Here is a 57,671-nt window from a genome sequence, read left to right on the forward strand (position 1 = left end):
TTTGGAGGCGACCACCCCAGTCAAACTACCCACCAAGCAATGTCCTCCTTTTTTAGGAGTTAGACCTCAGATAAGCAAAGGGTGGTATTTCAACAATGACTCCACAACGCCTGGCGACGCCATTTCACAGTCTCCCACCTATCCTACACATCACTTATCCAAGACCAATACTAAGCTATAGTAAAGGTGCACAGGGTCTTTTCGTCCCACTGCGGGTAATCGGCATCTTCACCGATACTACAATTTCACCGAGCTCATGGCTGAGACAGTGTCCAGATCGTTACACCATTCGTGCAGGTCGGAACTTACCCGACAAGGAATTTCGCTACCTTAGGACCGTTATAGTTACGGCCGCCGTTTACTGGGGCTTCAATTCAATGCTTCTCCGAAGATAACATCTCCTCTTAACCTTCCAGCACCGGGCAGGTGTCAGGCCCTATACGTCATCTTACGATTTTGCAGAGCCCTGTGTTTTTGATAAACAGTCGCCTGGACCTTTTCACTGCGGCCAGCTTGCGCTGGCGACCTTTCTCCCGAAGTTACAGGTCTATTTTGCCTAATTCCTTAGCCATGAATCTCTCGAGCGCCTTAGGATACTCTCCTCAACTACCTGTGTCGGTTTACGGTACGGGTACTTATAATCTATGTTTAGAAGGTTTTCTTGGCAGCCTTTAGGTACACTATCCCTTCATCCGAAGAATCCGAGTACTATCGCATTTCACCAGTCCCAGCGGATTTGCCTACCGGGCCTTTAGCTAAGTGCTTTAACGAACTATTCCGTCAGTTCGCGGTACTTTCACCACTGCGTCACTCCATCACAATTATAACTAGTACGGGAATATTAACCCGTTGGCCATCGACTACTCCTTTCGGATTTGCCTTAGGACCCGACTAACCCGCAGCTGATTAGCATAGCTGCGGAAACCTTAGTTTTTCGGCGGGGGTGTTTCTCGCACCCCTTATCGTTACTTATGCCTACATTTTCTTTTCTAACCTCTCCAGCACCTCTCACAAGATACCTTCGGCGATGTTAGAATGCTCCCCTACCACTTGTACTTAGTACAAATCCATAGCTTCGGTAGTATGCTTATGCCCGATTATTATCCATGCTCGATCGCTCGACTAGTGAGCTGTTACGCACTCTTTAAATGAATGGCTGCTTCCAAGCCAACATCCTAGCTGTCGATGCAATCAAACCGCGTTTGTTCAACTTAGCATACATTTGGGGACCTTAGCTGATGGTCTGGGTTCTTTCCCTCTCGGACTTGGACCTTAGCACCCAAGCCCTCACTGCTCAATATATTATATAGCATTCGGAGTTTGTCAGGAATTGGTAGGCGGTGAAGCCCCCGCATCCAATCAGTAGCTCTACCTCTATATAACTTAACTTGAGCGCTGCACCTAAATGCATTTCGGGGAGTACGAGCTATTTCCGAGTTTGATTGGCCTTTCACCCCTACCCACAGATCATCCCAAGACTTTTCAACGTCAACGGGTTCGGACCTCCACTTTGGGTTAACAAAGCTTCATCCTGTCCATGGGTAGATCACACGGTTTCGCGTCTACCACTACTGACTTAAGCGTATAAATACGCTTTCAACCCCTTAGATTGAATCGCGCCCTATTCAGACTCGCTTTCGCTACGGATCCGTGACTTAATCACTTAACCTTGCCAGCAACGGTAACTCGTAGGCTCATTATGCAAAAGGCACGCCGTCACAGATTATGCTGCTCCGACCGCTTGTAGGCGTATGGTTTCAGGTTCTATTTCACTCCGTTATTCACGGTTCTTTTCACCTTTCCCTCACGGTACTGGTTCACTATCGGTCTCTCAGGAGTATTTAGCCTTAGCGGATGGTCCCGCCAGATTCAGACAGGGTTTCACGTGCCCCGCCCTACTCAGGATAACACTATTCTTTATATTCTTTACTTATACGGGACTATCACCCTCTTGGGTTAACCTTTCCAGGTTATTCTAATTCAGTTTACAAGAAATATTGTGGTCCTACAACCCCGTTATTGCCGTAACAACAACGGTTTGGGCTAATGCGCTTTCGCTCGCCACTACTTACGCAATCACTTTTGTTTTCTTCTCCTCCGCCTACTTAGATGTTTCAGTTCAGCGGGTTCGCCTCCTATCGGATACTATGTCTTCAACATAGTGGGTTGCCCCATTGGGATATCTGCGGATCAATTCGTATGTGCCGATCCCCGCAGCTTTTCGCAGCTTATCACGTCCTTCTTCGCCTCTGAGAGCCTAGGCATTCCCCATACGCCCTTATTTTGCTTATTGTTTTCTTTATTATTTTAGCCATTAGTCAATAGCCATAAGCCACTAGTGCCTATTGCTTTTTTACTAATCACTAAAGATGTTCTTTCTACTTGTTTGTATGTTTATCTCAATATGTCAATGAACTTTGAGCCCCCTCCAGCTCCCCCGAAGGGGGAGAGCCGATTGCTCTATGTTCCTCCCCTTTGGGGAGGTTAGGAGGGGCTGTTGTGGAGAATATCGGAGTCGAACCGATGACCTCCTGCGTGCAAGGCAGGCGCTCTAGCCAGCTGAGCTAATCCCCCATTGTCTATTTTGAATGTTGAATTATTTTTTTGAATTATTTTTCAAATTCATCATTTAAAATTTATAATTCAAAATTCGCTTCTAGAATTTCCTTTTTTATAACTTTAAATAGTAGTCCCGGGCAGACTCGAACTGCCGACCCCTACATTATCAGTGTAGTACTCTAACCAGCTGAGCTACGAGACTCTGTATTTTAAGCCTTTTCTTTTTTTTGAATTAACAGCGAGAGTAAGATTTTAATTTAATTTTAATTTTAAATCACATCCTTTTTTTTTGTCTCTAGAAAGGAGGTGTTCCAGCCGCACCTTCCGGTACGGCTACCTTGTTACGACTTAGCCCTAGTTACCAGTTTTACCCTAGGCAGCTCCTTGCGGTCACCGACTTCAGGTACCCCCAGCTTCCATGGCTTGACGGGCGGTGTGTACAAGGCCCGGGAACGTATTCACCGCAGCATGGCTGATCTGCGATTACTAGCGAATCCAGCTTCACGGAGTCGAGTTGCAGACTCCGATCCGAACTGAGAACGGTTTTTTAGATTCGCGCCTACTTGCGTAGTGGCTGCTCTCTGTACCGTCCATTGTAGCACGTGTGTAGCCCAAGGCGTAAGGGCCGTGATGATTTGACGTCATCCCCACCTTCCTCACGGTTTGCACCGGCAGTCTTGTTAGAGTTCCCGACCTTACTCGATGGCAACTAACAACAGGGGTTGCGCTCGTTATAGGACTTAACCTGACACCTCACGGCACGAGCTGACGACAACCATGCAGCACCTTGAAAAACGTCCGAAGAAAGATCTGTTTCCAAATCTGTCGTTTCCCATTTAAGCCTTGGTAAGGTTCCTCGCGTATCATCGAATTAAACCACATGCTCCTCCGCTTGTGCGGGCCCCCGTCAATTCCTTTGAGTTTCACTCTTGCGAGCGTACTCCCCAGGTGGGATACTTATCACTTTCGCTTAGCCACTCAGGTTGCCCCAAACAGCTAGTATCCATCGTTTACGGCGTGGACTACCAGGGTATCTAATCCTGTTCGCTCCCCACGCTTTCGTCCATCAGCGTCAATATACTCGTAGTAACCTGCCTTCGCAATTGGTATTCCATGTAATCTCTAAGCATTTCACCGCTACACTACATATTCTAGTTACTTCCAAGTAATTCAAGTCTTACAGTATCAATGGCCGTTTGATCGTTGAGCGACCAGATTTCACCACTGACTTATAAAACCGCCTACGGACCCTTTAAACCCAATGATTCCGGATAACGCTTGGATCCTCCGTATTACCGCGGCTGCTGGCACGGAGTTAGCCGATCCTTATTCTTACAGTACCGTCAAGCTCCCTCGCAAGGGAGTGTTTCTTCCTGTACAAAAGCAGTTTACACACCATAGATGCGTCATCCTGCACGCGGCATGGCTGGGTCAGTCTTGCGACCATTGCCCAATATTCCTCACTGCTGCCTCCCGTAGGAGTCTGGTCCGTGTCTCAGTACCAGTGTGGGGGATCTCCCTCTCAGGACCCCTACCCATCGTAGCCATGGTAAGCCGTTACCTTACCATCTAGCTAATGGGACGCATGCTCATCTTGTACCGTTGGAACTTTAATCATAATGTGAGGCCACATCATAATACTATGGGGTATTAATCCAAATTTCTCTGGGCTATCCCCCTGTACAAGGTAGATTACATACGCGTTACGCACCCGTGCGCCGGTCTCAAAGGAGCAAGCTCCTTCTACCCCTCGACTTGCATGTGTTAAGCCTGCCGCTAGCGTTCATCCTGAGCCAGGATCAAACTCTTCATCGTATATCTTTTGTAACCCTAAGGTTAAATATTATGGACAAAGAATGCTAGTTTTCTTACTCTCTTAAATTTTATTGTTTTAATATCTCTATTAAAACGTGCTGTCAATCCAATATGTCTATGAACTTTTTATTCTTATTTTCGCTTTTGACTTAGCGTCTTAGCGGGTGCAAAGGTAAAAATTCTTTTTAAACTCGCAAGACTTTTTTTGAAAACTTTTTTTGAAGTAAGCTTCTAAAAATGTCTTAACAATAACTTAATGAACTTCGCTGTTGCGGGTGCAAATATACGCTCGTTTTTTTCTTTTTTCCTAGTGTTTTGTCTTATTTTTTTAGTTTTTTATTTTAATTGCTGTTTATCAAATAGTTATCCACTACTCCCTTTCTATTATTTTATAGTCCTTTAATTTGTTTGGTTGTTTTTCGAGTCTTGTTATTTTTTTTAATAGGTAGAAAATATTGTGAAATCCTTATTATTTATTAAAAATATACTCTGCTTAACTTTAAAGTACTCTCTGTTTTTTTTACATAAATTTTATTGCTTTCACAGGTGAAATTTTAGTAACTACATAGGAAGGAATGAGCATTACTAAAAGACAAATTAAAACCGTCCCTACATTTAAGAAGGTTATAGCAACCCAATTAATATCTACGGGTGCTGTGGTAACATAGTAATTTTCTGGATTAAGTTTTACTATTTTAAATTTTTGTTGAATAAACAAGAGTCCTATTCCTATAATATTACCCCATAATAATCCTTTAACAATTAAATGAATTGCATTATATAAAAATATTTTTCTAATGGTCCAATTATTTGCCCCAATTGATTTTAAGATACCGATCATTTGGGTTCGTTCTAAAATTAAAACTAGTAAAGCTACAATCATATTAATGGTAGCTACAACAATCATAATAATTAGAATAACTGCGATATTGAAGTCAAATAATTTGAGCCATTCAAAAATATAGTAATATTTTTGAGCAATAGTTTGGGTATCTAGGGCTTTAGTAGGATCTTCTTTATTTATTGTATTATTATAAACTTCGACTCCTTTTGTTTCTATTTGATCAAAATCTTTAAGAAAAACTTCAAAAGCTCCTACTTCTGTGTTTTTCCATTTATTCATTCGCTGGATATGACGAATATCCCCCAAAACATATACTGCATCAAATTCTTGAAAACCGGAATTATAAATTCCAACAATTTGAAACGAACGAAGATTAGGCATTTTACCTTCTTCTTTCATAAAGAAAGTATTACATCTATCTCCTATATCTAAGAATAAGCGATTGGCTAAATACTCAGAAATAATAATTTGATTATTAAGTTTATTTTTTACGTCTGGTAGTTTTCCTTTTATCAGATATTCTTTAACATTATTCCAATCATATTCTTTACCTACTCCTTTAAAAACAATTCCTTCAAAAGTTTTTTCTGTTCGAATAATACCTGCTTTGCTAGCTACAGCCTGTATATGTTTAATTCCTTCAACTGAATTAAAGTTAGGATAAAAATCTTGATTAGTAGATACTGGATTAAGGCTTACTTGCGATTGGTTATCATCAAAATTGGATATTATTATATGACCATTAAAGGCGGATACTTTTTGACGTATTTTATTTTGTAATCCAACGCCTGTTGCTACTGAAATAATCATCATTATCAAACCAATAGCAATAGCTGCTATTGCTATTTTTATTATTGGGGCAGAAATATTACTTTTACGTTCTTTTGTGCGTATTAATCGATCGGCGATAAAAAATTCTAAATTCAATTGATAATGATTTACAAATTGGTTTTCAAAAATACATTTTTATTATGGCTTTTCACTATAGTTGCTTGTGGAAATTGCAAAAAGAGAATAGCGGATGAAAAAACAGACAAGCCCCCTATTAAAGAAATAAATAAGTTACTGAATGCTGAAACTAAAAATAGAAGTATTTTAACTGGTGCTGATAATTTTTCTATTTACTTACCTTTATTGAAAGACAAAAAGGTTGGTATTGTAACTAATCAAACGGGAATTTTATCTAGCAAGGTTCATTTGGTTGATTTTTTAACAGAAAATAAGATTAATTTACAGAAGATATATGCTCCTGAACATGGGTTTAGGGGTACAGCTGACGCTGGAGAACTAATAAAGGATGGCAAAGATGCTAAAACTGGATTACCTATTATCTCTCTTTATGGTAGTAACAAAAAACCGAAGCCTGAACAATTAACGAATATTGACATCATGATTTTTGATTTACAAGATGTAGGTGCTCGTTTTTATACTTATATTTCTTCTTTGCATTATGTTATGGAAGCTTGTGCTGAAAATAATATTTTTCTTCTGGTTTTAGACAGGCCTAATCCTAATGGCAATATTGTTGATGGCCCTGTTTTAGAGACTGAATTTAAAAGTTTTGTGGGAATGCACCCTATACCTGTGCTACACGGGATGACAATAGGTGAATATGCTAGAATGATTAATGGTGAGAGGTGGCTTAAAAATGGTATTGAATGTAGGTTAAAAATCATCCCTTGTAAGAACTATAAGCGTGAAATGTTTTATGATTTACCAATAAATCCTTCACCAAATCTACCTAATTATCAAGCTATTAATTTATATGCTTCTTTATGTCTTTTTGAAGGCACAAACGTGAGTGTAGGACGTGGTACTAACAAACAATTTCAGATTTACGGATCACCATATTTGATCGGAAATAATTTTACTTTTACTCCTTTACCTAATTTAGGTGCTAAAGATCCCGTTTGGAATGGCAAACTTTGTTATGGGGAAGATTTAACAAAAATAGAAAAAATCAAACAACTTGAAATCAAGTGGTTAATAAAGGCTTATAAGGAGAATAATCAGACTATGAATCCTTTTTTTAATGATTTTTTCACAAAGTTGGCTGGTACTAAAAAACTTCAACAACAGATAGAAGCAGGTACTTCTGAGGCTGAAATTCGCAAATCTTGGGAAAAAGATTTATTGGTGTTTAAAAAAATAAGAGGGAAATATCTAAATATTGAATATTAGGTTAGTTTTTTTAAATATTTTTTTCAAATGAAAATTACGTATTAAAAATCTACAATAGATAAAACGATTTTAATTAAAAAGTATTTTTTCTTTTGTATGAAATACTATGTTTAACCCAAATTCCGCATTAGAAATCTATTTCACTTTATTTTCTACCATTCAAGCACGTACTCTCCCCTTAATCATCGAAATAGTTGACTATTTCGTCTTCTAAAATTTTTCGTGAGCACTTGAATTTATTGAAAATTTTTGTTTCAAAACGAAGTCTAATGCGCAATCTGGGTTTAAAGCAAATTTTTATATTTTTTTATATTTGTAGATCTATTTATTATAATATCCTTCGTGTATTTTGTTTTGTTATTTTTAAATCTATTCTATCCAAATAATCTTCTTAAAAAACTTCTGCTTTCTTCCTCTGTCATTACTTTCTCCTCAAAGTTAGAGTTGGTATATTTATCTATTATATGTCTAATATACTCTACATAGGTCTTTCCTTCTTTTTCTAGGAATCCTTTTAAGTAGTTTTCACCTCCATCTGCTCCATAAAATTCTTCTAACTTTCTGATTCTATGATATAAGGGTTCTATTTCTTTTTTGACCAAATCTTCAGGAACTGCCACTCTTCTTGCTTGATATCCTTTATTACCATCAACTATATCAAAATCTGTCAAAACCCAGTAATATTCACCTGATTTTGCCATATTCTTTACAATTCCATAAAAGTTTTCTCCTTTTTTCAGATTATCCCATAAGATTTTAAAAATAGCTTTAGGCATATCAGGATGTCTAATTACATTATGGGATTGTTTTAACAATTCTTTTTCGGCATATCCCGAAACATCTAAAAAAACATCGTTTACAGAAATTATAGTTCCATATTGATCTGTTTTACTGATAATTGTTCTTGATTTATTCCAGTTAACTTCTCTATCAACAGGAATAGGTTTTACATTGTTTAACATTAACACTTTTTTAAAAAACGGGCAAATGTTTCAAAAAATAAGATAAAAAAAATATGATAAATATCATATTTGTAAAAAAAGCAACCAATAAAAACAGATTTCATAATTAAAACACTTATTCAATCATTATTTAAATTTTTAACATTCTTTATATATCGTAAATATTGCTATTTAAAATTACTTTGATGAGTTGAATCAGCATCTGTAATAAATTTCCAAAACGTAATTTGGGTTTAATTTATATTTTTTATAATGGTAATTTCTTTTTCATTTCTTCTACTATGTTATAGGCTGCTGGACATATAGCGACATTTTTTATAGTTAGATTGGCAATTTGTTGAAATTTTTTTCGATCTGTATGTGGAAACTCTCGACATGCTTTTGGACGTACATCATATATCATACAATAATTTTGTGCATCTAAAAAAACACATGGCAGACTTTTTAGCACGTAATCATTATCTTCATCTATTTTAAGGTATTGTTGTATAAATTGCTGTGGCTTTAATCTAAAATATTTTGCAATTCGTTCTATATCGGCAGTAGTAAATAATGGCCCTGTAGTTTTACAACAATTGGCACATTCTAAACAATCCATTTTTTTAAACTCTGCATTATGCAATTCTTGCATAACATAGTCTAAGTTCTTAGGTGTTTTCTTTTTTAGTTTATCGAAATACTTTTTATTTTCATTATGCTTATCTTTGGCAAGCTTACTGAGTTGGTTTAATTCTGGTTTCAAATTTCGAGTTTCAAATTAAGCTACAAAGTTAGAGAACTTAAAACGTTAAACCTCAAATTTTATACAAAATGCTTGACTTATTTGGAAAAGCTTTATTAGATTATCAAACAAATAATACTCCTGAACCGATTATTACTGAGACTAACATTTCTGAAGAGGATGAAATGGATGTAGGATATCTTTTCCGATCATTTAAAGAAATGCCTAAATTAGAACAAAGGGCTCTGAATTTAAGTAAAGGAAATGTGCTAGATGTTGGTTGTGGAGCAGGTAGTCATAGTTTATATTTACAAGAAAAAGGCTTAAAAGTAACATCTTTGGATGTATCAAAAAATGCAATTGAAACTTGTAAATTAAGGGGGATTAAAAACCCCATTTCTAAAAATTTAATTGATTTTGATACGGATGAACGTTTTGATACGATTTTACTTTTAATGAATGGCACTGGGATTTTTGGATCGCTTAAGGATACTTCTAAATATCTTCAAAAACTAAAAAATTTATTAAGTAATAATGGTCAAATTATTATTGACTCTTCAGATATAATCTACATGTTTGATCAAGATGAAGATGGTGCTTATGAAATTCCTGCTAATGGTTATTATGGTGAATTAGTCTTTACTATACATTACAAAGGAGAGACTGAAGAATCATTCCCTTGGCTCTATATGGATTATAACACATTACAAAATGCCTGTCATGCCAATGGATTATTTTGCGAATTAATAGAAGAAGGAAAACATTTTGATTATTTAGCTAGAATTAGAAAATAACAAGATGGTATCCGTTTTTAGATTCAAGATCTTTTTTTAAGATTTTTGATAAAAAATACTTAAAAATAAAATGAAGGTTCAAGTTTTTCTGATTTATGAATTCAACCTCTTTTTTAAACCTTTTCTTTTAAAAAAGGGGTTTATTATTTTTTAATACATTTTATGAAAATATTTCGAGATGTGAGAAATCTAAAAAAAGCCCAAACCTTTACTTGTTCTTCTCATATTAAACCTAGATTACGCATTAGAAATCTATTCAATTTTATTTTTCTTCAAATTTAAGCACGTACTCAAATTTTATTCATCAAAATAGTTGACTATTTCATCTTCTAAAATTTTCCGTGATCTTGAATTTATTGATTTTTTTATTTTATAACAAAATCTAATGTAACATCTGAATTTAACGAATTATGTTGGAAGTTATTTTTTATTAAAGCAAGAATAGTTAAGGATTTACTTTTGGATTTACTTTTATATTTTATAAATGTTTATTTATCAATATACTTTTGCTCCTATTTTATTTAAAAAAATGTTTTAATCGAAGCAAATAAATGAGGTGAATTTACCACGAATAAAATGATTTTTATTCTAAAAAAGGTATTTTTATTTTTATAGAATAATTCCAGTTTTTTTTTCTTTGTAGAGTACAAAAAGGGACACTTAAAAAAGTCGCAATCTTACCATTGCGACCAAAGGGAGTCTTGAACTAAGTAAACAAACGAAGATCAAATCGCATAGCACGAAAATGCTATTTTTCCTTTTGGTCGAGGTGACAAACTAGATGTTAAATTATTACTTTAAAATATTTATTTTAAACCCTAATGGTCACGGATAAAGTAAATAGGACTCGAACAGCTTTTCCATCTTGATCTCCTGGAGTCCATTTAGGACATGTTTGAAGAACTCTTACTATTTCTTGCCCTGTACCGTAGCCTAGATCATTAATTACTTTAATATCTGAAATAGTCCCATTTGTTTCAATTATAAAAGTTACTTGAAGAACACCTCCTGCAAAATTCTCGTCACTTGGTGGCGAAAAATTCTTGCTAATAAACTTCATTAATTCATTATTACCTCCTGGAAAAACAGGCTGATTTTCAACATTATCAAATGGTATAGGGGTTGTTTTAATGCCATTCGGAGAAGATTGAGCCATTCCTATTTGACAAAACCATAAAACAATAAATAAAATTAATTTTTTCATAGTAACCGTTTTTGGGATTAATATTTTACTAGACTTCTCTCAAGCTTTTTGTTGTAGTTTAAAATATTTTAAACTACAACAAAAAGAAAGTAAAATTTTTCTTAGACAAAAGTATGATTGTTTTCTTAAAATCCCAAATACTAATTAAACTTATAACAAAATAATTATGGAATATTTAAATATTTATGTGTTTGTAATGATATTTTCCATTTTGGATTTTCCATCACATAATTTATTATAAGATCTAATACTTCTTCTTTTTTACTCCATTCTGGCTGTAGATATAGTTTGGCGTTAGAATTGGTTTTTAATGCTTGTTCTTCTGCAAATAAAAAATCATGTTTGTTATAAATTATAATTTTAAGTTCATGTGCTTTCTCATAGGCTTCTTGAACGGGTAATTTTGTTTTTTTAGGTGATAAACAAAACCAGTCCCATTCACCTGTAACGGAATAAGCTCCAGATGTTTCAATATGCACACGAAGTCCTGCTTCTTTTAATTTTGTAGTCAAAGGGGTCATATTCCATGTTAATGGTTCTCCCCCTGTAACAACAACGGTATTAGCCTTTTTTTTTGCATTTTCGACTATTACTGAAGTTTTTGTTGGGGGATGTAATTCTGCATTCCAGCTTTCTTTTACATCGCACCAATGACAGCCTACATCACAACCGCCAATTCTAACAAAATAAGCAGCAGTTCCTGTATAAGCACCTTCTCCTTGTATTGTATAAAATTCTTCCATTAAAGGAAGCATATCTCCTTTATTTACAGCTAACTGTATTTCTTTACTCAACATAATTATTTTCTAAAAAGGGGTTGCAAATATACAAAATTAATAGGTTATCTATAATAAAGACGAATCAAGCTTTAGAAGTTTATTATAGATAAAAATGACTTGGGAGTTAAAAGTATATTTTTTTTGTATTTAACCCAAAATCGGCATTAGAATTGAACAAAGTGAATTGACGAAGTAAACCTAATTTATTTTTCTTCCATTCAAGCACGTATTCTAATTTTAATTATTAAAATAGTTTCTTGTTTTTTCTAAAGTTTTGCGTGTTTTTATCTTTTTCCTATCAAATCTTATCATCTCATAATCTGATTAAATAAAAAAACCGACATTTATAAGTTGTCGGTTTTCATTTTATAGGAATAATAGTTATTTAGCAATACTATTTTTAATATTAATAGCATCTGTACCTCCTGGATTTAATGCTAAAGATTTTGCAACATATTCGTTTGCTTTTAATTTATCTGTCTTAGCGTAAAAATGTGCTATTGCATTATAGGCTTCTATTAACTTTTCTTTGTTCTTTTCTACCAGATCACCTCCTTTGTTTAATAGTACTTTGGCAAACTCATCATAGCTAGTAATCATCTGACTTTTAGCATTTGGATCTACTAATAACGCATTTACACGTGCTCTATATATATGTGCATCTTGTGTTGTAGGTGATTTAGCAATTACTGTTGCAAAAGCTTTATCTGCCTTTTGTAATTGAAGCATATCGTAAGCTTTTGGACCTTCTGCTACATTATGAAAATATAATGTGTATCCTAGAAAGAAATTATAGTATGAATATTTTTCAGATGTTGTATTATTAATAGCTACTTCATATATACCTGATGCGTGTTTATATAATTTTCTGTAGAAATAACTTTTTCCAATTTCATCTAATCTTTCTGACATCGATTTATCTAATTCTACTGCTTTATTTAAATTAAGCAATGCTTGCGCATATAAAGCTTCATCTATAACAGGTTTTACTCCTTCATCTGCTACAGGTATTGCTTTTTTTAGTTGAGCCATTCCTAAATATAGATAATCAATAGCTATTAATCTACTAGACGGGTTTGTAGTGAATTTAGTTAAAGCATCAACGGCTGAATCTATATTTCCATTTTCATAGGCTGAATAACCTAAGTAACGAAAAATTTTAGGATTAACTTTGTCCATTTTCACCATTTCATTTGCTTCTTTTTCTAAAGCTTTATAATCTTTAGCTACTACAAGAAAATCTGCATGACGCATACGAGACGCTAGCGAATAATCTGTTAGGCTCATATATTTTTCGTAGTATTCTAATGATTTATCTGTATATTCTTTAAATTTAGTCTTATCATTTTGCTGTAATGCCCATCCAAAGTAGATTTCTGCTAATTCTCTGTATGCTGGTCCATAGGATGCATTTATGGTCAATACTTCATCTATAGCTGCTTTTGCTTCGTTAAATGCTTTTGCTCCTTTTAACAAAACACCTAATTGCATTTTGGCTCTCAATAAACTGTTGTCTGCTTCATAGGCTCCGCGATATGCTGCATAGGCTTCATTTTGACTTCTTAATCCGTAATACGCATCGCCTAAAGCTAACAAAGTCTGTGCATCATTCATGTTAATAGCTTTTGCTTTATTTAACACTTCTACAGCTTTGGTATAATTAGGATTTATAGAGTTAGTATATGCTTTACCAATGAAAACAAATTGCTCTAAATCTTTTTTCTTCATGTTGGCTGTAGCTTGATCAAAATTAAATTGAGCTGCTTGAGCATTAGCATTATCTAGGTCTATTTGACCTAGACCTATATAATTGAATACGCCTCCTTCTTTTTTCGTCAAAGCGGATTGAAAAATGGTCTTAGCAGAGTCTTGATATGTTTGACGTAAATAAACATTTCCTAATAAGAAGGCTGCTTTACCATTTTCTGGATTTGATTTAATAACTGCTTTTAATATTGTTTTCGCCTTTTCATATTGTTCTGCATCAATTGCTTTTTTAGCACTTTCTATATCTTGAGCAAAAACACCTGCATTGATTACAAAAAGAGCGGTACTGAAAAACTTGATTTTATTCATTTTATTTTCAATTAATTATTTTTTTTCTCTTCTACTTCCTTACGGATTATTATATTTCTACTAGGCATTCTAACGGGGACTAATCCAGATTTCAACACTATTCGTTGTCCTAGTTCACCTGCTAAAAATGAAGCAAATCCCATGCCTAAACCAGCAGTTCCTTGATAATTTAATATTTTTATTTTTCTACTATAAGGGTAACTACCTGAAGCTAATAAATCTTGGCTTGGGGTAACAAATGTACTATTCTTAGTTTTTAATTCCAATACTTTAATATTTTCTACTGTTTTTTGAAAATCAGGCATTGGCTGTGTTATCCAATTTATACCAATAACTCCTATTGCATCGGAGTTTTTAGATACGAATGAGATTACTTCATTATTGGTTGACAAAGAAAAAAGATTCTTTTTTGGCAAACTTTTTACTTTTGCAAGATCCATTAGGTATCTAACTGTGCTTGAATTGGCATTATCAAAAACTAAATTTTTTATTTTTGATGTTTTTCCATTTAGAAAATTAATTAATTCTATCTCTTCCATTTTAAAATTGGAATTAGAAGGATGTCCTATAAATGCTATTCCATCTATAGCAAAATCGGTTACTTTTCCTTTGATATTGTTTCTAGAAAAATTTTTTATTTCTCCTGGAATTAATTCACGTGTTAGAATTGCTAAATTATTTTTGCCTTCTGACAAAAGTTTTACGATTTCTCTTTCTGGTTTTGCTACCAACTTTATTTTGGCTTGATATTGATTTTCAAATATCATTTGATGATCTTCAACTAAGGGATAAACTGTTTCATCTACTAATATAGTAGCGGTACCTGTTAATATCGTTTGCTTTTCATCTTTGGTTCCAAAATGGCAACTTACAAAAAAAGCAGCGATAAGCAAAAAGCTTGCAACTAAATATTTTAATTTCATAGGTGTAGATTTTATTTATTATAATTTTAATATTCTATCATTTTCTTAATTATTTCATATCAATCAAAGAAGTATTTGGAAATGTAATTATCATTTTTGGGCTTTAAGGAACTATTCGTTTGTTTATAGGAAACGAATTAATTCTTTATCGAGTATCTGGCTAGACAAAAACAATATTTTTCAAATAGTGATAGATAATGATTTTAAACGACAGAACATTTTTATTTCTAATTTTTCAAAAAAAAAACATGATATATGATTAAAATATCTTGTTTTTCTAATCATTTTTTAAAATAACGTATAAATCTAAAAAAGCCATAGATAACGATAGCAACTCCTAGAGTTATACGATAACTATTTGATAAGGGAAGTTGTTCTATTAAGCGATCCCAAAATAACACCATCAATCCCATACATAAATACATACAAAAGAAGAAAACACCTAAAACAAGAAGAAACCGCTCTTGGAGCGATTTCTTCTCTTGCTTATTTGAATATTTCATATTCATCTATTCAGCTCTAATATCTAGTAAGATTGGCAAACTATATCTTACACGGATTTTTTTACCATTTTGTTCACCTGGTCTCCATTTAGGGGCACTTTTCAGCATACGAATAGCTTCAGCTCCTGTTCCATATCCCAAATCTCTTACAACTTTAATATCGGTTAGGTTTCCGTCTTTTTCTACTACGAATTCAACAAAAACTCTTCCTTTTAAATCGGTATCTACCTCTGGAGTACGATAATTACGTTGTACGTATTTCATGAAGCCTTCATTACCTCCAGGAAATTCAGGTTGCACTTCGATACCAGCAGAACTGTAAACTTGGTTATCTTCTTCTACTACCTTAACAACTTCTTCATTATTACCTGTTGGAGCATCGATTTGAACTTGTGCGTCTTTGTCACCTTTTTGGTCTTTTTCAGCAATGTTCTTATCTTTTAATTCTTCAATGGTTTTAATTTCTTCTGTTACCTTTTTTGCCTCCACAACTTTAGGTTCAACGAATTTTACTTCGTCTACCTTTGGTTTTGGTGGTTCTGGTTTTTTTTCAGGTGGTGGTGGTGGTGGTGTATTTTCTTTTGGTTTTGTCATATCCACCAATACTACTTTTTCATCTAAAGTGGCATCATCCCCACCTTTTGGGATCATACTTATAAGCAAAGGAGAAGCTACTGCTAATGCGAAGAAAGACCCTCCAATGATTAATGCTCTCAATGATGTTTTAGGATTTTCTTTACGTAACTCATAAGCACCATACTTTTTGTTACGCCCTTCAAAAACTAACTCTAACCATTGTGATTTATACAAATCTAATTTCATACTTCAATTATTAGAATTTAGTTAATTACTTTTTTAATATATCCTTCTCTTGCTTCGTAATATCTACTACGGCATAAGTTGGCACTTTACAAATTGCCATTTCATCTAGGATGTCTACCATATTTCTATAGTTCGCTTTTTTATCCATTTTGATGATCACAATCAAACCTTTTGCTGGATCGTTATATTTAGCTGGTACTGATTGCACTTTTTTAGCAATTTCTTGACGAATACCTGCTTTTCCATAGGTAGTTTCTTTAGGTCCTTCAAAAGGAGCGTCTACCCTACCGTAATACCATTTAATTTTATTATTTTCTCCTAATAAAACGGTCATAGTACGGTCATCAGCTACTTCAATATTATCCTTTTTTTCTTCAGGCTTATCATTTTTATCCGGCATCCCCAAGTTCATAGACTGGGGTTTAGACAATGACGTAGTCAACATGAAGAAAGTAATCAGTAAGAAAGCTAGATCCACCATGGCTGTTAAATCCACTTTTGCATTGGATTTTTTACTTCTTACCTTACCACCGTCTTTTTTGCCACCTCCACCGGAGTCGTTTAATTCTGCCATTTCTTTTTCTTATATTATATTAGAAATCACTACTACGTAAACCAGTTACAAGATTGAAACTATTTACATCTTGTTTCTGTAATACATCCATTACTCTTTTGATAGCTGGGTACTCTAATTTAGCATCTCCTTTGATTGCGAATTTTAGATCCTCATTTCTCAATTCAGCACTAGCTGAACGAGCATTAAATATCCATCTAGCCAACTCATCTTTCTTCTCATCAATAGAATCCATTGGCACACCTGGTTGTAATCCTTCTTTGTTTCTGTCAGAACTAGACATAGCAATAATTTGTTTTACATTCCCCATTGGTACTCCGAAACCATCAATTAAAGAAAAACGTTGTTTTTCTGCATCAGTAAAGCTAATTCCGTATTCTTGTCCCATTAATTCTAATGTTCTTAAGCGGATTTCACGGTCTTTCATACCGATAAAGACTTTACCTTTACCTACTGTCAAGGTTACTAAACCAGTTTCAGGCAATTTAGTTTGCACCGTTGAATTAGGTGTATCTACCTGTAAGGGTTCTGGTTGTTTAGCTGTAGCAGTAAGTATAAAGAACGTAAGCAATAGGAAGGCTACGTCACACATTGCTGTCATGTCGATTGCTCCTGCTGATTTACGTGATTTTCCTTTTGCCATAATTATATTTTATATTTAATTATGTCCTTAAATTATTTTAAAGAACCTTTAAATCTTCTGTAAGTGTTAACGATAGTGTTAGCTGCTTCATCAATTGAATAGGTTAATGTATCAATTTTAGAAGTAAAATAGTTATATGTTACGATTGCTAAAGCAGAAGTAGAGATACCAGTAGCCGTATTAATAAGAGCTTCGGAGATACCCACCGCTAAAGCAGCTTGGTCAGGAGTACCAGAAGTAGCTAAAGCACTGAACGCTTTGATCATACCAGATACAGTTCCTAATAATCCTCCTAAAGTACCTAAAGCAACCATTGTAGAAATAATTGTCATGTTTTTTTCTAACATTGGCATTTCTAAAGCTGTAACTTCTTCTATTTCTTTATGAATAGTTTCAGTCGCCTCTTCTGAAGTAAAGCCTTCCGCTTTTACTTGATTGTATTTTACTAAACCTGCTTTGATTGCATTAGCAACAGATCCTTGTTGTTTATCACAAGCTTCGATAGCACCATCAATATTTCCTTGATTAACACTAGCTTGTACATTTTTCATGAAAATATCTAAATTTCCTTTACCAGCAGCTTTAGAAATTACCATTAAGCGTTCAAAAGAGAAAACAACTACCATCAATAACATACCTAATAATACAGGCACGATAAATCCTCCTTTATAAACAGTTCCTAAAAAGTTATGAGGGTGTCCTGTTTCTGAGTTACCTCCTTCAAAGTTTCCTGAAGCTCCCATTATGAATTTCCATACAAAAACACCTACTGCAATACATGCAAGAATAATAATTCCTGAGAATGAAGCACCACCTTTAGATTTCTCTTCTTTTTTTACATTAACGTTGTTTGCCATTTTTTTAAAATTTAAATTTTCTAATTGATTAATTAAATCTCGTATTATTTTTTGAGTAATAATGCTGGCAAATTTAATTTTTTAGCTGATATAAAAAAACTTTTTTTACTTTTCTTGAAAGATTAAAACTTACATTCTATCAACCAAAACGATTAAAAAATAAGAATTATTCATCAAATAAGCCATTATAAACTGTTTTTTAAAAAATAATTAGACATATTATCTGTTTTTCTAAGATTTTTCAAAAATTAAACTTTACATCAAAAAAACAAAAAAAACGCATATTTATCACCAAATAAAGCTAAAAAGGAGTTTGAATATCATGATCGTCTTCGTATTTTGTATACAAAAAAAGAATAACTTGCATTCTATTAAGAACTAAATTATGAGTATTTTAGAAAATTTTAAAGTCGATATTACAAATGGTTATTTTTGTAAAGGAAATTATATTACTCTTGGAGGTGCTATTTTTGAAAAAGAAGCATATTCTATTCCTGTAAATATACCTTTAAAAACACTTAATAGACATGGTTTAATAGCAGGGGCAACAGGTACTGGAAAAACAAAAACGATACAGCTATTATCGGAACAATTATCTTCCAATGGAATTCCTGTTTTAATGATGGACATAAAAGGGGATTTTTCTGGCATTGCAAAAGAAGGGAAAATAATGGATTTTATTAAGGAAAGGCATGATAAAATTAATATTCCTTATGAAGCAAAGGGATTTCCTGTAGAATTATTAACCTTATCGAATCAAGAAGGTGTTCGACTACGGGCTACCGTTTCTGAATTTGGACCTGTCTTGTTTTCACGAATTTTAGATTTAAACGAAACACAGGCAAGTGTAATTGCTGTCATTTTTAAATACTGTGATGATAAAAAAATGGCTTTATTAGACTTAAAAGACATAAAAAAGGTCTTAAATTTCATCACTGAAGAGGGCAAAGAGGAAATCACAAAAGAGTATGGAAAAATATCTACAACAACTACAGGCACTATTCTCCGTAAAATTATAGAATTAGAACAACAAGGGGCTGCTATTTTCTTTGGGGAAAAATCTTTTGAAATTGATGATTTAATGCGTGTTAACGAAAAGGGATTGGGCTATATTAACATCGTTCGCTTGGATGATATTCAGGATAAGCCTAAACTTTTTTCTACCTTTATGATGAATCTTTTGGCTGAAATTTACAACAGTATGCCTGAAAAAGGAGATATTGAACAGCCCGAATTGGTCGTTTTTATCGATGAGGCGCATCTTATTTTTAATGAAGCCAGTAAAACTTTATTGGATCAAATAGAAACGATTATTAAATTAATTCGCTCAAAAGGTATTGGTGTTTATTTCATTACACAAAACCCTACGGATATTCCAAAAGGAGTTTTAGCTCAATTAGGATTAAAAATTCAACATGCTTTACGTGCCTTTACTGCTAGTGATCGTCAAGCAATCAAACAAACTGCTGAAAACTACCCTATATCGGAATATTATCAAACGGATAAAATTATTACATCATTAGGAATAGGTGAAGCTTTTATAACAGCCTTAAATGAAAAAGGCATTCCAACACCTTTAGTTGCCTGTATGTTACGTGCTCCTGAAAGCAGAATGGACATATTAACTACCAAGGAAATTGAAGAAATTAATTCTAAATCAAGTTTAGTTAAAAAGTATTCCGAAGAAATTGATAGAGAGAGTGCTTATGAAATTTTAACGCAAAAATTAGAATCGATTACAGAAGACGTTACTCAAAAAGAAAAAGGAGTTACTACTAAAGATTCCAACATGGGAGAAGTCCTCGCCAAATCGGTATTAAAAGTAGTAACAAGCGCTACTTTTATAAGAGGTGCTTTTAATGTATTAATGAAAGTATTAAAAAAATAATTAGTTTTGGCTAAAAGCTATTATATTAGTTTTATTAGTAGAATTTATGGGATCGTAGTAAATTTTATATTTTCCAATTAAAACTTGAGAATAAACTCTTATGAAGGGATATATTACAATAGGTTTACTTGTACTTTCGAATATATTTATGACGTTAGCGTGGTACGGACATTTAAAGTTCAAGGAATTAAAATGGTTTGAAAATACAGGTTTGATTAGCATTATATTAATCAGTTGGGGAATGGCTTTGTTTGAATATTTTTTTCAAGTTCCAGCTAACCGAATTGGATTTCAAGGCAACGGAGGTCCTTTTAGTTTGCTTCAACTAAAGGTTATTCAAGAAGTGATTACGTTAATTATTTTTGTTCTATTTTCACTCTTATTTTTTAAAAATGAAAGCCTCAGATGGAATCATTTAATAGGTATGTGTTTTTTAATACTTGCCGTTTATTTTATTTTTAAGAAGTAAAAAACACATTCGAATTATGAAGAAGAAGCATTATTTTATACAAAAAAATCCGTTTGTAGTACCTACCACAGATGGCAAAATAATTCAGGAGCATCATGGCTTAATAAGCACAAACAATACGGAAATTTCAATTGCACACATGATAGCTCCTGCTGGCTGGAGCGAACCTTTTCAAACACCTGAATTTGAAGAATACACCTATATCATTTCAGGTAAAAAACAATTTATTATTGGGGATGAAACTATTGTTTTAGAAACTGGACAGTCTATTAAAATTGAAAAAAACATACGGGTTCAATATTCTAATCCTTTTGAGGAACCTTGTGAATATATTGCTATTTGCAAACCTGCTTTTTCCATAGAAAAAGTGCATCGAGAAGAATCGTAAATTTTTAAAAAATATAAAATATTCTCTTAGGATCTTAATTTCATTGATTCCGAAGTAAAAAATAAGGAATCTTCCATTTCGATAAAAGCTAAGGATCGCATAGAGTGTATAAGTGTACATTTATCAAAAATAATTCATTATAATTTGGTTTAGATGACGGGACTCCTCCTCATGTTGGAGTGACAAACTAAACAATGATTTTTTAAAAGTTAAATACAGTACTTTTTATGTTTTTTTTGTAGAAAATCTTTATTCTTATATAACGTGTAAAATGGTACTTTAAAAATACCCATTTCGGAAAATAGAATACCTAAATGCAAGGTTTTTGAATGTTATAGTTTAAAAACCTTGCACTTAATAATAAAATTTGGTTGTTGAGTTTTATGATTTTTTGAGTTTTTCAGCAGATCATATGTTAGACCTATTCCTTAGTCTCTTTTTCATTAAGTAGGAAAATCATCTTTTTCTCAACTTCCTCACTATCCCATTTATTTTCAATATCTGCTATAGACATTATTTCTTCCATTATTTTATTTTGAAAATCACCCAATGCTAGTGCTTCAGAGTACGGGTGTGTACTAAAAGTTACCCTACTATATAAGGGCAACCATTTATCTGGATGTTTATCTGAAAACCATTTTTCTATTTTTTTTTGTAATAAGAACTTTTCATCGGCGGTTTTTGTACTCATTTCTACAAAATTTCGACGAGATAATTCAGCTATGGCATCTGCATTTGGTTTTCTTTCTTTTTGATATTCTTCGAATATTGTTTTCCAATCATCTCCATATTGGGCTATCATTTCTGCTAAAATGGTTATATCTTCAAACCCGGCATTCATTCCTTGACCATAAAAAGGTACAATAGCGTGAGCCGAATCACCTATTAAGGCTACTTTGTCTTCATAAGTCCAAGGAAAACATTTCATCATAACAAGGTAACTTGTGGGGTTTTTAAAAAAGTCTTCTACTAAATCTGGAATTACTTCTTTTGTATCGGGAAAATACTTTGCAAAAAAATCAACTAATTTTTTTTCTTCTTTTAAAGACTGAAAGGAATTTTCTCCTTCAAAAGGCATAAATAAGGTACAAGTAAAACTTCCATCTAAATTGGCTAATGCCATTAACATAAATTGACCACGAGGCCATATATGTAAGGAATTTTTATCAATTTTATGTGTTCCATCTGGATTTGCAGGAATATGGAGTTCTTTGTATCCTAATTTCATAAATTCTTGGGTATAGTCAAACATGCTTTGACGTTGCATACGGTGACGAATACGAGAAAATGCACCATCTGCACCAAAGACTTTATCATATTTTAATTCTTGCCAATCTCCTTGTTCTGTTTCTCCTACATATAGGGTTGCATCAACTAGAGATACATCCCAAATTTTATGTTGAAATTTAAATTCAACACCTACTTGTTCGGCTAAATCAATCATTTTCCTATTTAATACGCCTCTAGAGAGGGAAAAAATAGCTTCTCCATCTTTTCCATAATACTGATAGTTAAGCTTTCCATCTTGTAAATGGATAGCGCGCTTATCAACTGGAATTCCTATTTTTTGTATTTCTTGCTCAATACCAATATTTTCTAAAGCTTTCCAGCCACGATTTGACATTACTAAATTAATTGAACGTCCTGAAAACTCAACTGTTCTAATGTCTGGACTACGATCTAATACGTGAACGGTATGTCCCTTTTTTTTAAGATAGATTGCCAATAATGTTCCTACTAAGCCAGAACCTACTATAGCAATTTTTTGAGGTGTTTGCATTTATATTTTTATAAGCCGTTATGCCAATTTATGTTTTATTTTCAATTTTTATTTTGTTTTATCATTCTAGACAAAGATAGGATGATAAAGGGGTTTGTGAGTTATTGTGTTTTAAATAATAATTTGGTTGATGTAGCTTGAATTTCTTCCTTATTCATTTTCATTTTTCGAAATTGTCCTTTTATATACATTTGAGCTTGATCGTTATAATGTTTACTCATTGGATTTCCAGATTGTCCTGTTGGTAAAATACTCACAGAATTTTCTATGTCACTAAAATCTATCACTCTTCTTGTGGATGGTCCTGCAGAAATTTCATAATGATGGGCATCTGTATAGTAAAACATAACATTATTGATTACTTCATTACTTCCAGGTGCTTCAAATATTCCAACATTAAGGAATGGGCGAAATATAGCTACTGATCCTATCGGGTGTTTATATTCTACTTGATGAACTTTTCCCCATTGCCATTGCCATATATCATCTCCTAATTGATTACTTAAATTTGCTATTGTTTCTTTAAAAGATTGTGTTAAAATAGTGGTTCTACTTTCCTTTATATTTTTTGTTTTTATGTTGTCCCACCAAACGGAATGAACTAATTGACTTTGGTTATCTATGCTTTGTTTCATTATATGGGTCTTCAAGAATTGCTTAAAACCTAACTCTCCCATTTCATCTAAAAAGGTTGCCTTTAAATAAAAATATATCCATTTGTTATAAATAGTAGGGGCTATTTCTGAAGTTGTGTTAGTTCCTTTCCATTTTTGCATAATAGATAGTGCTTTTTTTTCATTCTCTTTCAAATGGGTTTTATCTAACCATTTACAAAAATTATGGGCTACTTTTTCGCTCACTATCGAAGTATCGTCATAAATCATTTTTTTAAAATCATCTTTAGACCATTTATTTTTCGATTCTAATAAAGAAACAATTCGTTTTGCTCTATCTTCTGGTAAATAATACCCTGGATATTGATATCCTTCAATTTCATGGGGCATATTATTAGCTGAATACACGTAATTCCAAGAGGGATTAATTGCTCTTGGATTTTTATCAAACCCTAAATATTCATGTTTATCATCTACTCCGTTAGCTCCATTTAAAATATAGTTTGGATTTAGATCTTTGTTCATTTTGTATAATTTCCCTGATGTTTGCCAAGCAAAATTATTTTGTGCATCTGCATACATCACATTTAGTCCTGGCGCTATGATATAGGAAATTCCTTTACGAAATTGATTTAAATTTTTAGAATGACTTAACGTATAAATAGCGTCTAAAATTTTATTTTCTTCATGGGTATATATCCAATAGAAGGATACAGGTTCTTTAGGATTAAAATCTTTTAATATTCCGTTCATGATAGGACCATGTTTACTTTCTTTTATATTTAAAGAAATTGTAGTACTATCTTTTATTTTTATAGTTTTCCTACGTGTAGTAAATTCTTCATAGTGCTGTCCCGTTTTATATTGATTACTGTTATTGGGATTCTTTTTTTCTTGATAAAAATCTGCATCATCATTTTCAAACATAGTTAATCCATAAGCATACTGATGATTATGCCCTAATAAAGGGAATGGTACTCCTGCTAAATAATAGCCATAAATTTCTTGTTCTGGAGAATTGATATGCGCTTCGTACCAGGTTCCTGGTTGTGAGTAAGAAATATGAGGATCGTTTGCAAATAATATTTTTCCGGAAGTCGTTTTTTGTCCTCCTACAATCCAAGCATTACTCCCTATAAATGGAGGAAAAGGTGAGCTATCCAATATATCAGCTACTGCTTTTGATGCTGCTAGATAAGTTTCTGTTTTTGCATTGTTATTTGTGTTTATTTTGGTCATATTATAGGACAGATCAATCCCTAATTCTTTCATATAGTTATCGCCTAATTTATTTCTCAAATCAGTCATCAAAGGATCGGTGCGCTGAGCACATGCAAAACTGAACGCCATATATCCCATTGTATTATACACATCTTTCAGCGTAAAAGGTTTTTTCTCAATACCGAGTAAAATAAACTCAATTGGTGTTTTTCCGTTTTCTAGATATTGGTTTATACCGTCTAAATAAGCCATTGCTAATTTATATGATTTTCCATTTTTATCTAGCTTGGCAATAGCTTTTTCTGAATTTTCATCTATTCCTAATGCTAAAAACATTTTATCGTTATCTAATGCTTTGGATCCAAAAATTTCGGATAATTTCCCTGGTGCAATACGACGTAATAATTCCATTTGCCATAAACGTTCTTGTGCGTGTACATATCCTAAAACGGTTAAAGCATCTTTTTCATTGCAGGCATAAATATGTGGTATTCCAAATTCATCAAAGAAAACGTTTGTCTCCTTACTAATATTTTTAATAGTTAATTCACCTTCATATTGTGGTTTTGTAGAATATAAATAGATATAAAGTGACATTCCCAAAATCAAGATTAGTCCTAACAGGGCTATCAGTATTTTTTTGACTAATTTCATCTGTGTAATTTTTATTTTTAAGGCTCTTTTGTATATTTATTTTAAACTCTAATTAAAGGGGGATAATTTCATTACAACTACAAATGAATTTGAATTTAAAAATGTAATTCTTTTTGTCATTTTTACGCTTCTATATTGATCACAAATCTAACGGGCAATTTGGGTTTAATTTATTGTTATTTTTTATACAACCCGATTTTTAGGTTTATCTTATTTTTCATGATTTTATCAAAGATAAAAAAAGACGAGCAAAGTTGCTCGTCTTGGCTTCAAAATTCACTTTTATTTATTTTCTAGGAAAAATAATACGTTTTCCTGTTTTCATTCCATTGTTTTTAGCTAGTACGCCACACATGTGAAATAACATCCTTGCTCCTACGTTTCCATCCCAATCATCTTCTCCTGGGGCTACCTCTACCAAATCAAAACCAATAATTTCTTTACCGCTTTCTGCTAATTTATTAAATAAATAAGTGGCTTGCTCAAAGGAGAAACCTCCAGGAACGGGGGTACCTGTATTAGGACAATACCACGGATACATACCATCTATATCAAATGAAATACATACTTTTTGAGGTAATGATGCAATGATGGCATCACATTGCTGCGCCCATGTCATACCTTCAAAAGTTTCTGCTTTTAAATCTGCATCTGTGTGAACTAACACTCTTCCATTAGCATTTTGTACGACTTCTACTTCTTGTTCACAAAAATCACGGATTCCTACTTGTACGATTTTAGTAACTTGAGGAATTTGAAGGGTATTATACATAATGGACGCATGTGAATACTTGAATCCTTCATAAGCTATCCGTAAATCCATGTGCGCATCTAAGTGCAAGATACCGTAATCTTGATATTTAGAAGCCAATGCTTCATAATAGCCTAATGGTGTAGAGTGATCTCCTCCTAAGAGAACTACTTTTTTCCCTTTGTTCATCCAAGATAGTACTTTATCTTTTACTTCGGTATGTAATTCACGACAAGCTTTATTAATTTTATCTAAATCTGATTGTAGAACTGGAAAAGTAGCTACGTCTTCGCCACTTTCTAAAGCCTCAATGATAGGTTGGGCTAATGCTTTATATTTATCTGAATTTAATTTCCAATGTTTAGGAGCATCATCCATATAAATTCCTAATTTCCATAATTCAGGAAAATCTTGATGATTTAAATCTACTTGAAAAGAGGCATCCATAATAGCTTCAGGTCCTTCTGAAGCACCTGCTCCATAACTTACAGTTACTTCCCAAGGAACAGGTATTACAATAATTTCGGCATCGTCAGCAGAAAAAGGTAATCCAAAAATTGTTGCGTCTGCTAATCCTGGTTGTGATGGATCAAAATTGTCTATAATTTGTTGCTTTGTCATATTTTTTAATAAAAACTTAAAAATTGAATTTTACAGAAGGCTAAAATAATTGATACCTTAGCATTGTTTTGCTATTTTTCTTTCTTTTTGATTAAATTATTTTTTTACGAATTTTTTAGCTCCGTTTACTCCTTGAAACTTTACAAAATAAACACCTTTATTCAATGATGATATGTCGACTGGGTTTTCATTGGATAACATTTCTTTACTTATTATTTTCTGTCCTAAAATGTTAAATATTTCCATTTTTTTATTAATTAATTCTTCCCCACTAAGTGTAATGGTGTTATTTGCTGGATTAGGAGAAATACTAAAATCAAGTTTAATAAATTGATCATTAGACAAACTACTTTCAACGGTTAATTTAAATGTTTTATTTATTGCTACCATTCCATTTGAAGGGGAAACTGCTGTAATAGTAATGATGTGATCTCCTGGATCTAAATTGGTATTTGGCAGAGGATTTTGGGTTAAAACAGCATCACAAGTTGTAACTATTGCGTTACACTGTAATCTATAATCGGGTAAAACAAACACATTTCCTCCTCCTGTTTGCTCTATTTTATTAGCTGGAACATTTAATATAAGTGGAACATTTTCTAAACCATATCCTGTTTCGTTAAATATTCTTGTCATCGTATTAATATCTGAACAGGGGTAATTCATATTGATTGCGGCTTGACGAAACGCTCTAGCGGCTTGTACCTGACCTGATGTAGAATTTGTTAAAGCTAATCCTTCTAAAAAAGCAGTGTCTGTTTTTTTTCTTCCAATTATATCATAAATTTTCATCAACGCCGTAGCCCAAATTTGACCGTCTGTATGAATAGCACCTTTTAATCCTTGAGGATATTTTTCAGGATAATTTGTTGTTCTTCCTTCCCATAAATCACCATTACCTTGCCAGTTAAACAAAATATGATATTCTTGATCTGTTGGTAACCATTGATTTAAACTTCTACTATACGATTGAGCCCAATAATCCGCACATCCTTCTCCAAGACCTTCAACAAATGAACTATTATCTCCTGTCATCCAGTCATGTATTCCGTGTCCTAACTCATGTAAAATAATATCTGCATCTTCTCCTCCATCAATTCCTCCTATACCGAGTGCTATTCTATCTGAAGATGCGATATATTCAGAATTATCACTTCCTTCTAGACCATGAGGATCAAAAATAACCAATCCTTTGTTTTTTTGAGGAAGGCAGTTAATTCCTAAAGTCTTGCGTATGTATCTTAAACTATTATCTATATGATAAAAAGCGTTAGCTGCTTCAAAACCTGGTTTATCACGTGTAAAATCAAATTTTTCAGATACTTGTTCAAAAAGACCTTGTTTTGGCGATTGAAAATCTCCAATATCACAATACGAGCTTTTTAATCTATAAAGTCGTGTTCCTAAATCAAACGTTATTTCTGGTAAAACAACATTTACTCTTGCATTATCTAAACTTTCATTGGTATTATCCCCATTATCTATATAATCGCCTACTCCATAAGTATTTTTACCGATTGAGAGTGGGTCTGGATTAAATACCATCGCTGTTCCGCTTCTAAAAGCGTATGGTATTTTGGCTTCATAGCTTTTTTTGTTATATGACGTATTTTTTTTATGATGATAGACTGCTACATCTTTTAAACTTATAATGTCTCCTGTTTGAGCATCAACAAATATTTCCCAATCTCCTGGTTTATCATCATATTGTAGATTAATTTTATAAGCTAATCTAGTGGGTTTTGTAAGATTATAAAGAAAAAGTTTAGATTCTTCAAAATGTAAATTTCCTTTAGCACCTAAACTTTCTTTTGCTTTTTTTAAGGCTGTTTCTGTATTTAAAGCTGGGATTACATTAATATTTTCAATAGTGGGATCAAAACTATTAGTTGAGAAAGCAATTTTTTCGTCATCATTAAAATTTACAATATATTCGGCTCCAAATACTGGAACTCCTTTTAATTCTTGTTGAAATCGTAATGTTTCTCCTGATTTTCCTTTTCTTACATTATTTAATCTTAGTTCATTTTGTATTCTACGTTCATTTCTGTTGACTTTACCACGGATAAAATCTAATGCTATTTTTTCTTTGTTAGTCGTTTGTCCATTTAAAAATACACTACTAAACATACATAATACAACATAATACAATTCTTTCTTCATATATAATCAATTTTATTTGAAATGCTCCCTCTCTAAGGAGGGTTCATAAACAAATTATTATTTTAAAAATCGAATTAAAATTTCACCAAATCTATACATATCTTCGTATGAACAATAGAAAGGTGCTGGAGCTAATCGGATTACATTAGGTTCGCGCCAATCGGCAATTACGCCATTAGCCATTAAATAATCAAAAAGATTTCGACCTTGTCCATGTAAATATATCGACAACTGACAAGCTCTTTCTTCTTGATTGGTGGGTGTAATGATTTCGAATCTAGTTCCTGTGATTTCTTGATCAATTTCTCGGAGAATAAACTCTAAGTAGGCTGTTAATTGATCTCGTTTTTTAATTAATTTTTCCATTCCAACTTCCGCAAACATTTCTACTGAAGCTAAATAAGGGGCTAAGGATAAGACGGGTAAATTGCTGACTTGCCAACCATCTGCTCCTTGAATAGGATCAAAATGGGGTTCCATCTTGAAACGACGTTCTTTATTGTGTCCCCACCAACCTGCAAAACGAGGTAAATCGGCAAGGTGATGTTTTTCGTGTACAAAACATCCAGAAGCATTTCCTGGACCTGAATTCATATATTTATAGGAACACCAAGCAGCAAAATCAACATTCCATTCATTTAATTTTAATTTAATATTTCCAGCTGCATGCGCTAAGTCAAAACCTACTTTGGCTCCTACCTTATGTCCTTCTTCGGTTATGGTTTTCATATCAAAAACTTGTCCCGTATAATAATTGACTCCTCCCCACAAAATTAAGGCTAGTTCTTCTCCTACTTCATTTATCTTTTCTAAAATATCTTCTAATCTAATTGTCTGTTCTCCTTTGCGTGGTTGAACTTCTACTATAGCTTCTTTAGGATCAAAACCATGAAATTTCACTTGACTTTGAAACATATACTGGTCTGAAGGGAATGCTTTTTCTTCGCAAATAATTTTATAACGTTTTTGAGTAGGTTGGTAAAAGGACACCATTAACAAGTGTAAATTGACTGTTAATGTATTCATAACCGTTACTTCATTGGGTTTTGCTCCCACTATTTTACTTAAAGGTTCTGCAAAACGTTCTTGATAATCCCACCAAGGTTTTTCTGCATAAAAATGACCTTCTACTGCCAAATTAGCCCAATCATTCATTATATCGTCTACATATTTTTTGGCTCTTTTAGGCTGTAAGCCTAGTGAGTTTCCTGTAAAATAAACAACATTCTTTCCGTTATGCTGGGGAAATAAAAACTCGGAACGATAATTTTTTAAAGGATCCTGTTCGTCTAGTTGTTTTGCAAAAGCGAGTGTATTTTGAAAAGTCATTTCGGTGAGTTTCAGCTGGTAAATATACGAAAAGTAAGATAAACAAAAAAAGCCACTTATTTAAACAAGTGGCTTTTTAACATTTTTTGTGATATTATTATTTTCCTGAATATGTCTTCGATTTTAATTTTTTAGCAAGAGTGGATGTCATACTTGAAAAGAAAGAAAACCCTGTTTTTTGCTCAATATCAGATACTTTTACAATATATTTTTTCCAATCTCTATCTATATTTTGATTATTTGGAACATCAATTGCAATGATTGTAGTATTTTCATCAATACGTGTTAAATCATCATTTCCTTCATCTAAAATTACTGCTATTTTCCAAGTACTAGAAGGAACACAAATTTTACCATTCGCTAAGAACTTAGTTACACCTCCATTTTTACCTGTACCGCCTTGTCCATAAGGACCTGCAATAATATAAACTTCTTTATCATCATTTCTAACAAATTGTCTTAAACGTTCCTCTAAACCTTCCCAAGTTTGTTGGTTATTTTTAGGTGATTGAGGTACCATATTGGTCATCAAGAATGTTTCTGAATTTGCTTGAAAAGTGTTTGTTCTATCTGCTGAAGGACACATGTGACCACGATCAAAACCACTATCCTTATAATGAGTTGGAGAAACTAAAAAGAAAGAACCATTTAATCCTGTATCTGCTCTAAAATCATTAGCTCTACTAGTAGAACCTAAGTTTCTATAATCTAAATGCCAACTTGTCCAGTTAGGCGTTCCTTTTTTATTATTATAAGAAAGTGTATAATTTTCTTTCCCTAATAGATAGTTATTATAATCTTCTTGATTAGCTTTAGATGGATTTCCTAGCATCATATCACCATTATCAACAGATGATGCTTTTACAATTTTTCTTTGATTTTCTGCTTTAACTTCAACACTTGAACTATCTGTTTCATTGTCACGAGAACAGAATACTAATGTTTGGCATGCTAAAATAAGACAGGTTAGTCTTTTAATTTTTTTCATTTTTTATTAGGTTTTTTTAAAATTCCGGCAAAGGTACTTCTTATATTCTATTTTAATGTTAAGCTAACGTTATGAAACAAAACAAAATACATTTTTAACGGACGCTTTTTAAAATATTTTTAGTTTCATTCAAAAACAACATTTATCAATAAAATCAAAGTTAAATAACTCTTTATATCTGATTTTTTTACTTGTCAGAGCAAAAATATTAAAATGAAGGGGCTATTTTAAACACATTTTTTAAAGCCTATTTCAAGAAGTATAAATCCAAAAAAGATATTGTTACTCTATTTTTCTTTGAGTATTTAAAATTTATTTGGAAATCATTTTTTATTAAAGTGTAGAGTACTTAAGTCCCAATTCTGACATCAGACTTGAACGGAGTGAATTGTGAAAATCAATCTAGTTCTCTTTATTTTCTTCCAATTCAAGTATGTCCGCTAATTTTAACCCAGATTACCTCAATAGTTCTTTATTTCTTCTTCTAAAACTTTCAGATAAGTACTTAAATTTATTGAAAATTTTCATTTCATAACGCAATCTAATGTGGGATCTGGGGTAAAATGATGCAAAGGGTTGCTTAAAAACATATCTTACTTTTTTATTTTATATCGTTTTACTTTTATTGAAAGATGAACCAACACGAAGATGATATCTTATCTGAATTAAAACAATAAGTAATTAAGTAGTTTTATATTTTAAACAACCCTTTGTGTATTTATGAAAGTAATTTTTATAAAATTAACATTGCATCACCGTATGAATAAAAACGGTATTTTTGTTCTACTGCCTCTTTATAAGCTTTCATCATAAGATCATGTCCACAAAAAGCGGAAATCATCATTAATAAAGTTGATTTAGGTGTATGAAAATTGGTAACCATACAATCTGCAACCGAGAAATCATAAGGAGGAAAAATAAATTTATTAGTCCATCCCTGGTAAGAGTTTAGTGTTTTATTGGATGAAACAGAACTTTCCATAGCGCGCATGGTAGTAGTTCCTATAGCACATACTCGTTTTTTATTTAATTTAGCTTTATTAACAGTTTCACAAGCTTCATCTGAGATTAAAACTTCTTCTGAATCCATTTTATGTTTTGATAAATCTTCTACTTCTACTGGGTTAAAAGTTCCTAAACCTACGTGTAGGGTTACCTCAGCAAAATTAATTCCTTTTATCTCTAAACGTTTCATTAAATGTTTAGAAAAATGTAAACCAGCGGTTGGTGCTGCAACCGCCCCTTCTTCTTTAGCATAAATAGTTTGATAACGTTCTGCATCTTCTTCTGTTACTTCTCTATTAATATACTTTGGAATAGGTGTTTCTCCTAAATCTACCAATTTTTGTCGGAATTCTTCATAAGAACCATCATATAAGAAGCGTAATGTTCTCCCTCGAGAAGTTGTATTATCAATTACTTCTGCTACTAAAGAATCGTCATCACCAAAATACAATTTGTTTCCAATACGAATTTTACGAGCTGGATCTACTAATACATCCCACAAACGTTGTTCTGCATTTAATTCTCTTAATAGGAATACCTCAATACGAGCACCCGTTTTTTCTTTATTTCCATAAAGACGAGCAGGGAATACTTTAGTATTATTTACTACCATTACGTCCCCTTCATCAAAATATTCAATTATATCCTTGAATAATTTGTGTTCTATTTCTCCTGTTTTACGGTGTACTACCATTAAACGAGATTCATCACGATTTTCCGCAGGGTATTCAGCTAATAGTTCAGCTGGTAAATTAAAATTGAAATTGGATAACTTCATACTTTATTTTAAATTTTAGAAATTAAATTCCAGAAGTCTTCTGAAAATCAAGGGGCAAATATACAATTGCAAAAGAGGGGTTGTCAAGTAAATTAGGATTTATTTTTTTATCCTTTTTTACTTTACTCCCTCTTGAATGGATTTATATAAAAATGATTACCTTTTTATAATATGTTTCGTTATGATTTTGTCATTTGTATCTTCTATTTTTAATAAATATATTCCTTCTTTAAAATCGGTCATATCTATTTGTCTGTTTTTAAATTGTACTATTTTTTGTCCTTGTAGGTTGTATATTTCGATTGATTTTATTTCATTTTCAACATCAATATTTAGAAATTGATTAACAGGATTTGGATAGAGTGTAATTTTTAGCGTTTTTGGATTAAATTCGGACGAAGATAAGGAAGTGTAGTTTAATGCGTTTTGATGCTGGTCTTTAATTAAATTGATTTCATATTCTTTTAAAACTCTATTATAAATAAAAAATTTATCAATAGAAAGATTTGCATTCTTAACGTTCATAAAGTTTCCAGCTGCATCTGTTCCACTTCCTATAGTAAATTTATCATTAAATTTATACAGGTTTGCTGCTTGAGTTATATTTGTTGACATTTTAAAAATTCCATCTTCGTAAACAGCTATATTAGTACTGGATCCTAATTTTGAAAAAGTAATTGCGTAGTGTTTCCATAACCCTAAAAAAGTAGTGTTTCGCAATTGAATTTCTGGCAAACTATTAGTGGCATCATATGCCGCTGAAATCCTTAAGCTCCCTTGTCTTTCTCTAAAATATTGGGATCCAAAAATTTCATAGCTTGTACTGTATAAAGTTGTTGCTGGTCTTGGTCTGTATTCCCAAAAACAGATTGTGTAATTTTGTTGGCTTAATGCGGTATTTAAACTTGTGTTATATATCAACCCTGTTTCGCTAAAAGAAACTGCTTTTCCTCCATCTATACTTGCGGCATATCCAATTGTTCCATTAGGTTGAAAATTATGTAATCCGTTGTGACTATTTAAATTATTTTCAAAATCATAAAATGCTACTAATCCATTATTTAAATCCGAATGGTATACGTATTCTTTGCTAATTTGATTTATTGTTAGGCAGGTGTCAAATATTTTTAAATCATCTATTCTAAATCCAACGGAGTTGTAAGTACTAACATCTTGTAAAAATTGACCGATTTTAAAAAGGGTTCCATTTGTATTCAAATTTATAGAGTAGCTAAATAATTGTTTTGAATTCCTATAAACTTTGATGTTTGTTCCATCATACGTCACGGTTAGTAAATAAAATTGATTGATATCCATTTCATCTGGCGTAATGGTTCTCTGATTTCCACTCCCACCACAAAAACTGGTTATATTTCCTGAATTAACCTCATCATGTTTTAACCCAAAAGATTCTAGAGAAGCTATGGAACCGTAATGAAAAAGCGGATTTTCTACTCCATTTATAGGAAATGAACGAACACGTATCATAACCGTTCTAGGATTGTTTCCTTGTGGTAGATTAGGAAGATTAGCCTGAACATTAAAAGTGCCGTTCACTTGTAAACCTATTGATCCATTATAACCACTTAGATAGGTAGGATTTGCTGTACTTACAACTCCTGGATTAGGTACAAAACGAACAGTGTTGTTTATGTCTGATAATGTATTATCAAAATTAAAATGATAAATGGGGGTTTGCGCATTAACTAAAAGAGTAGTCCCTAAAACTAAAATTTGTAAAATTTTTTTCATGATAATTAAACTTTTAGTCAAAAATAGATCGATACAAAAAAAAATAAGGATTGAGTTTACCAAACCTTATTTTCAGTTAACATAATAATGTACTCAAAGTCTTGTTTTTTTAGAATAATAAGAAATATGTTTTGCTATATTATTTAACCCAGATTTCAAGAAAGTATTATTCTTTGACAAATGAGAGCTAACTTGCACTTGCGAGCAAAGCCTATGTAAAAAATGATGAATTTATCCCCTCCAAATTTTGGCTGAAATGTAAAAAGGCTTCCAAATGGAAGCCCTTTGAGACAATCAATGATCAAACATCATGTTATCTCGTATAGAATAATTTTAGCTAAGATATTACATTTCCTCGCATTTTAATAAAAAGAAAATTTATGAAAAGTTTCGAAAAAATGCGAATTGTAAATCCCAATGTGGCAGCAATTAATGTCGGATCACGTTCTCATTTTGTAGCCATAGGACAAAATAAAATCAAATTAGAGATTTTAATTTTTATCAATTACTTAAAATAAGTTAGATAGAATTCCGTATTAAAAATCTATTCAACTTTATTTTTCACAACGAAGTCTAATGTGGAATCTGTGTTAAAACTATTATTTTTTCAGAAACTTAGTTGTTCTAATTTCACCTTGTTCATCTTCTATTTTTATCGTATAAACGCCATTATTTAAACAACTGATATTTTCTTTTTTCTGGGTACCCAAAAAGACTTGCTGTCCTTGTTCATTGTATATTACCATCTGTTTTATATCACTTTCTATCTCTATATTTAAATCATCACTGGCTGGGTTAGGGAAAAGCAGTAGTTTGTCTTCTCTTTTTTTTTGAGTAGGGGCTTCTTTCATTGTTCTATAACTTTTATACTCATAAGCTCCTCTATCAATTATCTGATTAACGATGCGTTGATTACCTGCTTTATCTCTAGTAGGCAGGGTTATACCTGGAACTGAGTTGGTTCCTGTATCATAAACGGAAAAAGATGTTTTAGTTAGTGTAAAATCACCATTTAACGGATCTTTAAATGGCTGATAATTGCCAACATAATTATTATTATAGTACGCATTGAGTCTATAATTTTGTAAAATAGAATAATGTACATCAGGATATATAAAAACGGTTCCAACTGGATAGTTATAATCATCTACAAAAATGTCATGTCCTAATGTTTCCCATCGGGCATTATTTTGATGAAATATGGTATTATAAATACTGGCTAAAGATTCTCTAGCACAAATTCCACCGCCACCATTTTGAGCATAATTACCAGAAAATACGCAATTTGTAATTTTGGGTTGGGATGATAACGCAAAAATAGCACCTCCTTTTCCTGTTGTAGAATTATTCCAAAAAACGGTGTTAATTAATGTTAAATTAGTTCTAATATCGGGACTTCTTCCTAGGTACATTCCGCCTCCTTCTGCTTCTGCCCAATTATTTCGGATTGTAACATTAGAGATCGTATTTTTTGATTCAATAGTATATATTCCTCCTCCTCTTCTTCCGTCTATATCATGTCTATCTACCGTAATACAGTTTCCATAACATGATGCAACACCGTTTGCTATCGTAAGTCCATCAAGAGTTGCATAACCCGAAAGAATAACAACATGGTAAGCGTTGTCTCTAGACATTTGTTCAATACCTAAATCTCCGCTTAGTATACTTTCATTAGAAGCTAGGGATAAGTTTCTTTCGTTTAGACTTACTTCAGTTCCTGCAAAGCCTCCATAAATACTAATTACACCTGATATTACGAAAGCATTATGCTGATTATTGGGGGTAATTGTATTTAAATCGTCTGCTTTTCTGTTAGGTTTGTATGTTCCTCCTGCAACCCAAATTTGAGAATAACGTCTAGTATTTATTAGGGCTTGAAGATCTCCTGATGCGTCTGACCACGAGGTTCCGTTCCCTGTAGCTCCCGCTTTTATATAGCCAATTGCACCATAAGTTTGTGCGGTAGTTATGCCATAAAACAATAATGTTATTATGATTAGTATTGATTTGTTTATTTTCATCTATTTAAATATTTTATTATCTTTTATTCATTTTTTGATTTATTATAAACGCTCATAATTTCTTGTTGTAGGTTAGTACAATCTATATATTCTGGCGGGGTAACACCATTAAAAACAATTATTTCCCATAGTAGTCCCTTGGTAGAAATGGGGAATTGAATCCCCTTTTTCGTAATAAAATTTAATGGTTTTCCAGATTCTATTTCCTGTACTATTGAATGAATGTTTTCGCAATATTCTTTAGCTTGATTAATATAAAAAATATTGTCATCTATAAAAGATAGGACTCATGTTAAGTTGTAAACTATCTAATTGTTTTTGTGTAGGGATTATTATTACTACATCATAAGGGTTTATTTTATTTTTTTTAGAGTTTACTCGTTTTTCTTTTTTTATTCTTTTTGTTCTCTGCCTGAATTTATTTTCTTTTACATGATTACAGGAATAAAAAATTCCGATAAAAATCATAGTATAAAAAAAGACTAAAAAAATTTCTAATTTATTTTTACTGATTATTTTCATTTTAATAAAAAGTTTTAACTGGCTCAGAAAACATTTTTATTTTTTTATTAATAGGTAAGTATCTATTCCTGCTCTTGACTTTGAATTATTTAGGTATTGCACTTTTAATTCATTGGCAGTTAGAGAGATTATTTTTAATTTATAAGAAAAATCTACTAATTTTAATTCGTTGTTTTCATAAACATAAGTTGTTTTATTAATTTCTGGCTGACAGTTTGAAGGTGTGATCGCTTCTGTATAAGATTTATTTAATTCTATTAATAGATAATCTTTTGATGTCCCACATTTATTAACATAGTCTCTAAATTGTTCTTGTCCTAATTCGTTATAATCTATTTTTTTAGAAAATTCCCATTTTCCTACTATTGTCGGCATAGGTATTTCATTCTTTTTTTCTTCTTCTTTAGAACAGGCGTTTGAAATAATGGTTACGACAAGTAGAAAAGCTATTTTTAATACATTTTTCATTTTTATATTTATTTAAATTTATACATATTGGCTTTATCACAAGAAATTGGATCCATCCCTGAATTAGCGTAATCAGTTGGAGGAGTTAAATAATTTTCTTTTAAGTCACCCGCTCTTAAATAGGCGTTTTGTTGTTCTATTTGCATATTCATAAATCCACAAGTCCCATCTATTTTTTTAAATACTGCTACGATAGGCATGATTCTAGAGGTTAATGTTTTTAGATATTCTCCATTTCCATTGTGCAAATTTTTATACTGAGGTTCCCATTCTCCTATTGAATATCCATAAATAGGTGTTTCTTTCCAATTGTAATCGGTTGTTCGTTTTTTTATAGCTTCTAATATCTCTTTTTGAGTGGGTACTTGCGCAGGTGTTGCCTTTTTAGGTAAAGAATTTCCAGCGGTATATGCCTCTTCTTTTTTCTTTTCTATATCTTGAAAAATCTGAGCGATTTTTGTTGGTGGATAATTTTTAATTTTATCTTCCATACCTATTTTATAAAAGAATAAATATTGTTGTCCTTCAAATAGATTGTGCCCATAAGGATTTCCTCCAGAAGCTGCATAAGGCTCATCTGAAGCATAAAACAATCCTGGTTCTAGTTGCAACAATCCTCTAATTTCTCCTTTCTTCACACCCTCTACAGGGTTTTTACTTTGGTATTGAACATACGCAATATCTGGCATATAACATTCTCTGTAGTGTACTATTCCTTTAGACCGCATTTGTTGTAAAAGCATTGCTTTAGCTTTTCCGCTAATACCAGAACTAATCCAACTTGTATATTGTGTATCTATAATAGGATTCCCATTTTTCTTTTTAAAATGGTATCGGGTATACATATTAGCTTTACAATTTGAGTCATCAAATTCTAAATAAATTTTTTTAATGGCTAATATTTTATCATCTACTAAGCTTTTTATTCCTAATGGTATAGAAGCATAATAAATTCCGCTTGGTCCTTCTTTTTTAAAATTCTGACTTTCTAAAAAAGGATCCCCTGCATCTTCCTCTAGTGCTTTTAAATCTTTTTTATCAGGTATAATTGCTTTTTTTGCATCACTTTCTGGTGATCCTAAAGCTTTTTCAGCCACTTTGTTTAACAATTTACCAAACTGAGCATGACTCATGGGCATGTTCGTTATTAATAACAATAAGAATATCGCTTTGATTAATTTTGTATTCATAGGATTTTTGATTTTTATGATACAAAAGTATGACGAGTAGTTGCTTGTACTTTTGGGCAGTTTATAAAACCTGTTTTTCAGTTAACCAATAAATTTCGTTAACTCTAAGTCTCTTTTGGTTAACTGATAAAGTATTGTTGTAGTAAAAAATTTATTTTTGTTGTTATGCTTTATATAAGATTATTAACAATTATTATCTTTCTTTACTCTGTATCTTGCAAGGGACAAAATCCGTTTTATTATAAAATTGATCAATCAAAAGGATTGCCTTCTAATAGTGTGTATGACATTTTTCAAGATCATAAAGGCTTTATGTGGTTTGCTACAAATAAGGGACTTTGCAAGTACGATGGTAAATATTTTTTGACTTATACCAATGATAATCAAACATCTATTTCTGGATCTTCTATACAAGAGGACGCTTATGGTCGTATATGGTACAGTAACTTTGATGGTTATTTGTACTACGTTGAAAATAATCAACTAAAAAGTCTTCATAATACGAGTACAATTGGTTTTGTAAAATTTGGAATTACGGCAAAGCATCTTATTGTTTTACAAAAAAATTATATTGTTTTTTATGATTTAAAGAACTTAAATATTTATAAAAAAGTGGCCTTTAATACCCAAAAGTTATTTGCCACTCATTTTTCAAATTCTACATTTTATCTTTTAGGAGATTCTTTTACGGTAGTAGAGCCTAATCTATCTATTCAAATTTTTCCTATTCCTAAAGAGGTTTATAAAAATTATCCTGCTCCTATTTTACAAGAAAGCATGAACGGTTTATTACTTGTTTCTAAATATGCTGATTATTTTTTTGAAATTAAGAAGAATAAATTTTATAAACGAAAAATAACTGGAAATTTCACATTTATTCAAAATTTAGCTTTTGATAAGACTTTTAATTGGATTTGTACAACACAAGGTGCTATTAAGTCCCTTAACGGGAGCATTAATACACGAAATACTTATTTAAAAGATTTCAATATCTCGTATGTTTTTAAAGATAAAGAAGAAAATTATTGGTTTTCTACTCTTGACAAAGGTCTTTTATTAGTTCCTAATCTACATAATAACTTTGTCTCTTTTGACAAAAAACCACTAACCATCTCAACAAATGATGAATCTATTTTTATTGGATCTGCTGATGACAAACTATATAAAGGTGATCTTTGTTTAAAGAATTTCGAAAGAATATTTGATGGGAGAAGTAATCATGAAATATATTTTTTATCATCTGACTTACAGCATCTTTTTTTTACTTCTAATACTTTTAAAAAGATTAATTTAAAAAATCAACTAAAGGAAGAAAATATAATTGCTTTAAAAGATGCTCAAAAGCTAAATGAAAAATATTATGTATTTGCTGCAAGTGGCGTTTGTGGTTTGTTAAAAAATGCAACTAGTAAAAATGAATGGGATTTCTGGACTAAAAATGATACTCAAACTATTATTCCTATTATAAATGGGGTTCAAGGTAAATCAGCTACTTATAATCCTTTTAATAACACTATTTATTATGCCACCAACAATGGGTTGTTTGCTGTTGTTAAAGACAAAATATTTGAAATAAAGTTAAAAAAGGAAAAATTATTTTTTTCCAAAATAAAGAACATAGGAGATAAAATTTATGCTATAACCAGTACTGAAAAATTATACATCATAACTTCTGACAATCATATAACGCAAGTTTCTATACAACAATACATAAATAATGAATCTATTAATAAGATTAAATTTTTAAATTCAACATTATATATCATTACTTCTTTCGGTCTTTACTCATTTAATTTAAGGACTCATCATATTGAAAAAATAATTTCTATAAGTCCAGAGCATGAAATTTCAGATCTAATTGAATTAAATAACAATATAATAGGGGTAACTTCAAAAGGGTTTCTTTCTATTCCTAAGAAAAATAAAAGAAAAAATTTTCCTGCTAAATTAATTCTCAATTCAGCACTAGTAAATGGTAAACTAACCGATCTTGATAATTTGGGGCATTTACATTATACTGAAAACACCATTAACTTAAATTATTCTATATTATCTTATATTCCTAATCAGAAAAATAAATTATACTATTCAATAGATGATTCTTCTTGGATTTTGACAGATGAGGATGCTCGTAATTTATTATTAAACTCTTTATCTTCTGGTAAACATTCTTTAAAATTTCAAACGGTAGCCAATGGTAAAAAATCGGTTATAACAAAACTCACTTTAAATATTAGTAAACCTTTTTGGTTATCGTATTCTTTTATTTCTTTAGTGATTTTATTTTTTATAGGATTAATCTATTCCTTTTTAAAATGGCAATTAGCTAAAATAAAAAAAAGAAATCAGTTGCTTTTAGATAAGATCCATTTAGAAAAAAATGTAAACCAATCTAATTTGAGAGCATTAAAATCTCAAATGAATCCTCATTTTTTCTTTAACGCATTGAATACCTTACAGTCTTATATTATAGCTAATGAAAAAAATGAAGCAATTGAGTATTTGTCAAAATTTTCAAATCTAACACGTATTATTTTAGAGATGACAGATAAAGATTGGATAAATATTTCGGATGAAATTAAAACATTGAGATTGTATTTAGAAATTGAAAAAGCTCGTTTTGAAGACGATTTCTTATTTTCAATTAAAACGCAATCAGATCTTGATATAGATACAATAAAGATTCCTTCTATGCTACTCCAACCTTATGTTGAAAATGCACTCAAACATGGCTTATTACATAAAATTGGGACAAAGGAACTACATCTAAATTTTACTATACAAAATAAAGTTTTAAACATTTCAATTGAAGATAACGGAATTGGTAGAAAAAAGAGTCAAGAACTGAACGAGATTAAAAACAAAAAACATCAATCATTTGCTACTAATGCCTTACAAAATCGAATAGATTTATTAAATGAATATAATCAAAAAAATATTTCAATCGAGATTATTGACAAGTTAACGGAAAATCAATTGCCAAATGGCACTCTAGTAATCATTCAAATTCCTTTATAAATATGATAAATGCCATTATTATAGATGATGAAAAAAGAGCTCGATTAAATCTAGCTCTTTTAATAAAAGAATATTGTTCTCAAATAAACATAATAGCAGAATGTGAAAACTTACCTGAAGGTGTAAAATCTATTCGAAAAAACAAACCTGATTTAATTTTTTTAGACATTGAAATGCCTGGACATAGTGGTCTGGAATTATTGGATTTTTTTGATGAGAATGAAATAAATTTTAAAATTATTTTTACTACAGCCTATCAAGAATATGCTATACAAGCATTTAAATTTTCGGCCATAGATTATCTTCTTAAACCTATAAATCCTAAAGAATTAATAGATGCTACGACTCGTTTTACGAAAGAAAAAGACAAAATGGAAAGATATCAAATTTTAAAAGAAAATATAAAAGAAGATACTTTTAAAAAAATAGCGGTTCCATCAGGTAACAGTTTAGTTTTCATTGAAGTTCATAATATTTTACTTATAAAAGGAGAAGGTGCTTATTCCGAGATTCATTTTACCAATAATGAAAAATTACTTGTAAGTAGAAATCTTAAAAACTTTGAAGATATTATTTGTGAGCAAAAAAATTTTATTCGTATTCATAAATCTTTTATTCTTAACACAAATTATATAAAATCATATAATAAATCAGATGGTGGAAGTATTGAAACACAAAATGGTCTACATTTACCCATTGCAACAGATAAAATACAAACCATTTTAAAAGCTATAGAAATTATTAAACGCTAGTGTAACAAAAACCAACTGTTGCTAAATCATTCCAAAAATCGGGATATGACTTACTCACTACCTCGGCCTCTTCTATTATGATTGGTACTTGAAGAGCAAGTGGGGCAAAGGCCATTGCCATCCTATGATCTTGATAGGTTTTGATAATAACATTTTCATTAATAATTGTAGGAGGTTTTAAATGTAATGATTCATCCGTAATTATAATATCAGCTCCTAATTTAGTTAGTTCTATTTTTAAAGCTTCTAAACGATCTGTTTCTTTTATTTTTAAGGTATGCAAACCATACAAATCACATCTTACTCTAAGACCTAAACAAGTTACTGTAATTGTCTGAGCAATATCAGGACAATTGTTTAAGTCAAGGGATATAAACGCTGCGTGAGGTGTTTTTTTTGTTAATATTATGGAATTATCATTAAAAAGGGTTTCTACACCAAAATATTGATAGATTTTTACTAGTGCTGCATCGCCTTGTAAACTATTTTTTTTGTAACTAGAAAGGGTTAATTGGGTTCCTAACTCCGAAAGTGCTATAATAGAGTACCAATAAGATGCTGAACTCCAGTCAGACTCTACTATGAAGTTTGAAGTTTGAAGTTTGAAGTTTGAATTAACTTTAATAATATTTTCTTCAAAAGAGGTCTGAATTCCCATTTCATTTAACAATGACAAAGTCATTTTAATATACGGAATAGAGGTAATCTGTCCTTCTAAATGTAATACTAAGCCTTCTTCCAATTTTGGTGCAATTAAAAGCAAAGCTGAAATATACTGGCTGCTTACATTGGCTGGTAACGCAACTTGATTTTTTTTTATTTTTCTTCCTTTTATTTTTATAGGAGGGAAACCTTCTTTTTCTAAATATGAAATTTCAACTCCTAATTGTTGTAAGGCTTCTACCAAAATTTTAATAGGTCGCTCTTTCATACGAGAAGATCCTGTTAGTATCATTTCTTTTCCTTCTTGAATTGCAAAAAAGGCTGTCAAGAAACGCATAGCAGTTCCTGCATGATGCACATCAACTGACTTTTCAGTTAACTCATTTAAAGCCTTTTGCATCACATCTGAATCATCTGAATTGGAAGTATTTTCTACAATAATACTAGGATATAGTGCTTGTAATAATAACAATCTATTGGTTTCTGATTTACTCCCTGTTATTTTAATCGTTTTTTGTTGGTTATTAACAACTGATTTTCGAAGTTTTATTTCCACTATTTAAATCTATTCAGATGATAAAAAATTTATTTACACAAATTCCTCTATACTTTGTTTTATTAAAATTGCCCTTCTTTAAAATATTGATTTTCAAATATTTTTATAAATGCAGCCTATAAAAACAATTGGAAAACTTAATACTATTTTAACTTTTCATTGTTATGATGACGATCATGATCTCGTTTTGTTTTTAAATCCATTTTTTTATCAAAGGCGGCTTGTAAATCAACACCTGTTTGATTAGCTAAACATAAAACGACAAAAACTACATCGGCTAATTCTTCTCCTAAGTCTTTATTTTTGTCACTTTCTTTTTCTGACTGTTCTCCATATCTGCGAGCTATAATTCTGGCTACTTCTCCTACTTCTTCTGTAAGTTGAGCCATGTTGGTTAATTCATTAAAATAACGTACACCGTGGTTTTTTATCCAATTATCTACTTCTTGTTGCGCGTTTTTTATATTCATAATTACCTTTTTTTAAGTATTAAACAAAATTATCAAGATTCTAAAATAAAGTTCGAATACGTCATTTATTTCAAATTATAAATTCTATGAAAACTTTATCTTTTTATTTAAAGTTGTATAAATGATTCTTGTTATAAGTTTCTTTCCTATTCTTTATTTTTTGTATCAATTATTATGGTTACGGGACCATCATTTACTAAAGCAACTTTCATATCTGCTCCAAATTGTCCTGTTTGAACTGGTTTTTCAAGATCAATTTCTATTTGCTTAACGAATAATTCGTATAGAGGAATGGCTATATCAGGCTTTGAGGCTTTTATATAGCTAGGGCGATTTCCTTTTTTGGTTTGAGCATGTAATGTAAATTGACTTACTATTATAATATCTCCCTCTATATCCTTGATAGAACGATTCATAATACCCTCTTCATCATCAAAAATACGAAGGTTTACAATCTTTGAACTTAACCAAACAGCATCTTCTTGATTATCTAAATCTTCCATTCCAACTAAGATCAAAAGTCCTTGTTTTATTTTTGCAACAACTTCTTTTTCTATAGTTACGGAAGCTTCTGAAACACGTTGAATTACAACTTTCATATCTATTAATATTTTGCGTTTGAATAAATTTTAGTTGATTTTATATGTTTGTATTTTACAATCTTTTTTAAACTATTTTTCTTTATTTGTTTAAAAAGGAAGATAAAGAAACTATTTAGTACATTATAAATTTTTCAACTTAGTTTTATACCTCATCATTATTTTTATATATATCATTTCTGTAGGTTTCATCATCACCTTCTAAAATTTGCAGATATGAATTATATCTTGACCAAGCTATTTCATCAGCATCTAAAGCTTCTTTTACAGCGCAATGAGGTTCTTCTTTATGCAAACAATTATTAAATTTACACTGCTCTTTTAAAGCGAAAAATTCAGGGAAATAATCTCCTATTTCTTGCTTTTCCATATCTACTACTCCAAAACCACGAATACCAGGTGTATCTATAATTCTAGCTCCAAATCCCAGATCAAACATTTCGGCAAAGGTTGTAGTATGCTGACCTTGCTGATGTTGCTCAGAGATTTCTTTAGTTTTTAAATTCAATGTAGGTTCTAAGGCATTGACTAACGTTGATTTTCCTACGCCTGAATGCCCTGAAAACATAGAAGTTCTGTCTTTCATTAATGATTTTAAATCATCAATTCCTTTGCCATTTTTAGCCGAAACTCTTAAACATTGATATCCAATATTGGCATATACATACTGAAGATATAATTGATCATCAAGTGTTTTATCATCATAGGTATCTATTTTATTGAATACTAAAACAGCTTCTATACCGTAAGCTTCTGCTGTTACTAAAAAGCGATCAATAAAGCTGGTTGTTGTTACGGGATTATTAATGGTAACTAACAAAAATACGACATCTATATTAGATGCGATAATGTGTGTTTGTTTAGAAAGGTTTACGGACTTACGAACAATATAATTTTTTCTATCGTGAATCTTAGTTATAACTCCAACCGTTTGATCAGCAGAAGTTTCTAATTCATAATCTACACTATCTCCTACTGCTATAGGATTGGTACTTTTAATTCCTTTTATACGAAATTTCCCTTTTATACGGCATTCTAAAAATTGATTTTTTTCGGTTTTTACTGTATACCAACTCCCAGTAGATTTATAAACAATTCCTGTCATTTAAATTAACGATTGAGGATTAATGATTTTTAATTAAAAACAATTACAAATGTAGTTAAATCAAAAATCAAAAATCACGAATCCTCATTCTAATATATTAAGATTTATATACTTTCTCTTGATGAGCAATACTTTCTTGGTGAATCGATTTGAATATTTTTAATACAAATTCTTCACTTAGTCCTTTTTCTTCTCCATCTGCAATTATTTTTTCAAGAATTTCATTCCAACGATTATTTTGTAAGATAGCTACGTTTTTTTCTTTTTTAAGCAATCCTATTTGATCTACTATTTTCATACGTTTGCTCAAAATTTCTAATAATTTTTCATCTAAACCATCAATTTGTGCTCTAAATTTAGAAATACGTTGGTGATAATCATCTGAAGGTTCGTCTATCTTACGGACTCTTAAATCTACAAACATTTGTTTTAAGTTTGGAGGGGTTACTTGTTGTGGTGCATCACTCCATGCTTGATCAGGATTACAGTGTGATTCGATCATTAATCCATCAAAATTCATATCAAGTGCTTGTTGAGAAACTTCTTCTATCATCTCTCTTTTTCCTGTAATATGAGATGGATCACAAATTATAATTAGTTCTGGAAATTTATTTTGTAAATCAATAGCTATTTGCCATTCAGGATTATTACGATATTTTGTTTTTTCATAAGTAGAAAATCCTCTATGAATAACGCCTATTTTTTTTATTCCTGCTTGGTATAATCTTTCCAGTCCTCCTATCCAAAGTGATAAATCAGGATTTACGGGATTTTTAAGCAATACAATTTTATCTGTATTTTGTAAGGCATCTGCTATTTCCTGAACAGCAAAAGGGTTAACTGTTGTTCGAGCACCTATCCAAAGTAAATCTACATCGTATTCTAATGCTAACTTTACATGTTGAGCGGTTGCTACCTCTGTTGCAATCATCAAACCTGTTTCTTCTTTCGCTTTTTTTAGCCATTTTAACCCTATTTCTCCTACTCCTTCAAAACCTCCTGGTCTTGTACGAGGTTTCCAAATACCTGCCCTAAAAATACTTACATCACTGTTTTTTAATTCATGTGCTACCGCTAGAACTTGTTCTTCTGTTTCGGCACTACAAGGCCCCGCAATTACAAGAGGATGATTTAATTTTAGATCATCAAACCATTTTCTATTTTCTTTCTTTATTTCCATTATACGTTCATTAAAATTAAATCATGATTATATATATTTTCATTCAAAGGCATATCTCCTGATTGATATTCACCTAAAAGTTTAAAATGAGTTGTCATTAATTCCAAAATATTTTTAGCTTTTTCAAAATAATAGTATTTTTCAAAAACTACATCCACAAAGAAAGAATATTGAAAAGGTTTCTCTATAATTGGAATTGATTGGATTTTTGTCAAATTTAATTTACAATTATTCATCACATTCAAAACAGTTGCTAAACCTCCTGGTGTATTATCTAATTCAAATTTAACAGAAGCTTTATTTACCTTATCTTTTTTTATATCGTTTTTAATTTTTCCTAAAATCATAAAACGAGTAATACTACTTTCCACGGATTGTATTTCTTTAGCTAAAATTTCCAATCCATATACTTCAGAGGCTATTGGTCCCGCTAAAGCAGCTATTCCTTTTCGCTTTTCTTCACTTATTCTTTTTGCTGTAATAGCGGTATCCGAACTTTCAATTACTTTAATATGCTTATTCTTTTCTAAAAATTTAGCACATTGTAGCAAAGCAATAGGATGTGAATGTACCTCTTTTATATCTTCTATTTTTTGACCAGAAAGAGCCATTAGATTAAGACTTATTTTTAAAAAGTACTCCCCTAACACGTTTAGTTGATTTTCATCTATCAAAGCATAATTAGGAATTAAACTCCCTGCTATAGAATTTTCTATAGCCATCACGCCATAATCTACTGCTCCTTTTTTTAATTGTTTGGCTACTTCCTTAAAAGTCTTACATTCAACTATTTCAATATTTTCGCCAAAATAATTTTGAGCAACTTGCTGATGAAACGATCCTCTTATACCTTGAATAGCTACTGTAACTTTCATACGCCTTTGATAAAAAATTAATAAAAAAAATCCCGAAGCTTTTTACTTCGGGATTGTATAGTATTGTAAATCTAAACTTATTCAGTTAACACCATAACAATCCCTCTCCTTTCCAAAAGAAGTAATAAAAAAAGTTGCTATACAATGTTACTAAACAGTTCATACGTTTTTTTTGCGTTTGGCTAAATTAGTATTTTTTTTCAAAAAAGAAAACTATTTAAATCTTTTTGAGTGTTTTTCTTATTTTTGTCTTAAATAGTTAATAATTTATGTCTATAGAGGTTCAAAATATTTCTAAAAGTTATGGTTCTCAAAAAGCTTTAGACAATATTTCGTTTAAGGTAAACAAAGGTGAAATTGTTGGTTTCTTAGGTCCAAATGGAGCAGGAAAATCGACCTTAATGAAAATCTTAACAACTTATATCAATTCAGATGGAGGGCTTGCAAAAGTAAATGGATTTGATGTAAACACTCAAACAATTGATGTTCAAAAATCAGTAGGATATCTACCAGAACACAATCCTTTATATTTAGATCTTTATGTTCGTGAATATTTAAACTTTAATGCCGATGTATATAAGGTTAACCGGTCTCGCATAGAAGACGTAATTTCCCTTACGGGTTTAACACGTGAAAGTCATAAAAAAATCGGACAGCTTTCTAAAGGATATAGACAACGTGTAGGTTTGGCAACCGCATTATTACATAATCCAGCAGTTCTTATTTTAGATGAACCTACAACAGGATTAGATCCTAATCAGATTATTGAAATTCGCGATTTAATTAAAAATATTGGAAAAGATAAAACCGTTTTTCTTTCTACTCATATTATGCAAGAAGTAGAAGCTATTTGCGATCGTGTGATTATTATTAATCAAGGCAAAATTGTGGCCGATAATCAAATTGAACACTTAATTACTGAAGCTAATGAGCAAATAATAGAGGTTGAATTTGACCAAAAATTTGAAGAGTCATTGATTCATCAAATACCTAACATTATTTCTTATACTAAAAACGAAAATTACTGGGAATTAACCTTTAATTCGGAAAAAGATATGCGTTCTGACCTATTTGATTTTGCACAACTTAATGGATTAAAAATGTTACAACTTTCTCAGAAAAATAAAAACTTAGAAAGTATTTTTAGAGAAAAAACTAAATAACTTTAAAAAGAGGCTTTACAAAAAATCAAAATTCAAGGTGTAGCATCATGTTACTTTAACCATAGAAAAAGTCACATTATCAGCATTATGTGATGTGATTTGCTTCGCCTATTCGAGCAAAGCCATCAGGTCTCCCTTTATCAAAATGATAAGATTATGACCTTTTAGAAAGCCTCTTTTCTTAAATTTCTTTATTTGCTAATTGTCCACAAGCAGCATCTATATCTTTCCCTCTACTTCTGCGCACTTTTACCACCACATCAACCGCTTCTAAAGCTTTTATATATTGATTTATTACTTGCTCAGATGCCTGCTGAAAAGCACCTTGATCTATTGGGTTATATTCTATTAAATTAACTTTACAAGGAACGTACTTACTAAATTTCACTAAAGCATCTATTGATTTTTTATCATCATTAATTCCTTTCCATACAACATATTCATAAGTTACTTTGCTCTTTGTTTTTTTATACCAATATTCTAAAGCCTCTCGCAAATCTGTTAATGGAAAATTTTTAGTAAAGGGCATAATTTGATTTCTAATTTCTTCAATGGCTGAATGTAAAGAAACTGCCAATTTAAATTTCACATCGTCATCTGCCATTTTTTTTATCATTTTAGAAATTCCTGATGTAGAAACTGTAATTCGTTTAGGCGACATTCCTAATCCTTCTGATGATGTTATTTTGTCAATAGCTTTCATTACGTTAGGATAGTTCATTAAAGGCTCTCCCATTCCCATAAAAACAATATTGGACAATGGACGATTATAATACAAACGACTTTCCGAATCTATAGCGGCTACTTGATCATAAATTTCACCCGGCTCTAAATTACGCATTCTCTTTAATTGAGCTGTTGCACAAAAATTACAATCTAAACTACATCCAACTTGGCTGGACACACATGCTGTTGTTCGGGTTTCTGTAGGAATTAATACGGATTCAACTACTAATCCATCATGCAAACGCACTGCATTTTTTACAGTTCCATCTTCGCTCCTTTGCATTTGATCTACCTCTATGTGTTGAATTACAAAATTTTGTTCTAACATTTCCCTAGTAGCTTTAGAAAGACTTGTCATATCTTCAAATTTATGCGCTTTTTTTTGCCACAACCATTCATAAACTTGATTTCCCCTAAAAGCTTTATCTCCTTTGGATACAAAAAATGTTCGTAATTCTTCCTTACTTAATGCGCGTATGTCTCTTTTTTCTATCTGCATGGAGCAAAGATAAGAATTCTTAATTTTTCAAATATCAAATCTTATGTACTATTAACAAAGATTATTTTCTAAAAAGCTTCTTTTTTTATATGCAAGCATAATATTTTTTTCTTATATTTGGTCAAATTTACAATTATGGCAAAGACTACATTAACCGAATTATTAGATATAAAATACCCTATCATAATGGCACCTATGTTCTTAGTTTCTAATACAACTATGGTAATAGAAGGAATGAAAGCAGGAGTTGCGGGCTGTATACCAGCCTTAAACTACCGCACACTTGAAGAGCTAAAGAAAGCTATACAGGAACTAAAAGCAGCTAAAGTAAAAGGGGGCAGTTTTGGTTTTAACTTAATCGTAAACAAATCAAATATTAAGTACAAAGAACAATTAAGAGTTCTTTGTGAAGAAAAAGTGGATTTTATCATTACTTCTTTGGGGAGTCCTGAGGAAACTATACAGGAAGCCCATAAAGCAGGTGTTAAAGTTTTTTGTGATGTCACGGATCTTAAATTTGCTAAAAAAGTAGAAAGTTTAAAAGCAGATGCTATTATAGCCGTGAACAATCAGGCTGGTGGACACAGAGGCGACGTAGATCCTGAAAAATTAATTAAATTATTAGATGAAAATACTTCTTTACCTGTAATTTCTGCTGGTGGAGTTGGATGCAAAGAAAATTTAGACAAAATGCTTGGTTATGGTGCCATTGGCGTTTCAATAGGAAGCCTTTTTATTCCTTCTATCGAAGCGGGAGTATCTCAAGAGTACAAGCAAGCTTGTGTAGATTATGGAGCAAAAGATATTGTAATGACTGAAAAAATTTCAGGAACACCTTGTACTGTCATCAACACCCCTTATGTTCAAAAAATAGGTACAAAGTTAAATTGGTTAGAACGTTTTTTAAACACAAACAAACGTTTAAAAAAATGGGCGAAATTAATTCGATTTATGATTGGTAATAACGCCGTAACAAAAGCAGCTACCCAAGCAACTTATAAAACAGTATGGGTTGCCGGACCAACGATAGAATATTCTAAATCAATTGAACCTGTACAAAAAATCATAGAAAGTCTAATTAAATAGAACTTCTAAAATAGGGGCTTGAAAAGTAAAACAAACACCTAGCCCATCAATTAGACAACAGGAAACTCGAGAGCTTTGTTCAAACAGGTGGGACAAGTCACATTATTAGCATTATGTGATTTTCCCCTTTGATTGAAAATGACAAGATCGCGACTTTTTAGGAAAGCCTCTTTTTTTATATAATACTTTGTATTTTTGCTCACTGTATTTGACAATTAAAAATTATGCATTTCATTTCAGAAGAATTAGAAAATTACGTAGCGCATCACAGCGAAAATGAACCTGAATTATTAGCTCGTTTAAACAAAGAAACTCATCAAAAAATACTACAACCACGCATGATAAGTGGTCATTTTCAGGGACGTGTTTTAAGCATGTTATCTAAATTAATTAGACCTAATGCTATTCTTGAAATAGGAACTTATACAGGGTATGCTGCTTTATGCTTGGCTGAAGGGCTTACTAAAAATGGTACACTTGACACTATAGATAATAATGAAGAGCTTTTTGATTTTCAAAAAAAATATTTTGATCAATCATCTTGGGCGGCTCAAATACAACAGCATTTAGGAAACGCATTGGACGTTATTCCTTCTTTGAATAAATCTTTTGACTTGGTTTTTATAGATGCCGACAAGGAAAATTACATTAATTATTTTAATCTCATTATTCCTATGATGCGTTCTGGTGGTATTATTTTATCAGATAACGTCTTATGGAGTGGCAAAGTACTAGAAGAAGTAAAGACTAATGATAAAAGCACCCGCGTTTTATTAGAATACAACCAGCTTTTGAAAGAGGATCCTAGAGTAGAAACTGTTTTACTCCCTATAAGAGATGGATTAACTGTGAGCAGAGTTTTATAAACTACTGCTCATTTTTTGTTACCCATTTACGATATAATATATTAAAGGACAGCCCTAAAATGACCCCTACTACATAACCTGTTAAAATATCAATTGGATAGTGTAATCCTAGATAAATACGACTGTAGGCAAAAATTAAAGGAAAAAAGAAAAGTAGATACGCGTATTTATATTTTTTTTTAAGAATTAAGTATACAAAAACGGTAGTTGCCATAGAATTGGCGGCATGTCCTGAAAAAAAACTAAATGTATCACTACTTTTTACTATTCGTATCATTCCTTTTAATTCAGGAGTACTACAAGGACGTAGACGCTGAACTACTTCTTTTACAAGATTCGTAAACTGATCCGTTACAGCAACTAGTAAAGCAATAGTAACTATAACTATTAAAAAAGGCTTCCATCCACCTACTTTTTTATAGACTAAATATAACATAGCTATAAAAAAAGGGGTCCAATGAAATTGCTTCGTCACAAATAACCAAAAACCATCAAATGGTTCCGACCCTAAATTGTTTAAAAAAATAAAAAGTTGTTTATCTAATTCTATTATATGCTTTAACATTACATCTGGCGTTTTATAGGACCGGTTAAATCTTCAAAATTCTCTTTTACCTCATTTATTTCTTCTGTAATATCTAAAGGATTTTGAACCGGAACATCTTTCATGATACGATCTTGCACATTTTGTTTTATGCTTTCCACTTCTTTAGAAAAATCAGTTGTCATCTGACTAATTTCTTTTCCAGTAGTACTGTTTTGAATTTCTGATTTAATATCATTGGTCGCATTTTTCAACTGCGCCATTCCTTTACCTAAAGTACGTGCTATATCAGGTATTTTATCTGCGCCAAATAACATGAGTGCTATGAAGATAATAAATATTAACTCACCTCCGCCAATTCCGAACATACTCTTTTTTTTTGCTTTTTACAAAGGTAAATAGAAATTTAATGAATACACGTTAAAAGAAATAAAAAACTTATCATTCTATATTTATCTGTTACAAAATACCTAAACTTCTTTGAGTATAACTAAAAAAATAGATTGCTAAAAAAGGGAGATCCTTTTTTTGAAGTAATACAACCCATCCATAAAATTTCTGTAATCTTTTACATTAAGTCCATTTAGAAAACAAAGTAACTTCTAATTATTATACCGTTCAAAACAATGTTATATTAATTTGGCGTGATGAAATGTATTAATAAAGAGCGATTTTTCACAGTCTGATATCATTCGCAAGAAAACAAGTATAAAGAGAGTCAATACAACTCTCTTTATTTTTAATCAAATTTAGATTTCATTTCTTCTTTAGGCCAAGTATTATTATAAATATTTATGTCTGCTGTTTCTTCTTTAGGATCTACTTTTATTTTTTTGATAATTTTTTGAGTTGGGAAGACACGTGAGACTTCTTTATCATTTTTCAACCAAATTTGAGCTGGAAATTTATAATTTTCTATTGTTCCGTCTTCATAAGTGATTTCAACCAATAAAGGCATAACTAAACCTCCTGGTTTATCAAAAGTTACTTGATAAAAATATTTAGGGGCTATTAATTTAGCTTTTTCTTCTGTTGTGAAATTTTTATTTACAAACTCTTCTAATGTTTTAATTTCTTTCGCATCAAACGATTTATCCATTTCTGGTTTAAAATCAACGCTTGTTTTATCTATCATATAGACTTTAGGTCCTGATGCTTTAAAACGATTTTTTCGTGTTATTTCTTGTGCTTTAAGACCTACTGGCTCATCATTTGTTACAAAGAATTGTTTAACTTCTTTAACTCCTATATCATTATAATCTGTTGTATAAAACCACCCACGCCAAAACCAATCTAAATCAACTCCTGAAGCGTCTTCCATTGTTCTAAAAAAGTCTTCTGGAGTAGGGTGTTTAAATTTCCAACGATTGGCATAAGTTTTGAATGCGTAATCAAAAAGTTCGTGTCCCATGATCGTTTCTCTCAAAATATTCAAACCTGTTGCTGGTTTACCATACGCGTTATTTCCAAATTGCTTAATAACTTCTGAATTGGACATAATAGGTTCTATACCGTTTTGATCTCCGCTCATATAAGGAATAATCATTTTGGCTGGTCCTCGATCTGTTGGAAAATTAGGATCCCACTCTATTTCTGCTAAATATTCTAAAAAAGTATTGAGTCCTTCATCCATCCAAGTCCATTGACGTTCATCTGAATTTACGATCATAGGAAAGAAATTATGTCCTACTTCATGAATTATAACGCCCATCATACCGTATTTTAAATGATCTGAATAATTTCCTTTCTCATCAGGTCTTCCAAAATTCCAACAAATCATTGGATATTCCATCCCTTGATCTTGGGCGTTAACTGAAACCGCTTTGGGATAAGGATAATCAAATGTTTTTGCAGAATAACTCTTAAGTGTATGTGCTACTATTTTAGTAGAATATTGCTCCCATAATGGATTCCCTTCTTTCGGATAGATAGAGGTAGCCATTACCTTTTTTTCTCCTAACTGAACGGCCATGGCATCTAAAATAAATTTTCGAGAAGTAGATATTCCAAAATCACGTACATTCTCAGCTTTAAAACGCCATACTTTCTTTTTATCTGACCATGTTTTTTCTCTTTCTATTGCTTCTTCTTGCGTAGCAATAATCACAGGTTTATCAAACGTTTTTTCTGCTTGTAAATAACGTTGTAACTGAATAGATGTTAACACTTCTACTTTATTTTGCAAAGTACCTGTAGCTTCCATAATATGATCCGCTGGTACGGTTATATTTACTTCATAATTTCCGAAAGGCAAAGCAAATTCTCCTTGTCCCCAAAATTGCATATTTTGCCAACCTTCTACATCATTATAGACTGCCATACGGGGAAAAAATTGTGCTAATACATACAATCGGTTTCCATCAGGAAATTGCTCATAACCACTACGACCACCATCAACCATATAGTTTCCTACATTGTACCACCATTTTATAGTAAAGATAAATTTTTGTCCTTTTGCCAAAGGTGTTTTTAAGTTAATACGCATCATGGTTTCGTTTATAGTGTACGGAACCGCTTGCCCTGCAACATCTTTTATATATTCTATTTTGAAACCGCCATCAAATTTTTCTTCCATATACGATCTAGAAAAGGCTCTAGCACTTATAGCAGGATCTATTTTTTCGCTTTTTACCAGAGGTGTTTTAGATGTTTTAGAAAAAAGATTTTGATCTAATTGTACCCATAAATAATCTAATGATTCTTTTGCATTATTAGTATAGGTAATAGTTTCTATTCCATACAAACGCGCTTTTTTATCATCTAACTCAATATCCATTTTATAGTCTGCTCGTTGTTGGTAATATTCAGGACCTGGAGCTCCTGAAGCAGTACGATACATATTGGGAGTAGCCATCAGATCATACATTTGACGAAACTTACTTTGATCTGTATGAGTTTCTGATTTGGACTTACTTTGTAATTCTTGAGCCACTCCTAAAAAAGTAGAGAATAACGCAACTACTAGAGACGTTAATTTTTTCATTTTTTAATTAAAATTGGTTGGTACTTTAATTTTCTAATTTTAACTCAAATTCGGCATTGGAAATCTATTCCTCTTTATTTTCAACGAAGTCTAATGCGAAATCTGGGTTTAAAAGGCTAAAAATAAATTCTTTTTTTAATTTTCTTAAACATTTATCAATACTTTAACACTCCATTTATATTATTACCTGAAAACAAAAAACTATTTTTAATTCCTTTATTGTTTATATGAATAATATTTTGCTGTTCATCATTCAATTCTAAGAGAGCATTATTCTCTATTTCAAGAACTTTTAGTTTTGATATGTTTTCAATTTTATAATATCCTACTAAGACATTTGCTTCTATTTCTTTTTGTACAAAATATAAGGTTTCTGATTTTCCATTTATTTTTATCTTAAATGTTTCTTGTATATATTTTTTCATAAACACTACATCTTTTTCTGTCTCTTCTTTTTCTCCTAAAGCAGTTTTTACGTGGTATTTAGATAACAAGGCTTGATTAAAATCATCTATAAAAATTCGGGTTATTATCTGAAGTCTTTTTTTTTCAGGCACATAACTAATCTGATATATAGATACATAAAACTTATGTATCATAAAGGAGCTTAAGAACAAAAGGGTTATTAAAAATAACGTAATTTTTTTTATCATTTTATAAAAGTATTATTTTGAAGGGCAATTATTTCTTTGTATTTAAAGGGTAAATTAATTAAATCTGAACGCAAAGATCCATATTTTTTTGAATTATTTTTTTTTGAATTACAGCAGGATTTTCGGAAGAATAAACTACTTAAATAATTGTTGGCTATTTTTAAAACATTTGTAAAAAAAGCATCTTTTAAAACTAATTTTAGATGGGCATAGTTCATTTCGTTTTTGCTCTATTTTTAATTCTTTTTTTAACATGGCTATTCTACCCGAAATTTGATTAATCAAACCTTTTATCCCCACACCTCCTAAAGGAATTAGTAACAAACTGTGCCGCTTAACCTCAAATTCCGCATTAGACCCGAGCGTAGCGAATAGACGAAGTAAATCTATTCCTCTTTATTTTTCTTCCAATTTAAGCATGTACTCCATTTTTATTCATCGAAATAGCGGACTATTTCATCTTCTAAAATTTTCCGTGAGCATTTGAATTTATTGCCAAATTTTGTTTCAAAACGAAGTCTAATACGCAATCTAAAGTTTATTTAAAAGTCTGACTGTATTGGATTCATATTTTTCATTTTCTAGTACTTTTTCAACCATTTTCGTTTTTCCTGAAAACGTATTTAGAATTCCTTCTAAAGGCCATTTTGAATTTAAATCATAAAAATTCTCTTTACTTTCTTTTACTTTATATTCTAATACTTTATTTTTATTCACTCTTCCTCGTGATAGGACTGTAAATCGTTTGACATATACCTCTCTAATTCTTTTATTTTTTAAAAAAACGAAGCAAAAGTACATCTGTCTTGAAAGAACTTACATTTAACTGTATCTGAAGTGGCTCTATATTTGGAGAAGTTATTACCAAAATATCTTCTAGACAAGATACTATTTCGAACTCTCCCATTGGATTTGTACAAACCCAATACCCTGTCGTTCGATTAATAACCATTAAACTATCTTTGTTTGTTAAGCCTACTTCTATTCCTCCTTTAATATTTTATTTACTGAGCAAAGACAGATTCTATACAAAAGAACAAAAGTATCTTTTTTTAGCCCTATTTTTTTTGT

General features: G+C 31.5%; 46 protein-coding genes, 2 tRNA genes and 2 rRNA genes (1 of these 50 only partly in view). 11 read left to right on the forward strand and 39 right to left on the reverse strand.

What is annotated here, in order from left to right:
- From NAB20_RS00885 to NAB20_RS00905, 5 genes are all read right to left on the reverse strand, one after another.
- Positions 1-2,293: ribosomal RNA gene (locus NAB20_RS00885) — 23S ribosomal RNA — on the reverse strand (it extends 618 nt beyond the left edge of the window).
- A 207-nt stretch (positions 2,294-2,500) separates the two neighbouring features.
- Positions 2,501-2,574, reverse strand: a tRNA-Ala gene (locus NAB20_RS00890).
- Positions 2,575-2,687: 113 nt separating this feature from the next.
- Positions 2,688-2,761 (reverse strand) — tRNA-Ile (locus tag NAB20_RS00895).
- 97 nt (positions 2,762-2,858) lie between these two features.
- Positions 2,859-4,374, reverse strand: a 16S ribosomal RNA gene (locus tag NAB20_RS00900).
- Together the 16S and 23S rRNA genes with 2 tRNA genes alongside form the textbook arrangement of a ribosomal RNA operon.
- Positions 4,375-4,894: 520 nt before the next feature.
- Positions 4,895-6,145 (reverse strand): ABC transporter permease, encoded by a 1,251-nt coding sequence (locus NAB20_RS00905; RefSeq protein WP_088394415.1) that lies wholly within the window; start codon positions 6,143-6,145, stop codon positions 4,895-4,897.
- A 6-nt stretch (positions 6,146-6,151) separates the two neighbouring features.
- Between NAB20_RS00905 and NAB20_RS00910 the strand changes: the two genes are divergently transcribed.
- The gene (locus NAB20_RS00910) at positions 6,152-7,399 is read left to right on the forward strand and encodes an exo-beta-N-acetylmuramidase NamZ domain-containing protein (RefSeq protein ID WP_105197020.1); all 1,248 of its coding nucleotides are present in this window, start codon (positions 6,152-6,154) and stop codon (positions 7,397-7,399) included.
- 374 nt (positions 7,400-7,773) lie between these two features.
- On the opposite strand, the gene NAB20_RS00915 is transcribed toward NAB20_RS00910, so the two are convergent.
- Complete coding sequence (locus NAB20_RS00915; RefSeq protein WP_164849160.1) at positions 7,774-8,361, reverse strand: PAS domain-containing protein; 588 nt, start codon at positions 8,359-8,361, stop codon at positions 7,774-7,776.
- A 247-nt stretch (positions 8,362-8,608) separates the two neighbouring features.
- The gene (locus tag NAB20_RS00920; protein WP_105197022.1) at positions 8,609-9,103 is read right to left on the reverse strand and encodes a YkgJ family cysteine cluster protein; all 495 of its coding nucleotides are present in this window, start codon (positions 9,101-9,103) and stop codon (positions 8,609-8,611) included.
- A 68-nt stretch (positions 9,104-9,171) separates the two neighbouring features.
- Between NAB20_RS00920 and NAB20_RS00925 the strand changes: the two genes are divergently transcribed.
- Positions 9,172-9,876, forward strand: coding sequence for a bifunctional 2-polyprenyl-6-hydroxyphenol methylase/3-demethylubiquinol 3-O-methyltransferase UbiG (locus tag NAB20_RS00925; RefSeq protein WP_088394407.1), 705 nt, complete (start codon positions 9,172-9,174; stop codon positions 9,874-9,876).
- An 811-nt stretch (positions 9,877-10,687) separates the two neighbouring features.
- On the opposite strand, the gene NAB20_RS00930 is transcribed toward NAB20_RS00925, so the two are convergent.
- From NAB20_RS00930 to NAB20_RS00965, 8 genes are all read right to left on the reverse strand, one after another.
- Positions 10,688-11,080 carry an energy transducer TonB gene (locus NAB20_RS00930; protein WP_088393857.1) on the reverse strand — a complete coding sequence of 131 codons (393 nt, stop codon included), beginning with the start codon at positions 11,078-11,080 and terminating at the stop codon, positions 10,688-10,690.
- 164 nt (positions 11,081-11,244) lie between these two features.
- Positions 11,245-11,877 carry a 7-carboxy-7-deazaguanine synthase QueE gene (locus tag NAB20_RS00935; protein ID WP_375605359.1) on the reverse strand — a complete coding sequence of 211 codons (633 nt, stop codon included), beginning with the start codon at positions 11,875-11,877 and terminating at the stop codon, positions 11,245-11,247.
- A 363-nt stretch (positions 11,878-12,240) separates the two neighbouring features.
- The gene (locus NAB20_RS00940) at positions 12,241-13,935 is read right to left on the reverse strand and encodes a tetratricopeptide repeat protein (protein WP_105195803.1); all 1,695 of its coding nucleotides are present in this window, start codon (positions 13,933-13,935) and stop codon (positions 12,241-12,243) included.
- A gap of 11 nt (positions 13,936-13,946) precedes the next feature.
- On the reverse strand, positions 13,947-14,858 hold the full coding sequence (locus tag NAB20_RS00945) for a PstS family phosphate ABC transporter substrate-binding protein (protein WP_105195802.1): 912 nt from the start codon (positions 14,856-14,858) through the stop codon (positions 13,947-13,949).
- Positions 14,859-15,367: 509 nt separating this feature from the next.
- Positions 15,368-16,183 carry an energy transducer TonB gene (locus NAB20_RS00950; protein WP_088393867.1) on the reverse strand — a complete coding sequence of 272 codons (816 nt, stop codon included), beginning with the start codon at positions 16,181-16,183 and terminating at the stop codon, positions 15,368-15,370.
- 25 nt (positions 16,184-16,208) lie between these two features.
- Complete coding sequence (locus NAB20_RS00955; RefSeq protein ID WP_088393869.1) at positions 16,209-16,757, reverse strand: biopolymer transporter ExbD; 549 nt, start codon at positions 16,755-16,757, stop codon at positions 16,209-16,211.
- Positions 16,758-16,776: 19 nt separating this feature from the next.
- Positions 16,777-17,400 (reverse strand): biopolymer transporter ExbD, encoded by a 624-nt coding sequence (locus NAB20_RS00960; protein WP_088393871.1) that lies wholly within the window; start codon positions 17,398-17,400, stop codon positions 16,777-16,779.
- A gap of 32 nt (positions 17,401-17,432) precedes the next feature.
- Entirely contained in the window at positions 17,433-18,257 is an 825-nt protein-coding gene (locus NAB20_RS00965; RefSeq protein WP_088393873.1) for a MotA/TolQ/ExbB proton channel family protein, read from the reverse strand.
- Positions 18,258-18,642: 385 nt separating this feature from the next.
- Between NAB20_RS00965 and NAB20_RS00970 the strand changes: the two genes are divergently transcribed.
- The 3 genes from NAB20_RS00970 (at position 18,643) to NAB20_RS00980 (ending at position 21,002) form a co-directional block, all read left to right on the forward strand.
- Positions 18,643-20,145, forward strand: coding sequence for a helicase HerA-like domain-containing protein (locus tag NAB20_RS00970; RefSeq protein ID WP_105195800.1), 1,503 nt, complete (start codon positions 18,643-18,645; stop codon positions 20,143-20,145).
- A 100-nt stretch (positions 20,146-20,245) separates the two neighbouring features.
- Complete coding sequence (locus tag NAB20_RS00975) at positions 20,246-20,614, forward strand: DMT family protein (RefSeq protein WP_105195799.1); 369 nt, start codon at positions 20,246-20,248, stop codon at positions 20,612-20,614.
- Positions 20,615-20,630: 16 nt separating this feature from the next.
- Positions 20,631-21,002 carry a cupin domain-containing protein gene (locus NAB20_RS00980; RefSeq protein WP_105195798.1) on the forward strand — a complete coding sequence of 124 codons (372 nt, stop codon included), beginning with the start codon at positions 20,631-20,633 and terminating at the stop codon, positions 21,000-21,002.
- Positions 21,003-21,423: 421 nt separating this feature from the next.
- On the opposite strand, the gene NAB20_RS00985 is transcribed toward NAB20_RS00980, so the two are convergent.
- The 8 genes from NAB20_RS00985 to NAB20_RS01020 form a co-directional block, all read right to left on the reverse strand.
- Complete coding sequence (locus NAB20_RS00985; protein WP_105195797.1) at positions 21,424-22,782, reverse strand: NAD(P)/FAD-dependent oxidoreductase; 1,359 nt, start codon at positions 22,780-22,782, stop codon at positions 21,424-21,426.
- Positions 22,783-22,883: 101 nt separating this feature from the next.
- On the reverse strand, positions 22,884-25,271 hold the full coding sequence (locus tag NAB20_RS00990) for a penicillin acylase family protein (RefSeq protein WP_375605360.1): 2,388 nt from the start codon (positions 25,269-25,271) through the stop codon (positions 22,884-22,886).
- 286 nt (positions 25,272-25,557) lie between these two features.
- A complete protein-coding gene (locus tag NAB20_RS00995; RefSeq protein ID WP_105195795.1) occupies positions 25,558-26,643 on the reverse strand; it encodes an agmatinase family protein in 1,086 nt (361 codons plus the stop codon).
- A 96-nt stretch (positions 26,644-26,739) separates the two neighbouring features.
- A complete protein-coding gene (locus NAB20_RS01000) occupies positions 26,740-28,806 on the reverse strand; it encodes a T9SS type A sorting domain-containing protein (protein ID WP_127823817.1) in 2,067 nt (688 codons plus the stop codon).
- 57 nt (positions 28,807-28,863) lie between these two features.
- The gene (gene kynU / locus NAB20_RS01005) at positions 28,864-30,135 is read right to left on the reverse strand and encodes a kynureninase (protein ID WP_088394334.1); all 1,272 of its coding nucleotides are present in this window, start codon (positions 30,133-30,135) and stop codon (positions 28,864-28,866) included.
- Positions 30,136-30,232: 97 nt separating this feature from the next.
- Positions 30,233-31,123, reverse strand: a complete 891-nt coding sequence (locus NAB20_RS01010) for a DNA/RNA non-specific endonuclease (protein WP_375605361.1) — start codon at positions 31,121-31,123, stop codon at positions 30,233-30,235.
- Positions 31,124-31,856: 733 nt separating this feature from the next.
- Positions 31,857-32,906: a tRNA preQ1(34) S-adenosylmethionine ribosyltransferase-isomerase QueA gene (queA, locus tag NAB20_RS01015; RefSeq protein WP_014164809.1), complete on the reverse strand. Its 1,050-nt coding sequence runs from the start codon at positions 32,904-32,906 to the stop codon at positions 31,857-31,859.
- Between the two features lie 156 nt (positions 32,907-33,062).
- Positions 33,063-34,658 (reverse strand): LamG-like jellyroll fold domain-containing protein, encoded by a 1,596-nt coding sequence (locus tag NAB20_RS01020; protein ID WP_105195792.1) that lies wholly within the window; start codon positions 34,656-34,658, stop codon positions 33,063-33,065.
- Between the two features lie 380 nt (positions 34,659-35,038).
- Here NAB20_RS01020 and NAB20_RS01025 point away from each other — a divergent pair, with 380 nt between their 5' ends.
- Positions 35,039-35,176, forward strand: a complete 138-nt coding sequence (locus NAB20_RS01025) for a hypothetical protein (RefSeq protein WP_375605362.1) — start codon at positions 35,039-35,041, stop codon at positions 35,174-35,176.
- Between the two features lie 81 nt (positions 35,177-35,257).
- Here the strand turns inward: NAB20_RS01025 and NAB20_RS01030 are convergent, their stop codons facing one another.
- The 3 genes from NAB20_RS01030 to NAB20_RS01040 all read right to left on the reverse strand — a co-directional run bounded on the left by NAB20_RS01030 (position 35,258) and on the right by NAB20_RS01040 (position 38,862).
- The gene (locus tag NAB20_RS01030; RefSeq protein WP_127823820.1) at positions 35,258-36,682 is read right to left on the reverse strand and encodes a T9SS type A sorting domain-containing protein; all 1,425 of its coding nucleotides are present in this window, start codon (positions 36,680-36,682) and stop codon (positions 35,258-35,260) included.
- Between the two features lie 558 nt (positions 36,683-37,240).
- A complete protein-coding gene (locus NAB20_RS01035) occupies positions 37,241-37,672 on the reverse strand; it encodes a lipocalin family protein (RefSeq protein WP_375605363.1) in 432 nt (143 codons plus the stop codon).
- A gap of 8 nt (positions 37,673-37,680) precedes the next feature.
- A complete protein-coding gene (locus tag NAB20_RS01040; RefSeq protein ID WP_375605364.1) occupies positions 37,681-38,862 on the reverse strand; it encodes a hypothetical protein in 1,182 nt (393 codons plus the stop codon).
- Positions 38,863-39,027: 165 nt separating this feature from the next.
- Here NAB20_RS01040 and NAB20_RS01045 point away from each other — a divergent pair, with 165 nt between their 5' ends.
- Both NAB20_RS01045 and NAB20_RS01050 read left to right on the forward strand, forming a co-directional pair.
- On the forward strand, positions 39,028-41,880 hold the full coding sequence (locus tag NAB20_RS01045) for a histidine kinase (protein WP_375605365.1): 2,853 nt from the start codon (positions 39,028-39,030) through the stop codon (positions 41,878-41,880).
- Between the two features lie 2 nt (positions 41,881-41,882).
- Complete coding sequence (locus tag NAB20_RS01050; RefSeq protein ID WP_105196479.1) at positions 41,883-42,632, forward strand: LytTR family DNA-binding domain-containing protein; 750 nt, start codon at positions 41,883-41,885, stop codon at positions 42,630-42,632.
- Here NAB20_RS01050 and NAB20_RS01055 read toward each other — a convergent pair.
- From NAB20_RS01055 to NAB20_RS01080, 6 genes are all read right to left on the reverse strand, one after another.
- Positions 42,622-43,851 (reverse strand): 3-phosphoshikimate 1-carboxyvinyltransferase, encoded by a 1,230-nt coding sequence (locus tag NAB20_RS01055; RefSeq protein ID WP_088391383.1) that lies wholly within the window; start codon positions 43,849-43,851, stop codon positions 42,622-42,624. The two genes, NAB20_RS01050 and NAB20_RS01055, sit on opposite strands and share 11 nt — an antisense overlap.
- A 143-nt stretch (positions 43,852-43,994) precedes the next feature.
- Entirely contained in the window at positions 43,995-44,321 is a 327-nt protein-coding gene (locus NAB20_RS01060; RefSeq protein WP_105196481.1) for a nucleotide pyrophosphohydrolase, read from the reverse strand.
- Positions 44,322-44,467: 146 nt separating this feature from the next.
- Entirely contained in the window at positions 44,468-44,920 is a 453-nt protein-coding gene (gene dtd, locus NAB20_RS01065; RefSeq protein ID WP_375605366.1) for a D-aminoacyl-tRNA deacylase, read from the reverse strand.
- 145 nt (positions 44,921-45,065) lie between these two features.
- Positions 45,066-46,025: a ribosome small subunit-dependent GTPase A gene (rsgA, locus tag NAB20_RS01070; protein ID WP_105196483.1), complete on the reverse strand. Its 960-nt coding sequence runs from the start codon at positions 46,023-46,025 to the stop codon at positions 45,066-45,068.
- 97 nt (positions 46,026-46,122) lie between these two features.
- Positions 46,123-47,205, reverse strand: a complete 1,083-nt coding sequence (locus tag NAB20_RS01075) for a bifunctional 3-deoxy-7-phosphoheptulonate synthase/chorismate mutase type II (protein ID WP_105196484.1) — start codon at positions 47,203-47,205, stop codon at positions 46,123-46,125.
- A complete protein-coding gene (locus tag NAB20_RS01080; RefSeq protein WP_105196485.1) occupies positions 47,205-48,080 on the reverse strand; it encodes a prephenate dehydratase in 876 nt (291 codons plus the stop codon). The genes NAB20_RS01075 and NAB20_RS01080 overlap by 1 nt, the downstream gene beginning before the upstream one ends.
- Before the next feature lie 269 nt (positions 48,081-48,349).
- Between NAB20_RS01080 and gldA the strand changes: the two genes are divergently transcribed.
- Positions 48,350-49,243 carry a gliding motility-associated ABC transporter ATP-binding subunit GldA gene (gene gldA, locus NAB20_RS01085; protein ID WP_105196486.1) on the forward strand — a complete coding sequence of 298 codons (894 nt, stop codon included), beginning with the start codon at positions 48,350-48,352 and terminating at the stop codon, positions 49,241-49,243.
- Between the two features lie 181 nt (positions 49,244-49,424).
- Here the strand turns inward: gldA and rlmN are convergent, their stop codons facing one another.
- Positions 49,425-50,468, reverse strand: a complete 1,044-nt coding sequence (gene rlmN / locus NAB20_RS01090) for a 23S rRNA (adenine(2503)-C(2))-methyltransferase RlmN (RefSeq protein WP_088391371.1) — start codon at positions 50,466-50,468, stop codon at positions 49,425-49,427.
- Between the two features lie 135 nt (positions 50,469-50,603).
- On the opposite strand from rlmN, the gene NAB20_RS01095 reads away from it, so the two are divergent.
- Both NAB20_RS01095 and NAB20_RS01100 read left to right on the forward strand, forming a co-directional pair.
- A complete protein-coding gene (locus tag NAB20_RS01095; RefSeq protein WP_088391369.1) occupies positions 50,604-51,554 on the forward strand; it encodes a nitronate monooxygenase family protein in 951 nt (316 codons plus the stop codon).
- Positions 51,555-51,778: 224 nt separating this feature from the next.
- A complete protein-coding gene (locus tag NAB20_RS01100) occupies positions 51,779-52,420 on the forward strand; it encodes an O-methyltransferase (protein ID WP_235877413.1) in 642 nt (213 codons plus the stop codon).
- A 1-nt stretch (position 52,421) separates the two neighbouring features.
- Here NAB20_RS01100 and NAB20_RS01105 read toward each other — a convergent pair whose 3' ends face one another.
- The 6 genes from NAB20_RS01105 to NAB20_RS01130 form a co-directional block, all read right to left on the reverse strand.
- Positions 52,422-52,985: a phosphatase PAP2 family protein gene (locus tag NAB20_RS01105; RefSeq protein WP_375605367.1), complete on the reverse strand. Its 564-nt coding sequence runs from the start codon at positions 52,983-52,985 to the stop codon at positions 52,422-52,424.
- Complete coding sequence (locus tag NAB20_RS01110; protein WP_105196489.1) at positions 52,985-53,332, reverse strand: twin-arginine translocase TatA/TatE family subunit; 348 nt, start codon at positions 53,330-53,332, stop codon at positions 52,985-52,987. Before NAB20_RS01110 ends, NAB20_RS01105 begins: the two co-directional genes overlap by 1 nt.
- Before the next feature lie 371 nt (positions 53,333-53,703).
- Positions 53,704-55,947, reverse strand: a complete 2,244-nt coding sequence (locus NAB20_RS01115; protein ID WP_105196490.1) for a M1 family metallopeptidase — start codon at positions 55,945-55,947, stop codon at positions 53,704-53,706.
- A 155-nt stretch (positions 55,948-56,102) separates the two neighbouring features.
- Entirely contained in the window at positions 56,103-56,600 is a 498-nt protein-coding gene (locus tag NAB20_RS01120) for a DUF6702 family protein (protein WP_105196491.1), read from the reverse strand.
- 531 nt (positions 56,601-57,131) lie between these two features.
- Positions 57,132-57,317, reverse strand: coding sequence for a hypothetical protein (locus tag NAB20_RS01125; protein WP_375605368.1), 186 nt, complete (start codon positions 57,315-57,317; stop codon positions 57,132-57,134).
- A gap of 52 nt (positions 57,318-57,369) precedes the next feature.
- The gene (locus tag NAB20_RS01130) at positions 57,370-57,552 is read right to left on the reverse strand and encodes a hypothetical protein (RefSeq protein ID WP_375605369.1); all 183 of its coding nucleotides are present in this window, start codon (positions 57,550-57,552) and stop codon (positions 57,370-57,372) included.
- Positions 57,553-57,671: the final 119 nt, after the last annotated feature.

Origin of the sequence: Flavobacterium davisii (assembly GCF_042182265.1) — a bacterium.
Lineage (GTDB): Bacteria > Bacteroidota > Bacteroidia > Flavobacteriales > Flavobacteriaceae > Flavobacterium > Flavobacterium davisii.

What these genes read in the sequence shown, in the direction of transcription:
- NAB20_RS00910 (WP_105197020.1), top strand. Translation starts at nt 6,152, where the DNA reads ATGATTTACAAATTGGTTTTCAAAAATACATTTTTATTATGGCTTTTC.
- NAB20_RS00915 (WP_164849160.1), bottom strand. Translation starts at nt 8,361, where the DNA reads ATGTTAAACAATGTAAAACCTATTCCTGTTGATAGAGAAGTTAACTGG.
- NAB20_RS00925 (WP_088394407.1), top strand. Translation starts at nt 9,172, where the DNA reads ATGCTTGACTTATTTGGAAAAGCTTTATTAGATTATCAAACAAATAAT.
- NAB20_RS00930 (WP_088393857.1), bottom strand. Translation starts at nt 11,080, where the DNA reads ATGAAAAAATTAATTTTATTTATTGTTTTATGGTTTTGTCAAATAGGA.
- NAB20_RS00935 (WP_375605359.1), bottom strand. Translation starts at nt 11,877, where the DNA reads ATGTTGAGTAAAGAAATACAGTTAGCTGTAAATAAAGGAGATATGCTT.
- NAB20_RS00940 (WP_105195803.1), bottom strand. Translation starts at nt 13,935, where the DNA reads ATGAATAAAATCAAGTTTTTCAGTACCGCTCTTTTTGTAATCAATGCA.
- NAB20_RS00945 (WP_105195802.1), bottom strand. Translation starts at nt 14,858, where the DNA reads ATGAAATTAAAATATTTAGTTGCAAGCTTTTTGCTTATCGCTGCTTTT.
- NAB20_RS00950 (WP_088393867.1), bottom strand. Translation starts at nt 16,183, where the DNA reads ATGAAATTAGATTTGTATAAATCACAATGGTTAGAGTTAGTTTTTGAA.
- NAB20_RS00955 (WP_088393869.1), bottom strand. Translation starts at nt 16,757, where the DNA reads ATGGCAGAATTAAACGACTCCGGTGGAGGTGGCAAAAAAGACGGTGGT.
- NAB20_RS00960 (WP_088393871.1), bottom strand. Translation starts at nt 17,400, where the DNA reads ATGGCAAAAGGAAAATCACGTAAATCAGCAGGAGCAATCGACATGACA.
- NAB20_RS00965 (WP_088393873.1), bottom strand. Translation starts at nt 18,257, where the DNA reads ATGGCAAACAACGTTAATGTAAAAAAAGAAGAGAAATCTAAAGGTGGT.
- NAB20_RS00970 (WP_105195800.1), top strand. Translation starts at nt 18,643, where the DNA reads ATGAGTATTTTAGAAAATTTTAAAGTCGATATTACAAATGGTTATTTT.
- NAB20_RS00975 (WP_105195799.1), top strand. Translation starts at nt 20,246, where the DNA reads ATGAAGGGATATATTACAATAGGTTTACTTGTACTTTCGAATATATTT.
- NAB20_RS00980 (WP_105195798.1), top strand. Translation starts at nt 20,631, where the DNA reads ATGAAGAAGAAGCATTATTTTATACAAAAAAATCCGTTTGTAGTACCT.
- NAB20_RS00985 (WP_105195797.1), bottom strand. Translation starts at nt 22,782, where the DNA reads ATGCAAACACCTCAAAAAATTGCTATAGTAGGTTCTGGCTTAGTAGGA.
- NAB20_RS00990 (WP_375605360.1), bottom strand. Translation starts at nt 25,271, where the DNA reads ATGAAATTAGTCAAAAAAATACTGATAGCCCTGTTAGGACTAATCTTG.
- NAB20_RS00995 (WP_105195795.1), bottom strand. Translation starts at nt 26,643, where the DNA reads ATGACAAAGCAACAAATTATAGACAATTTTGATCCATCACAACCAGGA.
- NAB20_RS01000 (WP_127823817.1), bottom strand. Translation starts at nt 28,806, where the DNA reads ATGAAGAAAGAATTGTATTATGTTGTATTATGTATGTTTAGTAGTGTA.
- kynU (WP_088394334.1), bottom strand. Translation starts at nt 30,135, where the DNA reads ATGACTTTTCAAAATACACTCGCTTTTGCAAAACAACTAGACGAACAG.
- NAB20_RS01010 (WP_375605361.1), bottom strand. Translation starts at nt 31,123, where the DNA reads ATGAAAAAAATTAAAAGACTAACCTGTCTTATTTTAGCATGCCAAACA.
- queA (WP_014164809.1), bottom strand. Translation starts at nt 32,906, where the DNA reads ATGAAGTTATCCAATTTCAATTTTAATTTACCAGCTGAACTATTAGCT.
- NAB20_RS01020 (WP_105195792.1), bottom strand. Translation starts at nt 34,658, where the DNA reads ATGAAAAAAATTTTACAAATTTTAGTTTTAGGGACTACTCTTTTAGTT.
- NAB20_RS01025 (WP_375605362.1), top strand. Translation starts at nt 35,039, where the DNA reads ATGAAAAGTTTCGAAAAAATGCGAATTGTAAATCCCAATGTGGCAGCA.
- NAB20_RS01030 (WP_127823820.1), bottom strand. Translation starts at nt 36,682, where the DNA reads ATGAAAATAAACAAATCAATACTAATCATAATAACATTATTGTTTTAT.
- NAB20_RS01035 (WP_375605363.1), bottom strand. Translation starts at nt 37,672, where the DNA reads ATGAAAAATGTATTAAAAATAGCTTTTCTACTTGTCGTAACCATTATT.
- NAB20_RS01040 (WP_375605364.1), bottom strand. Translation starts at nt 38,862, where the DNA reads ATGAATACAAAATTAATCAAAGCGATATTCTTATTGTTATTAATAACG.
- NAB20_RS01045 (WP_375605365.1), top strand. Translation starts at nt 39,028, where the DNA reads ATGCTTTATATAAGATTATTAACAATTATTATCTTTCTTTACTCTGTA.
- NAB20_RS01050 (WP_105196479.1), top strand. Translation starts at nt 41,883, where the DNA reads ATGATAAATGCCATTATTATAGATGATGAAAAAAGAGCTCGATTAAAT.
- NAB20_RS01060 (WP_105196481.1), bottom strand. Translation starts at nt 44,321, where the DNA reads ATGAATATAAAAAACGCGCAACAAGAAGTAGATAATTGGATAAAAAAC.
- dtd (WP_375605366.1), bottom strand. Translation starts at nt 44,920, where the DNA reads ATGAAAGTTGTAATTCAACGTGTTTCAGAAGCTTCCGTAACTATAGAA.
- rsgA (WP_105196483.1), bottom strand. Translation starts at nt 46,025, where the DNA reads ATGACAGGAATTGTTTATAAATCTACTGGGAGTTGGTATACAGTAAAA.
- NAB20_RS01075 (WP_105196484.1), bottom strand. Translation starts at nt 47,205, where the DNA reads ATGGAAATAAAGAAAGAAAATAGAAAATGGTTTGATGATCTAAAATTA.
- NAB20_RS01080 (WP_105196485.1), bottom strand. Translation starts at nt 48,080, where the DNA reads ATGAAAGTTACAGTAGCTATTCAAGGTATAAGAGGATCGTTTCATCAG.
- gldA (WP_105196486.1), top strand. Translation starts at nt 48,350, where the DNA reads ATGTCTATAGAGGTTCAAAATATTTCTAAAAGTTATGGTTCTCAAAAA.
- rlmN (WP_088391371.1), bottom strand. Translation starts at nt 50,468, where the DNA reads ATGCAGATAGAAAAAAGAGACATACGCGCATTAAGTAAGGAAGAATTA.
- NAB20_RS01095 (WP_088391369.1), top strand. Translation starts at nt 50,604, where the DNA reads ATGGCAAAGACTACATTAACCGAATTATTAGATATAAAATACCCTATC.
- NAB20_RS01100 (WP_235877413.1), top strand. Translation starts at nt 51,779, where the DNA reads ATGCATTTCATTTCAGAAGAATTAGAAAATTACGTAGCGCATCACAGC.
- NAB20_RS01105 (WP_375605367.1), bottom strand. Translation starts at nt 52,985, where the DNA reads ATGTTAAAGCATATAATAGAATTAGATAAACAACTTTTTATTTTTTTA.
- NAB20_RS01110 (WP_105196489.1), bottom strand. Translation starts at nt 53,332, where the DNA reads ATGTTCGGAATTGGCGGAGGTGAGTTAATATTTATTATCTTCATAGCA.
- NAB20_RS01115 (WP_105196490.1), bottom strand. Translation starts at nt 55,947, where the DNA reads ATGAAAAAATTAACGTCTCTAGTAGTTGCGTTATTCTCTACTTTTTTA.
- NAB20_RS01120 (WP_105196491.1), bottom strand. Translation starts at nt 56,600, where the DNA reads ATGATAAAAAAAATTACGTTATTTTTAATAACCCTTTTGTTCTTAAGC.
- NAB20_RS01130 (WP_375605369.1), bottom strand. Translation starts at nt 57,552, where the DNA reads ATGGTTATTAATCGAACGACAGGGTATTGGGTTTGTACAAATCCAATG.